Origin of the sequence: Burkholderia sp. Bp9012 (assembly GCF_003853825.1) — a bacterium.
Lineage (GTDB): Bacteria > Pseudomonadota > Gammaproteobacteria > Burkholderiales > Burkholderiaceae > Burkholderia > Burkholderia diffusa.
The window spans coordinates 1-56,716 of sequence record NZ_QTQA01000036.1; the positions used below are offsets into that span (position 1 = coordinate 1).

A 56,716-nucleotide genomic window follows, 5' to 3' on the forward strand; every position below is an offset into this window, starting at 1 on the left:
CCTGACGCCGGATATATGTACGCAATCGACTTCCGTGTCCGTCAACTTCCGTTTGCTATTGGGAGCAGTCCATATATATAGAACGTCGCGTCCGATATGCCGTGCTTGCGGCACAGGTCTGCGACCTTCATGCCTGCATCGGCTTCCTTCAGCACCCCGTCTAAGGACGAATGGTAGATTCGTCTTGCCACTGCGACTGCCGGCCGCGTCGGCGATCGTCTCATCCCTTGGAAGGATGGTCGTGGGTGGCAGTATTGGATACGTTTCCGATTTCCCTGAACTTTTAGAGAATTGGAGACGAGTTATGGTATCCGCACACGTACAGAACGAACCTATTCTCACCTACGCTCCCGGCTCGTCCGAGCGCGCTGCCCTCGAAAGCGAACTCCTGCGCCAGGCTGCAGAGGTGGTAAACATCCCGGTCGTCGTCAATGGTACGAAAATTGGAGGTGGAGAACGACTACCGGTCAGGTGCCCGCACGACCATCATCATGTGCTAGCAAACGTGCAACAGGCATCGGCGGAAAACGTACAGACAGCCATCCAATCGCATCGTGAAAACCAACTGGAATGGTCCCGCTGGTCGCTCGAGGAGCGTGCGGCTGTGTTCCTCCGGGCGGCCGATCTGCTCTCAGGCCCGTGGCGTCACAAACTGAATGCCGCGACAATGCTTGGTCAGAGCAAGACTGTGCACCAGGCTGAAATTGACTCGGCGTGTGAACTGATCGACTTCTTGCGGTGGAACGTGCAGTTCGCGCGAGAGCTGCAGGAAGTCCAACCCATCTCCGCGGCAGGCGCGCGAAATGCGCTTGAGTATCGCCCTCTCGAAGGCTTTGTTTACGCGGTCGCACCATTCAACTTCACGGCCATCGGAGGCAACCTGGCCTGTGCCCCCGCGCTGATGGGCAATACCGTGCTTTGGAAGCCGGCAGCCACTGCCGCTCTTAGCAACTACTTTGTTCTGCAACTCCTCGAGGCGGCCGGCCTCCCACCTGGGGTTATTAACTTTGTCCCCGGGGACGCGAAAACGGTGTCGTCTGTTGTACTCGGCTCCGCCTCATTTGCCGGCATCCATTTTACGGGTTCGACTGCCGTATTCGATAGTCTTTGGCGATCTGTCTCGGAGCAGCTTCCCAACTACCGAAGCTATCCGCGGCTGGTCGGCGAGACGGGGGGGAAGGACTTTGTTCTCGCGCATGCGTCGGCGGATGCGGATGCACTGAGCACCGCATTGCTGCGGGGTGCATTCGAATACCAGGGGCAAAAGTGCAGCGCGGCGTCGCGTGCGTATATCCCTGTATCGCTTTGGCCCCGGGTTAAATCACGTCTGCTCGACGACCTTTCCTCCTTGAAAATGGGGGATATCCGCGATTTCTCGAACTTTATGGGCGCTGTTATCGATCAACGTGCCTACGACCGAATTAATGGTTATATCGATATCGCCCGGCGTTCCGGAGAGGCGACAATCATCTCCGGTGGCCAATGTGACGCGAGAAAGGGCTACTTTGTGTCGCCTACGGTCATCGAGGTTAATGATCCTCGATTCCCGACGATGCAGGAGGAGATCTTCGGGCCGGTCCTATCTGTCTATGTGTATCGCGATGAAGAATGGCCTGAGATCCTCAAGCTCGTCGACGAAACCGGGCCATACGGACTCACCGGCTCCATCTTCTCGACTGACAGGGCAGCAATCAACGAAGCAAGCGCGGCTCTCAGATTTGCTGCCGGCAACTTCTACGTGAATGACAAACCGACGGGCGCGGTCGTTGGACAGCAGCCTTTTGGTGGCGCGCGCCGGAGTGGTACCAACGACAAGGCCGGTTCGATGCTCAACCTTTTGCGTTGGGTGTCTCCTCGCACAGTCAAAGAGACTTACGTGCCTGCAACGGACTATCGGTACCCCCACATGAAGGGCTAGCGGTATCGCGTACCTCGAGATCTTATCGGTCGAGCGCATGTGAAGCTCTGCGCTCCGGCACTATGCGACGGAAGTCCGAGCTAGGGCTAACGTCAGATCAATCGTTGGACATAACTTAGGGGCTAGAGAGAGTATCCGATAGCCTTGCGCGATTCTATCGCTATGGCATTGACTCCTCCTCTGGGGGGATGGAACAAAGAGTTATGTCCGGTGAAGATTGGTCGAACACGGTGCAATTGTTTCGACGAAAAGGCATCAGTCCGATTCACAAACTAACAGGAAGGGTTTATGAAATACGTGCGTATGATCCTCGAAGAGGAATCGCCGGAAGAACTGGGTTATGAGAAGATCAAGTACAACTTGTCAGAAAGTTCGATCTCGGACCGAAAGTTCCGGGATTTTAATGTTGAAAATCTCGATGACCTCGTTCTGCTGTATGGCGAACATCGAGGTGACAAGCAACTGCGAGAGCTTATCGCGAAACAAAGTGGCGCTCAGTCTGTCACATCGGATGACGTTTTGATTTGCAACGGGGCAGCGGGCGCTCTGTTCATCATCGCTACATCCTTGCTTGACAAGGGTTCACATCTGGTAGTCGTGCGCCCGAATTATGCGACGAACATCGAGACGCCGCGCGCGATTGGTTGCGAAACGACGTACATCGATCTGGAGTTTGAAGAAGGGTTCAAGGTAGACCTCGAAGCGATCGAACGCGCGGTGCGGCCGAACACGGCATATATCAGTGTGACCTGCCCGCACAATCCGACAGGCACTATGATGACGTGGGACGAAATCGTCGGTCTCAAAGCGATCGCCGACAAGCACGACTGCCTCGTGCTTGTCGATGAAACGTATCGCGATCTGACCTACGGTACCCCGTACCCTACTGCGGCAACTATCAGCGATCGTTTCATCTCGGTTTCGTCCCTGTCAAAGGCGTATGGTACCCCCGGCATTCGTCTCGGCTGGCTAACGACGCGCAGCCCGGCGCTTTACCGGTTGTTTCTCGCAGCCAAAGAACAAATCGGCATTTGCGGGTCGGTCGTTGACGAAGCGATCGGGCTTGCAGTTCTCAAAGAGCGCGACAGTTGGCTGGCCGAGAGCAACAAGAGGAATCTTCGTCATTTAGGAATCACTCGCGACTGGATCAACTCGGATCCGAACGTCGAATGGGTGGAGCCCCAGGGCGGAGTCGTTTGCTTTCCGCGTTTGAAAGTGCCGTCGACGTTTAATGCGGACGAGTTCTATCGATCGCTGCTGCAGAACCACCATACGTACGTCGGTGCTGGAAACTGGTTCGAAATGTCGAAGCTGCACATGCGCATCGGCTTTGCATGGCCGACGGAAGATGAACTCCGAAAGGGGCTGGCAGGCATTTCCGCGGCCGTAAGAGAGCAACTGTGACGCGAAGCCGCACTCCAGCGCGTGGGGGAGTGGCGCGCAACTTATAGTGGCCGCTCCCTGCAGCTCCGACCTCGGGAATGGAAGTAATCACTCAGAGACGCCGAAGCCATGTGCTGTTTAGTGGCTTCGGCATCTCATTTCAATTCGCCACAAACAGGTCGTGGATCCGCGCGTATGGCGGAAAAAAGCAGCGTCGCATGGCCGATAAGTCGGGTTATCAAGAGGTGAGGGTATGGACAGTGTAATTGTACGAGCAGCCGTCCGTTCGGATTTTGAACAATGGCTGCCGCTTTGGAACTCGTATCTTCGATTTTACCAAGCGGACATACCTATGCGGGTCACTGAGGCGACATGGGCTCGGATTACGACGCTGGGTGGAGATCATCTGTGCGCAATTAGCGAAGACAGAGCAGGGCGGATGACAGGATTTGTCATCTATCTCTTTCATCGCTCAAGCTGGGCCGAGACATGGAATTGTCTCGTCGAGGATTTATTCGTATCGGAAGAAAATAGGGGGCATGGAATCGCCCGTCTGCTTCTCGATATGGTTTTTCAGGAAGCGGAGCTGCGAAACTGTTACCGTACATACTGGCAGACCGACGAGACGAATGAGCGGGCGCAAAACCTGTATAACACGTTGGCGACTCGCGCTTCGGTAGTTCAATATCGACGATAGAGATCGGTAAAATATCCGAAAGTCAGTGTTGTAAATTGTAATGTGTGGATGAATATTAATTTAACGTCCATGTTGAGGAAAAATAGGAGACAAGCGATGAAAAAATCAGTATCGATGCTGGCACTTATTGCCTGCGTTTTAACGACGGCTTCCCATGCACAGGGGAGCAATGTGATCCGTATGGGTGTCGAGGGGGCATTTCCTCCATTTAACGAAATGGGTACGGATGGAAAGCCGCGTGGTTTTGACGTCGATATCGGAAATGCGCTCTGTGCGCAGCTCAAGGCGAAATGCGAATGGATCGTCCAGAATTGGGATGGCATGATTCCGGCTCTCACGAGTAACAAGTTCGATGCGATCATGTCGTCGATGACAGATACAGCGGAACGTCGCCAGAAGATATCGTTTACCGAGAAGTACTATAGCGTGGCGTCTCGCATGGTCGCGCGTTCCGGTTCCTCATTTGATCCTACCCGACCGGAAACCCTGAAAGGGAAAAAGGTCGGGATGCAGCGTTCTAGTCCTCACGAATCGTTTGCGAAGGCGGTCTTGGCTCCTGCAGGTGCAAAGATTGTTACGTATCCGTCTGATGAGGACGGCTTGAATGATCTCGCCGCCGGGCGCCTCGACGCCGTCCTGGCGGACAGCACGATGCTCGCAACCGGGTTCCTCAACCAACCGCAAGGCAGCGGCTTCGCCTTTACCGGAAAGCCCGTCACAAACTCACAATACTTCGGCTCTGGTATCGCGATCGGCGTGCGCAAGGATGATTCCCAGCTTCGAGATCGTTTGAACAGCGCAATCAATGCGATCCGTGCGAGCGGCGAATATGATCGTATCGCGAAGCGTTACTTCAATTTCGACATCTATTCGGGAATCTGATCCGCAGCGTTTTTGGCTTCGGTACGAAAGTTGAAGGGGGCGGAGAGTTGGCCATTGCGCGGAGACTCCTCTCCCCCGCTGTTTGTGGAGATGCTTCATGCTATACGGATATGCCCACGCGATCGGAGTTGGCGCTATGACAACGATCAACGTTGCATTGGCTTCGTTGGTTGTAGCTGTTGTTCTAGGATTCGTCGCAGCTATGTGTAAGTCTGCACCGAATCGCGTGCTGAATGCGGCCGCGTCGCTGTACACTTCGCTCTCACGAAGCGCCCCTGACTTTGTATGGTTGTTGTTCCTCTATTACGGCGGTCAAGCCGCGCTTAACTATGCAGTGAGCAAGATATCCCCAGGGCGATCGATCGATATCGACTCCTATACGGCAAGCGTGATCATCCTCGGGGTGGTCTACGGGGGATATGTCGCAGAGACTTTTCGTGGCGCAATACTCACAGTTCCAACTGGCCAGCTTGAGGCTGGTTACGCATTTGGATTACGCAAGCGGACGGTGCTGTTTCGCATCCTTTACCCCCAAATGATGCGATTCGCGATCCCTGGTCTAAGTAACAACTGGCTCGCTCTCGTGAAGGCCTCCGCTATTACCTCCATGGTAAGCCTGAACGAACTGGTATTCCTGTCTACAGCAGCTGGTCGTGCGACGCATCATATTCTAATGTTTTTCTGCATCGCTGGTGCGATTTATCTCGCTCTTACGACTGTCTCGCTCTGGGTTCTGAGGCGACTCGAAATGAAATTTTCGATCGGTGTTCGAGAGGTGATGCTGTGAATTTCAACATTGTTATCGATAATCTCAGGCTATTCTTATGGACCGACGGCGATGTCGCGACGGGGTTATGGTTGACCGTGCAGCTTCTCCTAATCTCGCTTGCGTTTGCGCTTGTATTGGCATTGCCGCTTGCTGTAATGCGCATCTCGAGATCGCGTTGGCTATCAACCCCGGTTTGGCTTTTCACGTATGTGTTCCGCGGAAGCCCACTCCTCGTTCAGATGTACGTCATCTATTATGGTCTCGCCGAAGTCGAATTCGTGCGTCATAGTTGGCTTTGGACATATTTGCAGGAAGCATACGTCTGCGCGTGGGTTGCATTTGGATTGAATACTGCTGCTTACAGCTGTGAAATATTCGCGGGCGCGCTAAAGGCAACTCCATCCGGCGAGGTGGAGGCAGCTGTGGCGATTGGGATGAGCAAGTGGGGGAGGCTTCGATACGTGATCTATCCGAGCGCGCTGCGTCGTGCGATGCAGGCGTACTGCAATGAGGTCGTATTTACGTTACACGGGACAGCTTTGGCATCAGGTATTACGCTGCTTGACATGGGCGGTGTCGCACGAGCGATTAGCATGCAGTATGCGGCACCTTTTGAGCCGTACCTGTTTGCGTTGTTGCTGTATAGCTTGTGCACATTCGTAATTCTGAGAATTTTCCGTGCTCTGGAAAGGCGATATATGGCCCACGTCCGGCCGCGCGGTTCGGAGCGCACTGCGATGGCATCGACAAGTTCGTCGGCCGCCAAATTCCAGGACGCGTGACAGTATTAATCGGAACAAGAGTAACGATCATGAATGCACTTTCGGTTGAAAACGTACATAAGCGATACGGCGCGCACGAGGTCCTAAAAGGTGTCTCGCTTGATGCTAAGAAGGGCGATGTGATTAGCATCATCGGCTCCAGCGGATCAGGTAAAAGCACTTTCTTACGTTGCATTAACATGCTCGAGCGGCCAAACGCTGGCGTGATTCGACTGAACGGCGAACTACTGCAAACCAAGGAAACTCCAGACGGAATCATTCCTGTCAGTTATAGCCAACTTGAGAGAATGCGAACGCGACTCGCTATGGTGTTTCAGCACTTCAATCTCTGGTCGCATTTGACAGTGATGGAGAATTTGATGCTGGCGCCGATCAGAGTGCAGAAGCGTTCCCGAAAGGACGCGCAGGAGCGTGCACTCGATGTGCTCCGAAAGGTGAAGCTAGACCCGGACAAGGTCGCACATATGTACCCTTCGCACATGTCTGGTGGTCAGCAACAGCGTGTCGCGATTGCTAGAGCGCTCGCTGTCGATCCTGAGGTTCTGCTGTTCGATGAGCCGACATCAGCACTCGACCCAGAACTGGTTGGCGAAGTGCTTTCAGTCATGAAGGAACTCGCTAAGGACGGGCGAACGATGGTCGTTGTCACGCACGAGATGGCGTTTGCGAAGGAAGTCTCGAGCGAGGTGATGTTTCTCCATCAGGGAATTGTGGAAGAGCGTGGCGCACCAGCCGATATATTCGGGCATCCAAAAAGTGAACGATTGGCGAAGTTTCTCGCTGGGGCGTTGAAGTAAGCGGGCTTCAACCGCTTGAATTTATGATGTCGTTAGTGTTGAGGTTATCAACATGGTTGTGAAACGTTTCTATCCGGGGCCCAGGATGTCAGCGGCCAGTGTCCACGCGGGGGTGGTTCGTCTCGCGGGACAAGTCACACAAGAGCCGAATCAGGATGCAACAAAGCAGACCGCGAGAATCTTGGAAACAATTGATTCTCTTCTCGAAGAGGCGGGTAGCAACAAGCACCAGATCCTTTTCGCTCAAATCTTCCTTGCTGACATGGCGGATTTCTCGGCGATGAACGTAGCCTGGGACGCGTGGGTTAGTCGGAGCGATCCTCCTCCGCGTGCCACGGTCGAGGGTAAACTGGCTGTTGCCGGTTGTACAGTTGAGATCGTCGTTACCGCGGCTGTCTTGGACTAACGCTGGCTGTATTCGCTGGCGTCGTTTATCGACGAAGGTGTTCGTTGACGAATGTACACGGTCGCTAGAGCGGCGCCGCGATTCACGCACCACTGCAACTCGAGGGCGGTTTATGTCGATCAACCTTCTCGGAGCCGGGCCCGAATTTACACGAATCGGCGAGGCAATCGATTTCATTGGTACTGACAGGTCATACGATGCGGCCTTTCAGCTGGTGAAAATGAATTTAGCGTTCGAGATGGTTTCGATCGTCGCCTATCGGGGCAAGACTCGACCAGTGCTCCTGTTCGATACCTTCGGCGATACCCCATATCGTGAAGGGTTGACCAACTATGTCGAGTACTCGTATGTACTGAGCCCATGCTATCAAGCATACCTTGATGGTATATCGCCGGGTGTCTACAGAATGAAGGATCTGGTGTCTGAGGAATACCCAATCTCGCAAACATTCAAGAGCGTTCCTGCGGCATGGTCTGAGAAAGAGGAAATGCGTTACATCACCCGTGGTTGGCCTGAGCAAAGAGAGGAGCTGTTGCTTCTCGTTGAGCTTTCGGAAGGAGACATGGCCGAGATGAGCTTTCTCCGACCCAACTCATCGTCCGGCTTCGAGGCGTGGGAGGTTTCTAATCTCGAGAAGGTGGCGCCGTTTCTCTCAGCAATCACGCGTGCAAATTGGGCGCGCTTCGCCCGGGAGGCGAAACCGGCTGACGATAGTACGGTTAACGTTGCATTTGAATCATTCGGTAAGGATCTCTTGTCCTTGCGTGAGGCGGAAGTGGTTCGTCTGATTCTTCAGGGTCACTCTTCAGTATCGATTAGCTTGAGGTTGAATATTGCGATAACGACTGTCAAGAGCCATCGCAAGAATGCATATGCAAAGCTTCATATAGCGACGCAGTCTGAATTGATGGCGTTATATGTACGATGGTTGGAAGATTCATCGAGGGTATAATTTGGGGCGCATATCCTACTGTTAGGTGGCTTGTCTTCAGAGTGTGACTCGCGCTTGTTAAAATTGACGAATGAAACTTTGCTTTGCGGATGTTTTTCGCGCGGTCGTCATGTCTTGTGAGGCGCCGAAGTGTTGCCCTTGCACTCATAAACGAAAGGTGAGGATTCTGGAATGCCGATTATTAGAGTAGAGCTCACAGCCGGACGCACACTGGATCAGAAAGCGTTATTTGTGAAAGAGGTAACGAGACTCGCGGCGCAGATTTTGAAGTGTCCAATCGATACCGTTGATCTCCTGTTCGTTGATGTCGAGAGGCAAAACTGGGCACACGGAGGAGAGTTCTATAGTTCGTCACAATTTCACTTCGATGGGACCCAAGGAATTTGTCCCTGAAAAATGAACAAGAAATCGATCGACAGTCGAGAATCTAAGATGGTCAAAAAAAATCCGGAGTCGAGGGAGGCGCAGGTGCAGGAACTGCGCGAACGTGGATTCGTTGTAGCAAAGGGCTTTGTTGATGAAACGTGTTTGCATTCCCTGCTCATAGCGTCACAGCGGGAACTAGTCGCTGCACGGTATCCGCTCGAGTTCGAAGCAGATTTGCGTTACCCTGGTGCTCCAGAGTCTAAGAGCGCGCCCGGAGGGGGCACCGTGCGTCGCTTGCTGGACGCGTATAGTCGCGATCTACTATACGCCAGATTGGCAACATCGTCCGATATTCGCAACTGGATGGAGATGTATTTTGGCGAGACGCCTTACCTCTCGCTCGCGCATCACAATTGCATCATGACAAAGCATCCTGCGTTTGGAAGCAAGACGGGCTGGCATCGCGACTCGCGATACTGGTCGTTTGAGCGCGATGACCTTGTCTCCGTATGGGTTGCGTTGGGCCAGGAGTCTGCGGAGAACGGAGGGCTTTGGTTTGTGCCGGAGTCGCACAGACTGATGTTGGCATCAAACCAGCTCGACGATGCGAGATTTTTTCGTGCCGATCTACCGGAGAACGACCAGGAGCTTCGACGGGCAGTAGCCCCGGAGCTTGAGCCAGGAGATGTGGTTTTCTTCCACTGCAATACGTTGCACTCTGCCGGCAGAAACCACTCCAAGCAAGTGAAGCTATCCCTGGTTTATACGTATCGAGGCCAAAGTAACGTTGCGATGTTGGGAACGCGATCGTGTTCAAAACCCGAGGTGGCGCTAAATTGAAATGTGTAGATGCAAGATTCGCGAGCGTGTCGATATGACGCTCCTTCCGTGGATAAGTTTCCCGATTGTTCGGGATGGTGCGATTGTTGCTTGTTGGATTTGATTTAGAGACGGTTTCAAAAAGACGCGTAGCTACTGTTAACTTTTCTCTTGACCTGTTAACCTGAGCCGTCGTGACAACCGGATCAGGGAGATGGGCAAGCCGATCATAGACAACGAGTTTTGGAAACTAATCGAGCCACTTCTACCACCTGTCAAGCCCCGTCGGTTCAAGTACCCGGGTCGCAAGCCCGTGCCGAATCGCGCAGCGCTGACGGGCATTCTGTTTGTGCTGAAGACCGGCATTCGCTGGCGCGATCTTCCTGCGGAAATGGGATGTGGCTCGGGCGTGAGTGACCTGAGACGTTTCTTGTAGCCATCCGGCAAGTGAGTTCTCTTTTATCCTAGAGGCAAGGAGAACTCGATGAAGAAGCGATTTACCGACGAGCAGATCATTCGCATTTTGCGCGAGGCCGAGAGCCGGGATGAACCGGTGAAGAATCTATGCAAGCGCCACAACATCTCGGAACAGACGTACTATCGCTGGCGCAACAAGTTCGGCGGAATGGACGTGGCCGACGCACGTCGGCTCAAGGAATTGGAGTCGGAGAACGATCGGCTTAAGCGCCAGATCGCCGAGCAGATGCTGATCGACGGCCTGAAGGAATTCAGTCGAAAAAAATGTCCACCCCGACGGGCCGGCGCGAGGCGGTGGAAGTCCTGACTCGGCGGGGGCTATCGCGACGCAAGGCATGTTGCTACCTGGGACTGAGTCGCCGGGTGGCGACCTATACGCTCAAGCAACCGGAGAAAGACCGGCGTCTGGGCGAGCAACTGATTGCGGCTGCGCAGGAGGTGCCGCGCTTCGGCTACCGACGGATGTCGGCTTGGCTGGCGCTGGGCGAATCGCGTGTGCGACGAATGTAGCGAGCCTTGCAGCTCAACATTCCGCGGCGGCGCCCTCGCCGACGTCGTTGCGGCAACGACATACGCCTGCCTGGTGCCACCCAGCCCAATTCGGTCTGGAGCTACGACTTTGTGCACGACCAGTTGGTGGATGGGCGAGCGCTGAAGATGCTTTGCGTGATCGATGACTACACCCGCGAGTGCCTGGCGATCGAGATCGGCGCCAGCCTGCGTTCGCAGGATGTGATCCTAACGCTGTCGCGACTGATGCGCCTGTACGGCAAGCCGGCGTTTGTGCGGTCGGATAACGGCGCCGAATTTACCGCCGCCAAGGTCATGCGCTGGCTGAGAGATGCTGCAATCGGCCCGGCCTTCATCGCGCCCGGCAGCCCGTGGCAAAACGGATTCGTCGAGAGCTTCAACGGCAAGCTGCGCGACGAATTGCTGAATCGCGAATGGTTCCGCAGCCGGGCCGAGGCCAAGGTACTCATCGAACGCTGGCGACAGTTTTACAACGAGCGTCGGCCCCATAGCGCTCATCGTTATCAACCTCCTGCCACGGTCCGTCGAGCCTGGCTGGATTCCGATAATATCGAAGCGAGACTCACTGCCTGATTGGTCACAACATTCCGCCTCAGGTCACTGCGGTCAAGCGCGTTTTAGCGTTGACCTCAGAAACTGTCCCGCTACGAAGATGTCGCGCTCCACTGCTCGCCGCGCCGCTGCGGCATCCCGCCTGTCCAGCGCATCCATCAGGTCTTCGTGTGCGTCGTTCAACACGGCGGACGCTTCCGACGTGTCGAAGAGGCGATTCGAGATTGGGCCGGCCTTCAGCCACAGCGTATCGATCAGCTCGAACAGCAAGGGCGAGCCGGCCGCCTTGTAGAGCAGGACATGGAAGTCTTCGTTGGCGGCCAGGTAATCGGTGGCTTGGTCGGCTCTCAAAGAAGCGGCGGGCTGCTTCAGCGTGTGTTTACCTCCCTCGGGCGTTCTGCTGCGAGGCGGGTGATCCGTGAGGTTTTTCAACGCTTGCGCCATGCGCTGGCAAAGCTTGCGCAGTGTGGCGAGTTCGGCTGGCTCCAGCCTCAGGCAGCCACGCTCGGTGGCCTCGCCTTCGAGCAGCATGCGCATTTGCAGCAGATCGTCGAACTCGGGCAGCGTAAGCTTGGGGACGATCATCCCGGCGTTGGGCACGTTCACCAGCGCACCTTCGGCAGCCAGACGCTGCAGCGCGGCGCGCACCGGCATCTGACCCACCCCCATCTCGGCTGCCACGTTGCGGATCTTCAGGCGTTCGCCGGGAAGGAAGCGGCCTACAGTGACCCATTGCCGCAATGTGGCGTAGGTCGTGTCTTGCTGAGTGGTGGTGGGCTCGATGTCGTTACTCATGAATCGCTAGTGGCGGTGAGCGAAGTCAGCACAGCGTCGAATGCGGTGAGCAGGCGCTGCACGTGCGTCGGGGTCGTGTCGGGACAAACGAGCATCATATTGTGAAAGGGTGTGATCAGCACGCCGCGGTTAAGCAAGGCCAGATGCAGGGCGTGCTCCAGCTCGGCATCCATGACCGCCTCGGCCTGGCTGCCGTTGCGCGGCGGCTGCGGACAGAACTGGAACTCTACCCGGGCGCCGACCTGGGTGACGCACCACGGCAAGCCCTGACGGGCGAGGATGGTGCTCAGCCCGGCTGCCAGTTGCTCGGCCAGGGCATGCATGGGGGCGAAGACCTGGGGCGTCATCAAGTGGGTGAGGGTGGCGCGCATCGCCGCCATGGCCAGCAGGTTGGCGGTAAGCGTGGTGCCAATGCACGAGTGGCCCGACGGTGCCGTTCGCTTGGCGTTTTCGGCGCGCTCGGCCAGCGCGGCGCTGAAGCCATAGGCCGCGCACGGCATGCCGCCGCCCAGTGCCTTGCCCACGACCACGGCATCGGGCTGCAGGCCGTGAGCGCGCGCGTAGCCGCCGGGGCCGCTGCTGAGCGTGTGGGTCTCGTCCAGTACCAGCAGGCTGCCGTGGCGGTGGATGATCTCTTGCGCTTGCGCCCAGTAACCCGGTTCGGGCAGCACCATGCCGATGTTGGTCATCACTGGCTCGGCCAGGACACAGGCCACGTCACCCGGTGCCAGCGCGGCTTCCAGCGCGGCCAGATCGTTGAATTCCACCACGCGTGTGGTGGCGGTGAGATCGTGCACCTGGCCCAGCAGGCTGGCGCGTTGCGTGGGTTGCCCGTCCACCAGGTCGACGAAGACGTCGTCGACCGTGCCGTGATAGCAGCCGTTGAACACCAGCAAGGTACGCCGCCCGGTGGCGGCACGTACCCAGCGCAGCAAGAAACGGTTGGCGTCGCTGGCGGTCATGGCGAACTGCCATTTCGGCAGGCCGAAATGCTGAGCCAGCAATTCACCTACGACGGATGCGTCCTCGTTGGGCAGCATGGTGGTCAGGCCGTGCTGTGCCTGGGTCGCCAGTGCCTCGGTAACGACGGCGGGCGAATGGCCGAACATGGCGCCGGTGTCACCCAGGCAGAAATCGGCCAGCGTGTGGCCGTCAGCGTCGGTGAGTTGTGCCCCCTGGGCCTGGGCCACGTGCAGCGCGAAAGGCGTGGACCAGTCGTTCATCCAGTGCAGCGGTACGCCGAACATCAGCTGCGGTGCGGCGCGTGTGGACATCACTTGCGACTTCGGGTTGCGTTGCGTGTACTCGGTGCGTTCGCGTGCGAGCAAGGCCTGTACGCGTTCGCGCTCAATGCCGGTATGTTGAATGATGCGGTTCATTGTGGGCTCCTCATACCAGCAGTAACAGGTGCTCTCTTTCCCACGAACTGATCACCCGGTTGTAGGTGGAAAATTCCAGTTCCTTCACGGCGCAAAAGGCGTCGACGAAGGTTTCGCTCAGTACCTCCTTCATGGCATCGCAGGCGCGCATGGCCTCGATAGCGCTTTCGAGATGGCGCGGCAGTTCGTGGGCGACGTTCCAGGCGCTGCCGTCGGTGGGCTCGCTGGGATGCAGCCGGTCGCGCATGCCGATGTAGCCGCAGGCCAGCGTGGCGGCCATGGCCAGATAGGGATTGGCGTCAACGCCGGGCACGCGGTTTTCAACCCGGCGGGCGCTGGGGCCGGACTTGGGAACGCGGATGCCGCAGGTGCGGTTGTCGTGGCCCCAGCGCACATTGATGGGTGCCGACATGTAGGGCGCCAGCCGCCGGTATGAATTGACGTAGGGCGCCAGCATTGGCATCACCTGCGGGATAAAGGTTTGTAGACCGCCGATGAAGTGGTGGAAGAGTTCGCTGGCTGTGCCGTCGGTGTTGCTGAAGATGTTGCGGCCTTCGCCGTCGTTGATGCTCTGATGGATGTGCATGGCACTGCCCGGTTCGCCCTCCATGGGTTTGGCCATGAAAGTGGCAAATACGCCGTGGCGCAGCGCCGTCTCGCGTACCGTGCGCTTAAACAGGAAAACGCGGTCGGCCAGGTCGAGCGGTTCGCCGTGGCTGAAGTTGATCTCCATCTGGCCCGGGCCGGCCTCATGGATCAGCGTTTCCACGCCGAGCTGGTGCTGGTCGCAGAAGGCGGAGAGTTCCATGAAGAAGGGATCGAAGTCGTTTACCGCGTCGATGGAGTAGCTCTGCCGCCCCACCTCGGGCTTTCCAGTGCGCCCCAGCGGCGGCTGCAGAGGCTCATGTGGGTTCTGATTGCGCGCCACCAGATAGAACTCCATCTCGGGTGCCACGATGGGCCGCCAGCCGCGTGCTTCGTACAGCGCCAGCACGCGGCGTAGTACCGCGCGGGGCGAGAGTTGCACCGGCTGGCCGTCCCACTCGAGGCAGTCGTGGATGACCACGGCCACCGGTTCGGCTGCCCAGGGCACGATGCGCACGGTCGCGGCGTCGGGCTTGCAGACCATATCGGGGTCGGTATCGCCCACGAAGGGACCGTTGTCGGGCTGTTGCCCGTTCACGGTATTGAGCAGCACGCTCTTCGGGATGCGCATCTCGCCCGACGCCGTGAACAGATCGCGCGGAAGGATCTTGCCGCGCGCGATGCCGGTCATGTCGGGGATGACACACTCCACCTCATGGATGCGGTGCTGGGTCAGGAAGTTGCTCAAAGCGGCATTCATGGCATGTCACTCATATGTGATCACAAAAATTTGAATTCTTGCGTATTATCGCAAAAATCACTGAATTTGTGATCACAAAACTAGTGTGGCCGTCGATGGGACACTGCGCGACAGTGCGAACACCTACCAGTCACCGGTCCAGGAGCATCCCTGCGGTATGGTCGTGCTGACCTGCCCTCCAGCCGTTCTCAGAGTCAAATAGCAAATGGTCGGTTTGAATGCAGAGCCGGTCATTTCCTTTTAATGGGCCATTGCCCACCTGTGCGGCCGCAATTGGCGCGCAGGACACAATGTCGCCACCGACGGTATGTTGCTCCGATGCGATCGGTATGCCCTTTACGACCGATGCCTGTTCGAGGCGGCCGACGGAGTCACTCGCGTCAGCTGAGACATGGTTCACCACGATGAGCAGTTGGAAGGAACAACCGCCGCCGTCAAGTGCCGGAGCTAGTTGTCCGCGGAGCTTGATGCCCACTGACTGACACGACCGCTCCGGTGGATCCTCGGTCGGAGCGTGTCAGCTCGCCGTGTCCGATGCAGCGTTTGGACGGGCCTGCGCGACCATGCCGGGAGGGGGGCGTGATTGTGCCGAGGGTCGCAGTCCAGTCAGACGGTTGGGCCGTGAGATGGGCGGCACGGCCCCCACTCCGCACAACTCCGGGTCTACCCGGATTGCCGGAGTCCCGCAACTTGCCTATCTTTCTACATCATACGTATGATCTAGAGGGGCAACATGGCTACCCTTCATCGGCAAGTACTGAATCAGATAGGCGAGCGAATCTGCTCCGGCCAGTTGGCACCCGGCGACATCCTGCCCTCCGAAGACGAATTGGCCGAAGAGTTGCAGGTCAGCCGAATCACCATCCGCGAGACGGTCAAGTCCTTGTCCGCCAAGGGCATGCTGCAAGTGCGTCGCCGATATGGCACGATTGTGCTGCCACGCGCGCAATGGCAATTGTTCGATCCCGACGTCATTACCTGGCGCGCGCGGGCCGGCATGGTTGATGAAGGGCTGATTCAGGACCTGATGGAATTGCGCCTGATCATCGAACCGAACGCGGCCAAACTCGCCGCGAAACGCGCGACTGACGAAGACCGCATCGCGATCCGGCGCGCCTATCGGGCAATGGAGCGTGCGGTCGCTGGCAATGGCGAATATGTTCCTGCCGATCTCGCGTTCCACGGTGCGATCCTTACCGCTTGTCACAATCAGTTTGTCCAGCAGATGCAGAACGCGCTGTCGTCGATCCTGCTGACGAGCTTCGAGCTCAGTTCGGAGATCGCCGGCGGCCCGGCCCGATCGCTGCCGATGCACGAAGCGCTTTGCGTCGCGATCGAAAAGGGCGATGAAGCCGCCGCGGAAGAAGCAGTGCTCACGCTCATCAGGCGCGCTGAGCAGGACTTCGAGGATCGCGCTGCACTGAATCGGGCTGGTGCCGGCCGGCGCGCCTGACACCCTTACGAGAGATCGACGCCGACATCATCGCGACCGGCGATGATCGCGACGAGTAAGCGTGCGCGATCTCGCATTATAGAGAGGAGTACGATCAAATGAATTCACTATTCGACCTGAGCGACCGCACGGCGCTCGTCACCGGCTCGGCGCGCGGCATCGGCTTCGCGCTGGCGGAGGGGCTCGCAACGGCAGGCGCGCGCGTCGTCCTGAACGGAACGCAGCCCGACACGGTTGCCGCGGCGGTCAGCCAGCTTGCCGACAAGGGATTCGACGTGCTGGGTCGGGCGTTCGACGTGACGGACGAGCAGGCCGTTGCCGACGCGTTCTCGCAATGGGACCAGGACGGCGTGCAGATCGACATCGTTGTCAACAACGCCGGTATCCAGTTTCGCAAGCCGCTCGTCGAACTCGAACTGGGCGACTGGCAACGGGTGATCGATACCAACCTGACGAGCGCGTTCATCGTCGCAAAGCAGGCGGCACGACGCATGATCGCGCGCGGCACCGGCGGCAAGATCGTCAATATCGGCTCGCTCACGAGCGAAGCCGCGCGCGCGACGGTCGGGGCGTATACGGCCGCCAAGGGCGGAATCAAGATGCTGACCCGTGCGATGAGCGCCGAATGGGCCGCGTCGAACATTCAGGCGAATGCGATCGGCCCCGGTTACATCCTGACCGACATGAACAAACCGCTCGTCGAGAATGTGGCGTTCGACGCGTGGGTCAAAAGCAGCAATCCGACGCAGCGCTGGGGCAAGCCGGAAGAGCTCGTCGGCACGGCGGTGTACCTGGCATCGGCTGCGTCGAGCTACGTAAACGGTCAGATCATTTATGTCGATGGCGGCTGGCTGGCCGTCCTTTGAAATCAGATTCGCGCGAAGAACATGCATACCAAAAGCAGCCCGCGCATCCGCCAAGCGTTCACGCACCACACCTATCCGGAGACATCATGGAAAGCGCCAAACCTGTAGCTCCCCAAAGATGGTGGTATCTGATGCCCATCATCTTTGTCACCTATAGCCTTGCCTATCTAGATCGCGCGAATTACGGTTTCGCCGTGGCCGCCGGGATCGACAAGGATCTCGGCATCACCCATGGCATGTCGTCGCTGATCGGCTCGCTGTTTTTCCTCGGCTACTGCTTGTTTCAGGTGCCGGGCGCGATCTACGCGCAGCGCAACAGCGTGAAGAAACTGATCTTCATCAGCCTGATCCTGTGGGGCCTGTGCGCGGCAGCGACCGGGATGGTCAGCAACATACCGATGCTGATGGTCCTGCGCTTCGTGCTTGGTGTCGTCGAGGCCGCAGTCATGCCGTCGATGCTGATGTACATCAGCCGCTGGTTCACGCGCACGGAACGCTCGCGCGCGAACACGTTCCTGATTCTCGGCAATCCGGTGACCGTGTTGTGGATGTCGGTTGTGTCGGGCTATCTGGTTCGCAGCTTCGGGTGGCGCGAGATGTTCGTCATCGAAGGATTGCCCGCGCTTGCCTGGGCGGTGGTCTGGTGGTTCACCGTCAAGGATCGTCCGGCCGATGCGCCATGGATGACGAATGACGAAAAGGCCGAACTTGACACGCGTCTGAAAGCAGAGCAGGCGCATATCGCGCCGGTTCGCGACTACAAGGCCGCATTCCGCTCGTCAATCGTACTGAAATGCTGCGCGATTCATACGCTGTGGAGCATCGGGGTGTACGGCTTCATCATGTGGCTGCCGTCGATCCTCAAGGGTGCATCGAAAATCGACATCGTGTCGGTCGGCTGGCTCGCCGCTGTTCCGTACTTCGCCGCGATCATCCTGATGTTGCTCGCGTCGTGGCTGTCGGACAAAACACGCAACCGCAAGCTGTTCGTCTGGCCGCTGCTGCTGATTGGCACGATTGCGCTCGCTGCGTCGTTCCTGGTCGGCGGCTCGCACTTCTGGATCTCGTTCACGCTGCTCGTGATTGCAGGCGCGACGATGTATGCGCCGTACGGGCCATTCTTCGCGCTGGTGCCCGAACTGGTGCCGATAACGTGCTGGGTGGTGCAATCGGCATCATCAATTCGAGCGGCGCACTGGGTGCGTTCCTCGGATCGTGGGTCGTCGGCTATCTGAATGGCGCAACCGGTAGCCCGTCGGCTTCGTACATTTTCATGGCGGTTGCACTGCTGCTATCGGTAATCCTGATGATTACCGTTCCTGCCCGTTCCGGGCAGCGTCCGGACGAGGAACCGGCCGTCTCGCTGCGCCGCACGTGAAGTGTGCCGCATCTCCCGATTCATTGACTCGCTATTGGTAGACAGAAATGACCACTCCGATTACTGACGTTAAGGTCATCCTGACCGCGCCGGAAGGTATCAATCTGATCGTCGTGAAGATCGAGACCAACCAGCCCGGCTTGCATGGCTTTGGATGCGCGACGTTCGCGTACCGGCATGTCGCCGTCAAGTATGTCATCGAAGAATATTTGCGACCGCTGTTGATCGGCCGCGATGCGGAGGCCATCGAGGAACTCTGGCAGTTGATGCACCAGAACGCATACTGGCGTAACGGCCCGATCGAGAACAATGCGATTTCGGGCGTCGACATGGCGCTGTGGGACCTGAAGGGCAAGATGGCGAACATGCCGCTGTATCAGCTTTTCGGGGGGAAATGCCGTGAAGGCGTGCCGGTCTACCGGCATGCGGACGGCCGCGATCTCGGCGAGCTGTGCGAGAACATCCAGAAGTATCGTGAGCAAGGCATCACGCACATTCGCTGCCAGAGTGGCGGTTATGGCGGCGGCGGATACGGCAAGGCGCCGACGAGCGCGCCGCGCGGGGCGGTCGCTGGCGTCTATCTGGACAGCAAGCAATACATGCGTGACACGCTGAAGTTGTTCGATGGCATTCGCAGCAGGATCGGCTTTGACGTCGAGCTGTGCCACGATGTTCATGAGCGCCTGAAGCCGATCGAGGCCATTCGCTTTGCGCGTGAACTGGAGCCATTCGACCTGTTCTTTCTCGAAGATGCAATCGCGCTTGAAGAGGGCGAATGGATTCGCCAGCTCCGGGAAAAGACATCGACGCCGCTCGCGCAAGGCGAGTTGTTCAACAACCCCTACGAGTGGCGCTTCCTGATAACTGAGCGGTTGATCGACTTCATCCGGGTTCATCTCAGCCAGATCGGCGGCATTACCGCCGGCCGCAAACTGCAGATTTTCGCGGAGCAGTTCGGCGTGAGAACAGCCTGGCACGGCCCGGGCGACATGTCGCCCCTCGGGCATGCAGCAAACATTCATATCGATCTCGCCGCGCGCAATTTCGGTGTGCAGGAATGGTCCGGGACTGAGCCGCCCAATTTCGTGATTCAGGAGCTCAAGGGGCCGACGGCTGCATTGCTCGATGTATTTCAGGGCCTCCCCGAATTTCGGGATGGATATGTGTACGCCAACGAGCGACCGGGGTTGGGCGTCGATATCGATGAAGCGGAAGCCGCGAAATATCCGTGCGAGAACACGGTGACGACTTGGACGCAGACACGGCTGAAGGACGGCACGCTGCAGACGCCGTAAGGGGCGTGATTGAGCGGGATTCGTCGGGATTTTGCGTCGAGCGCTTGCGTGCGCCTGCACCTTACGCACCAGGGAGCTCAGCGAGACGGCGGCTATCGATCGCACGCGTAAGCCGTGTCCGAAGTCGAGTCTACGTTCAGGGCAGCCGGTGCGGGCTGAAGGGTGCCGGAGATCTCGGTGGTGGTCTCAAGGGGAGAGCGGCTTCGATGTCAACAACGGGCGACTCGCGCAAGGCGGGTTGATATTCGGGCGACAGGTCCACGTTGGCGTCGCGAATGATATATTTGGTCGCCTGTACGATTCGCTGGTCGACTTTCTCGCGCAGACCACCGCGAATAGAAACTCGGCGGGTTACCGTTTCACGAAGATCTGAATCCGCCGGTACCCATAGCGGGTAATTTGCCCCGACAGAACGGTTATCGCCGTCAGCACCGGCCCATCCCGTGCAGTGAGTTTGGATTCGTAATGCCGTGCCGGCCGCGCCACCAACATCAGCGCGCACGCACGTCGCGCCGACGGGCCCCGCGCTTTCGCTTTGTGACATGGAGAATGTGCCAATTCAAGCCGCTTGCGCTGACTGTGCGCTCCCCGCACCCATTTACGGCCGGGCCACTGGATATACCAGAGCGCCGCCTAGGCCTTCAGCAGATCAATCAACGCTCGGGTAAGCGAATTAGGACTGCGATCGTAGGTTACGAGGCGTATCGTCGGCAACATTGGCCAGGCTGAATCGTTTTGTGGCAGGGCGACCAGCCCAGAGGCCAATGCGGATTCGCATAGCACCGACACGCCGAGACCCTCGCCGACACAGGACTGAACACCGACGATGCTGCTCAACGTTAGCGCTTCACGCCATTGGATTCCGCTCGAATTGAGCGCTGAGATTGCCGTAGTCCGGAACGTGCAGGGCGCGGTCAGCAAGCATAGGTTGACGATGGGCGATGGCTGCTCCAGGTTTTGGTCAGCGACCCAAAGCATCTTTTCCTCGCGGAACAGCCGGGGGGAACCGCGCCCCTCCAGTTCCTTCACTACGACTACATCAAGTTCTCCCGCATCGAACGCATGGAGCAACGCCTCGCTGAGCGCCACCCGGACAGTGAGTTCGACTCGCGGCATCAGCCTGCGGATCCGGGCGAGCAGCTCCGGTAGGCGGTGAGGAACCAGATACTCGACAATGCCGAGCCGCAATTGACCTTCCAGACTGCTGCGGCCGAGCATGCCTACGGCCTCGTCGTTCAGGCGCAGCAGTCCCATGGCGTAGTTGAGGAACTGCTCACCTGCCGCGGTTAGCGCTACTTGGCGGCTGCTCCGCGTAAAAAGTTCGACGCCGACCAGTTCCTCAAGCCGCTGAACCCGTGTGCTCACCGCAGACTGGGATCTGCAAAGACGCTTCGACGCCCCCGTGAAGCTCCGCGTATCCGCTACGGCGACAAAGCAGCGGACGAGGTCAATATCTAAATCTCGCATATCAATCGATTAGTCAGATAGCTGCGATCCGTATTATGCGCTTTTTCGATCGACGGGGCGTGCCTACAATTTCCCCTTGCAACTCAGCAACTTTGGAGGTTAATGATGCAGGCTGTATGGTATGAGCGCGTTGGCGCTGCACGCGACGTTCTGGTGACCGGGGATCGCCCGATGCCGTCCCCTGGTCCGGGTGAGGTCCTCGTGCAACTGTATGCGTCGGGTGTCAACCCGTCGGACGTCAAGGCCAGAGCAGGGGTTCGTGCCGGGAAGAGCGAGCTTCCTTTCCCCTTCGTGATTCCGCACAGCGACGGTGCCGGGATCGTTGTCGAATCGGGCCCCGGAAGCAACCGGTTTTCTCCGGGAAGCCGGGTCTGGGTAAGCAACGGGCAGTGGCGTCGCGCGATGGGTACGGCTGCTCAATACATCGCGATCGACGAACAGCTCGTCTTTCCGCTCCCGGACAATACGTCGTATCTGACTGGAGCGGCGCTTGGCATTCCCGCGCTTACCGCATGCCACGCGACGCTTGCTTTTGGGTATCTGACCGGACGTACGGTCCTGATCAGTGGCGGCGCTGGCACAGTCGGAAGGCTTGCGGTGCAGTTCGCGAAGCAGGCAGGCGCATTTGTTGTCGCATCCGGACATGATTCGATCGAGCAGCAGCGTATCGAAAGCGCGGGTGCCGACGCATTCATCGATTATAAGAGTTCCACCTTCGTCGAAGACGTGCTCGCCGCGACGAACGGACGAGGAATCGATCACGCCGTTGAGGTTGAGTTTGGTGCCAACGCGGAGTATCTGGGCGATCTCCTCTCGGAGCGTGCGACGGTTGTCACTTATGGTTCGGCAAGGGTAATGCGGCCCGAGATGCCTTTTTACAAATTCCTCTTCAAGGGCATCCGGCTTCAATTCCTGTTGGTCTATTTGCTGACGCCCAAGGAGCGGGCCGACGCAGCTGGACACATCAATCGTCTTCTCGAGCACGGCAAGCTTGATGTGCCGATCCATTCGGCACTGCCACTTCGAGACTGTGCACGCGCGCACGAGATCGTCGAGAACGAACAGCGCATGGGTGCCGTTCTTCTGAACATGCAGGATCTCGCATGAATCGTTCGGGCTGCCACATGAAGACCGCACTCATCACAGGCTCGACCAGCGGAATCGGCCTGGCGATCGCCGACGCACTATCAGCGGCTGGGTGGCGGATTGCGCTTCACGGCCTGGGAACGGCCAATGAAATTGCGAACGCCGTCGACCAGGTCGCCTCTCGTGCGACCCACGCCGACTTGCCGAGGCACTTCGATGCTGACTTGCGGACCGCGTCGGCAGCCCGACGTCTTATTGCGGACGTTGAGGATTCGTTTGGCCACGTTGACCTGCTCGTCAACAACGCTGGCATCCAGTTCACCGCTCGAGTCGAAGACTTTCCGATCACGAAGTGGGACGACATCATCGCGATCAATCTTTCCTCGGTATTTCACACCTGCGCGGCCGTGCTGCCGGGAATGAGAGAACGGGACTATGGTCGCATCATCAACATGGCGTCCGTTCACGGACTGATTGCGTCCACGGAGAAGGCCGCATATGTCGCTGCCAAGCATGGGGTGGTCGGCTTGACGAAGACGATCGCACTGGAGAACGCCAAATCGAACGTCACCTGCAATGCGATCTGTCCCGGGTGGGTCAAGACTGCGCTTCTCGACGCTCAAATCGACAGGAAAATGGGTCACGCAAACCTCTCTTATCTCGGCGCAATAGCGGCGCTGTTATCAGAGAAAGAACCAAGCGAGCGTTTTACTACTCCGGAACACATTGCTGCCGCCGTGCTCTTTCTTGTGGGCGAAGCAGGAAGCAACATCACGGGCATCAGCCTTCCAATGGATGGCGGATGGACGGCCCAGTAGTCAACCAACAGGAATCTGCATGAAGAACGACGTCTTTGTCATCGGCGCGGTCAGAACGGCCATTGGCGCATTCGGCGGGTCGCTGGCGTCGGTGCCTCCCACAATGCTGGCGGCACAGGTGGTTCGGTCCGCACTGGAGCACGCGTGTCTGGACGGCCAACGTGTCGAGCAAGTCGTCTTCGGTCACGTCATCAACACCGAGGCTGCCGACATGTACCTTTCCAGGGTAGCGGCGCTCAACGGGGGCTGCGACAACGCGTGTTCAGCGTTCAATGTCAACCGCCTGTGCGGCTCCGGGCTCCAGGCGATCGTCAGCGCAGCGCAGTCCATTTCGATGGGGGACGTTGATATCGCCATTGCCGGCGGCGCAGAAAGCATGAGCCGCTCGCCGTACCTGAGCCAAACTTCCCGCTGGGGTGTCCGCTCGGGAGATGCCACCCTGATCGACGCCATGACCGGTGTGCTGCATGACCCGTTCTTCGGGATCCACATGGGTGTCACGGCAGAGAACGTGGCCGAGCAGTGGAAGATTGGCCGCATCGAGCAGGACCAACTCGCACTAGAGAGTCACCGGCGAGCGCAGCGAGCAATTCAGGAAGGCCGATTTGCCACGCAGATGGTTCCGATTACCTTGAACCGCAAGGGGCGAGAGACCACTTTCGATACCGACGAGCATGTCCGGTTCAACTGTGAAGTGGCGGACCTCGCGGCCTTGCGGCCGGTATTCAAGCGCGAGTCCGGAACCGTTACGGCGGGGAATTCTTCAGGTATCAACGACGCCGCGAGCGCCGTTGTACTGGCGAGCGGGCGTGCCGTTTCGTCGTATGGATTGAAGCCCCTTGCGAAACTGGTTGCCTATGCTCACTCGGGCGTCGACCCAAGGTACATGGGAATCGGTCCCGTGCCGGCGACGCGAGCTGTGCTCGCGCGGGCTGGAATCGAGGTTGCGGATCTGGACGTTATCGAGGCGAACGAGGCATTCGCGGCCCAAGCCCTCGCCGTTACAAAGGAGCTGGGACTCGACGCCAACAAGGTCAATCCCAACGGATCCGGGATCTCGCTTGGCCATCCCATCGGCGCAACGGGTGCGATCATCGTCACGAAGGCCGTCCACGAACTGCGGCGCATCGGGGGAAGATACGCGCTTGCTACGATGTGCATCGGCGGGGGGCAGGGCATCGCGGCAGTCTTCGAGAATGCAGGTCAATGACATCCGTTGCGTAGATGGGATATAGAGGGCCGCAATTATAGGATCGGAATTACGTCATTCGTCAGTGTGGTTCTTGTGTCCTTTAATTCCGCTAGCGTAGCCCATTGCATCGAAGTCCTGTCGAGTTGGCAGCATCAGTATGAAGTGGTCAACTCATCCCGGACACTGCGTTAAGTTTTTCTTCCGCAACGGCCGGCGCCAGTCCGTCGTTGAACTGATGCGGTCGTATCCAGTTGTACCGGTGCATCAGGTAGTGGTTGTTGTCCCGATGTGCTTCCTGCGCCGACATGTACCCCATGCACACTGTCACCGCGATCGGTAGCTTGCGCCACTGTCGAAGCGAAAGCGAATGCAATCGTGCCGGTGGAGACCCTGCGGCAATTCAGGGCGGCCGGATGATGCGAAATACGCCGCCCGGCCGATCGCTGCTTGATACCTCGTGCTTTCGTTGCGAATGCCGGTTACGGCTCGTTTGCCTTCGCCTCCGAAACTGAAATGTTCGGTTCATCCGCTTGCTTGTGCGTGACTTTATCGAGCAGCGCCTTGTCGCGCGCGAGAGCCGTCGGCAAGTGGTTGCGGAGAAACGCCACCCATGTTTTCGTCTTCGCGTCCACGAACTTGCGCGATGGATAAAGCGCATAAATGTTCATTCTCTGCAGCGTGTGCTTCGGCAGCACGCGCACGAGTGTGCCGTCGAGCAGTCCGGCGATCGCGGCACAGAGCGGCAATATGCCGATTCCCATGCCTTCCCGAATGGCAACGGCCAGTGACTCCGCAATGTTCACTTGGACCGGCCCGTCAACTTCCAGCCTTTCATTGCCCCCTGGCCCCTCGAGGACCCATTCGCGCGCTGGAAACACCGGGGTATTCAGAATCAGACATTCGTGACGGGCGAGATCGGCTGGCGCCTGCGGTACGCCGCGCGCATGGATATACGCTGGTGATGCGCAGAGTATGCTGAACGTAGTGCCAAGTTCTTGCGAGACGAGATCCGAGTTGGGCAGCGATGCGGCCGTGATCACCGCAACGTCCGCGCTGCTTTCGAACAAATCCGGCATGCGTTGCGAGAGTGCGAGTTCGACCGTGACTTCCGGATGCAGGGCGCGGTAGCGTGAGATCGCCGGCAAAACATAGTGCTGACCGATGCTGGCAAAACTGTGCATGCGCAACGCACCCATCGGCCTCTCATGTGCGGAACCTGCTTCCTCTTCGGCGTTGTCGATGTCTGCAAGAATCTGTCGGCAGCGCTTCAAATATCGGTCGCCTGCCGTTGTCAACGCCAGTCTTCTTGTCGAACGATTGAGCAAGCGCGCACGCAGGTGCGCTTCGAGTTCCGAAACCGCACGCGACATTGCGCCGGTGTTCGAGTTCAGTGACTGGGCAGCACCAGTAAAGCTACCAGCTTCAATAACGCGGACGAACGCCCGCATGTTTTGTAACGTATCCATCTTCGTGATCAATATGAAGTCGCATGGACTGCAGAGTTTCTACAGTGACCGCGCTCGCCGGGTAATCGATGACTCCGGGAGTCGCTCGTTCCTTACTGTCCCGATATCATCCTCGGCTCGATGGTGGTGTGTCCGATCGATTGTGTACGCGCGCGACATCATGCATTGTCTTCGACCGAATCGATGATTGGGGTGGGACGGGCCATAGTCTGTGTCCGTGGGGAGGGGGCGATGATGAGGCGAGCCGCACGCGACCCGACAGTCAGGCGCCATAGCCACGTGGCGGTAGCCGCGATCCGTAGCCGCGCGCCGCGGAGAAAAAGGATATGCACGAACAGCCAGAACAACCACGCTGTCCGTCCCGACAGTGCAATGGGCCCGAGATCGGCGACGGCAGCATTGCGTCCAATGGTTGCGAGCGAGCCATAGTCGCGATAGGTGAACGGACCGGGTGCTGGCGTGCCATTGCGGCGAGCGACAATCACGGTGCCGACGTAGCGCCCCATCTGTTTCGCGGCCGGCGCGACGCCAGGCACCAGCCGTCCTTCCAACTGTCGGCACGCGGCCAAATCGCCAATCACGAATATCTCGGGATGGCCGGGCACGCTCAAATCCGGTTGCACGATCACGCGCCCACCTCGATCGACTGCGGCGCCAAGCGCGCGTCCGAGCGGTGACGCCGCGACCCCGGCAGCCCATGTGACGAAATGGGCGGCGATCGACGTGCCGTTGGACAGCCGCACTTGCTGTGTGTCGATATCGGTGACCCCGACGGATGTCACGACTTCGACGCCTAGACGCTCTAGCTGGACCCGCGCGCGGCGGGAGGCGGCTGCGGACATCGCGCTCAATATGCGCTCGGCCGCCTCGACCAGCACCACGCGTGCCGTCGTCGGCGTCACACGGCGGAAGTCGTTTCGTAACGTTTGGCGCGCGAGTTCCGCAATGTGCCCCGCGAGCTCGACGCCAGTCGGGCCGCCGCCCACGACGACGAACGTCGGCGCAACGCTCCAATGCTCACGTTCAGCCGTTTCGAACACCGTCAGCAAACGCGTTCGAAGTTCGAGCGCGTCGTCAACCGTCTTCAGGGGCCTCGCGTGAGGTGCCCATTCGTCATGACCGAAATACGATTGGCCCGCGCCTGCCGCGACGACGAGATAGTCGTAATGCAGCGTGCCGCCCGCACACAGAACAGTGTGATCGTTGGTCGAGATGGTCAGCACTTCGTCCATCAGTACCGTCACGTTGCGCTGTTGCGCGAGGATGCTCCGCAACGGTTCGGCGATGGTCGTCGATGAGAAGCCGGCCGTGGCGACCTCATAGAGCAGAGGTTGGAATACGTGGTGGTTTTGTCGGTCGATCAACGTAATCTCGACGTCGTCGTGAGCCAGTGCCCTTGCCGTTGCCAGGCCGGCAAAGCCTCCGCCGATGATCACAACGTGCGGCCGTAAGACGGGTGTATTCATGGAGCATATTGGTGGAAATGGACGGGATCAGTCTAAGGACTGCATCGCGTGCGATGCATGAAAGAAATTCAAGCATTCGATTTCTCTCGTTCATGCAATGAGGCAGAGTGCGCACAGCATGGATTCAATTTCTTTTGGAAATTGAATAGGTAAAAAACATTCAATTTTTAATGGTATGGGAATCGTCTAAATTGTCGTTCATCGAAACGACACGTGCTGAGCGTCGATATCGCGACGCGAAGCATCGTGCCTTCGAAATGTCCAACCATGCGACGGACGATTCGACTGTAAAGGCCGTGTCGTTCGCGACAGGAAAGAGCCATGAAAATCAGTGATGTTCGGGCGAACGCATATGCGATGCCCCTGACGAGCCCTGCCTATTCCCGCGGGCCGTACCGCTTCGTCGATCGGGAATTCCTGATCGTCACCTACCGGACCGACCCGAGGCGCTTGCGGGCGCTCGTGCCGGAACCGCTCCAAATCGATGTCGACAACCCGATCGTCAAGTACGAGTTCATCCGCATGCCTGATTCGTCGGGCTTCGGCGACTACACGGAGTCAGGGCAGGTCATCCCGGTGACCTATGAGGGCCGGCGAGGCATGTACGTGCACTCGATGTATCTCGACTGCCATGCGCCCACGGCAGGAGGGCGCGAGATGTGGGGGTTCCCGAAGAAGATCGCGTCGCCGACGCTGGAAGTACAGGGAGATGCGCTGATCGGCGAGTTGCGCTACGGGAAATCGCTCGTCGCGACGGCAACGATGGGATTCAAATATGCGCAACTCGATGCTGCGCAAGCACGCCGGTCGATCGAAGCACCGGGTTTTTTGCTCAAGATCGTGCCGCACGTCGACGGAACGCCGCGCGTGCTCGAACTGGTCGAATACAACTGCGTTGACGTCGAAGTCAAAGGAGCGTGGTCCGGCCCGGCCGCCCTTCAACTGAATGCTCATGCGCTTGCGCCGGTCGCGGATCTGCCGGTGCTTGAGGTGCTGTCGGGCACGCACCTCATCGCGGACCTGACGCTTGGGCTTGGCGAGGTTGCGTACGACTATCTTGCATCCGATTTGAATCGCGCGCGAAGCGCGTCAAAGACTGAAGAAGCGCTGCTCGAGCACGCGTGATTCGTCCCATACCGCGTGCCATCGCACGCCGTCGTTTTGGAGGCGCCAATGCGCTTCATGGAGAACTGATATGCAGAATCTGAAAGACAAGACCGCACTCGTGACGGGGGCGGCAAGTGGAATCGGCAAGGCGATCGCGGTGCGTCTCGCGCGTGCGGGTGCAACTGTCGCGGTTGCCGATCTAAATCCAGGTGCGGCGGAGACTGTCGCGCGGGAAATCGTCTCGGCCGGTGGGCGCGCTATTGCCGTCGAAATGGACGTCGCAAGTGAGGGCGCCGTTGAACGTGGCTTTGAAGCCGCTCGTGCGCAACTGGGCCCGATCGACATTCTGGTATCGAATGCAGGGATACAGATGGTGAATCCGATCGAGTCGTTCGCGTTTTCCGACTGGAAGAAGATGATGGGTATCCATCTCGATGGTGCCTTTCTCACGACACGCGCCGCACTCGCCGACATGTATCGCGACGATCGCGGGGGCGTTGTAATCTACATCGGCTCGGTGCATTCGCACGAGGCGTCGCCGCTGAAGGTCGGCTATGTGACAGCCAAGCACGGACTGCTCGGTATGGCGCGCGTGCTCGCGAAGGAAGGCGGATCCCGAGGTGTGCGCTCGTATGTCGTTTGCCCTGGATATGTGAAGACACCGCTCGTCGAGAAGCAAATTCCCGAGCAGGCGCGGGAACTCGGCATCAGCGAAGAGGAAGTTGTCAGGGGCGTCATGCTCGCAACGACTGTCGACGGCGTTTTCACCACCACGGACGACGTCGCGCACACGGTGGAATTCCTCGCCGCCTTTCCGACTGCGGCAATGACTGGACAGTCGTTCATCGTCAGTCACGGCTGGTTCATGCAATAGCGGTGTCACCCCGATGTGCCGGCCGGAGATTCGGGTAACATTTGCATGAGCGTGCAGAGCATATGGCTTTTCCCCCACAGGGCGCTAGTCAAATGCGATCAGAGTCGACACTCGCATCGAGGTGAAATCAATGGATCTGAAGGCGCTGCGCTACTTTACCGAGATCGTTCGACACGGCAGCTTCGCGCGCGCTTCGGAAGCCATTCCGCTCTCTCAGCCGGCGCTGAGCAAGTCGATCAATACACTCGAAGAGGAACTCGGCGAACGCCTGCTCGAGCGCGGTCGACGAGGTGTGAATGTCCGGCTTACGGCGGCCGGAGAGGTCGTGTTGCGGCGCGCACAGGCGATGCTCGACGAGCGGGACACGCTGCTCTCCGATCTGCAGGCGCTGCGCGGCCTTCGGCGCGGCACGCTGCGAATCGGCGTGGCGCCCGTGGGTAGCGCCGAAGTCTTTGCGAATTTGATCGCGCTGTATCACGAGCGCTTTCCGTGCATCGATCTCGCGCTGCGCGAGCAAGGCAGCGAAGATCTCGAAGAAGCCGTGCGTTCCGGAGAGATCGAAGTTGCCGTGACGCTGCTGCCAGTGCGGCCCGACCTCGCATCGTTATTTGTCGTTCGGGCCGCCATCGTACTGGCGGTGCCACGCAATCATCCGCTGGCGGCGCGCAAGCGCGTGCGCCTTGATGAATTGCGCGACGCGCCGTTCGTCATGCTCGAGCCGGGCTTCCTGCTTAACCGGCGGATTCGCGACGCTTGCGCGGCGAATGGATTTACGCCGCGGGAGGTCGCACATAGCGCGCATCCGAATTTCGCGCTGGCGCTGGTTGCAGCTGGCGCCGGCATTATGTGCATTCCAAAGCTCGTTGCGGATCGCCACGTCAACGACGGGGTGACGCTGATCGCGCTTACAGCGCGAGAGCTCGACTGGCGGCTTGCTTTTGTCTGGCGTAAAGACGCCGTACTTTCGGTCGCGGCGCAGGAATGGCTCAAGCTCGTGCGTGAAAAATTCCCCGCGTCGTATGAATGAGCCTCATGGGACGCTGCGAGACGGGCGTGCGATGTGCTGGTGCGAGGCCATCTGACTACGCAAGCAAATTGCATTGTGCCGACGTATCGAACCGCATTGCATCGAATGCGGTAGAAGCCGCACTGTGCGCGACATTTGTGCAAACGATCCAGGCGCATTCGCCGAACAACACGATCTGGCGCGGCAATTGGGCACGGACCAAGTCGTTGGACGCGGCACGGAATTGCGCGATCTGGGCGGCACCGACGTTCTGCTCGTGACCACCAATGATTTCCGGTCCGCGGAGGAAGCGATGACGGGAGTCAGGCCCGATGGTCGAGTCGTCCTGTGCGGGATCGACTTCACCCGGCCGTTCTCGATTTCGTCGCAGGGAAAGCCGTTCCACATGCTGCACCAGCGGATCGTCGGCTCCACGCACGCCGGTTTGCATCATCTGAGCGAGGTGCTGGAGCTTGTCGCGAAAGGGAAGGTCAAGCCAATCGTCGAAGCCTTTACGCTTGACGGAGCGACGAACGCATACGATCGACTGGCATCAGGGAAGATGCGCTTCCGTGGCGTATTCACACCCGCGTAACGCACCGAGTGCCGAGCCGGCCGCAAGCGGAGGCTTGCGGCCGCGAGTGAATGGGCGAGCAGTCAAGTGCGTTGGCGATTGGTTATATCCCGCCGCCATCCAGACCAACTGCCTGTTTGCGGCGTCGGGATTGAGGTGCGAAAGACGCCGGGTAGGGGATCATTCTGTCAGTGCGGGATATCGACAATACCGTTCGCTACCTGGATCGCATTCGCGGCAGGCACGCTCATGATCGGCGGCAGGTTCGCCGCGGCAAGTTGCGGCGCCTGTCCGGGCACGCCGCCACGCGGCGTCGTTCGAACCACCTGCGACGGCGGCAGCGGCGTCCCGTGCGTCAGGTGATCCCACATCAGGTTCAGCGCCTGGAGATAGTAGTAGTGAACGGGGATGAAGCGCGTATCGAAGCCGGCCACGGACAGGAATGCGTCGAAGTGCTGACCATTCGTGATTTCGTAGAATGACAACTGGCTATGCGTACCGTCGGCGATGCTGTTCTGCGCAAGGTACGCGCGCGACGCATGGTTGACCGGAACGAGCGCATCGCTGCGGCCCTGCACGATGATGGTTGGCTTGTTCTGCAATTTCCCGGTCACCCGCACGGCCGAGACGCTGGTCGCCATCGCCGGATTGCCTTGCGTCCACAGCGCGTGCAGGCACGCGGCGCCCGCGTAGCTCGCGTCACCGGTGGCGAGTCGGTGGTCAGCCGCCCCGTTCGTGCCGGTGTTGTAAACGAGATTGATTCCGTTGGTCGGCGGCACGCCGTTGCCCGTGCCGAAGACGTTGAGCATCGGTGAACTACCGGCAGGTGCTGCGGCTGCGCCCGAAGCATTCGTCGTGCCGAAGCTGAAACCGCACAGGTTGTCGGTCACGCTCGAACGCGTATAGGCATTCGCATAGGTGACCGCAACGGCTGGTACGGCCTGCGAATCCCACATCGGTGCCTGCAGGAAATCCGAATCGGTTTCATAGCCCGCCGCATGTAATTGTGCGAGCGCACTCGATGCCTGGCTTTGCAGGTCGCTGCCGGAAATGACGCCGGCAGCGGCGAGTGACGAGCAGCGTGCCGCACGGATCGCATTCGTGGTGGCGCGCGGCAACGCGGTTAGATACGGTGCCGTAGCGAGTTCGCTGGCGGCTGCGGCACATGGTTGAAGCAGGTTCGCGAGCGTCATGTAGTCCGCCAGCGGTTTGCCCGCAGAACTGATCGCCGACCCGCCTTCGCGGACCTGTGCGCCTGCACCCATGTTCACGTTGACCTGTGGTTCGCCGACGACCACGGCCGTGATCCAGCCTTGCGTATCCTGTTCGGCGGCAGCGAGCGATGCACCGCCGCCGTTACTGACCGATGCAGCGATCGTTGCAATGCTACCGGGTAGATAGCGGACGCCACGACGTGAGCCGTCCAGCAACGGCCCGAACTGCTGGTTGATTGCCCAATAGGCGAACTGCACGGCCTCAAGCGTGTCCTTCCCCCAGTTCTGCTCCGGGTTCTGTTGCGAATGCGCATGCTTGAACGCGTAGCGGTTCGGGAAGTCGCGGTTGTATGCCGCGAGTGCCGCCGCACCCACATTGGCGGTGAAGATGCTGCGATGCCCGGCTGATCCGGCGCCGGCGAGTGTCCCGTCGATCAGTGTGACGGTATCGGTCGCGAGTTCGTGCGCGCCGTTCCCGGTGCCCTTGTCGGTATAAGCGACCGCGCAGGCGCGTTTGAGGCCCCATTCGCCGGCCGCCGAAATCGCGCCGTATACGCCGCGTGAGCCTGACGAGGTCGCGGTGACGATGCACGGATGGGCGGGATCGAACCCGGTCGGAATCTGTACCAGCAGGCTGACATTTTGAATGCCGCTGCCGTCGTCGGCGAACGCGAGATATTCGGTGCCGGGGACCTTGCCTTCCCCAAGCGTGTCGTTGCCGGCGAGATCGACGTTGGGTCCCCAGAAGCGGCCATACCCACCGTTGGACGACATGTCGACCAGCGCACGATAGTTGGACCAGATGGCCAGCCGGCGCAATTCGGCCGCAGTGGGGCTGGCGGCATTCGCGAATGCGGGCGGCGTTGCCGACGCGAGGCCGGTCTTGCCCAGGCCACCCGTCAGCAGGTCGTCCGTATTGCCGTCGTAAGTCGTGGTTCGAACGTCGCCGGCGACGAATGCCGGCAATTGATTGGACTGCGGCTTGACGGTGTCATCGCCACCGCATCCCGCCAGGACCATCGTTGCCATCGCGGTGGCACAGGCGGTCGCGATTGCTGCGGCGCGATCGCGTTGCCCGGTGATTGGCGTATCGTGTGTCATGCATGTCTCGATTCGTCGTAGTGTTTGTGTCGGACTTCGTAGGCGAATGAATCAGCAATTTACGGGCCATGGTGCCATGCTGAGCAGCGCTCATGGCGGCCGACCGCGCCTCGACGGCAAGGTCGCGGAAGCGCGACGACGAAGTCTCTTGCGTGAGACGCGGTGTCCACGAACGGAGACGAATGGCGCATGCCAACGCCGCCACACGCGTCCTGCGTGCAGGCTGCTTCGCAGTGGATGGTCCGGCATGCGCTCAAACAGGAACAAGACGGCTAACGTCGATCAACGTCACATCCCGAGGGCGGCCATCTTCTTGTAGAGGGTTGCGCGCCCGATGCCGATGCGTGCGGCCGCCTTCGACACGCATCCGTCTTCGGATCGCAGCGCGGCACTGAGAAAGCGCTTCTCGAACATCTTCATTGCGTCCTCGTAGCTTGTACCGTCGATGTCCATGTCCTGTGTCGCGTGCGGCTCCCGGACACATAGGACATCGGCGAGCGTGGCTTCGATATTCCCGCCGACATGTGCCGCCAGCACGTTCGCGGTGATGCACGAGCGATCGGAAAACATCAGCGCACGCTCGAGCGTGTTGCGCAATTCGCGCACATTTCCCGGCCACGCATGCTCGCGCAGCAGTTGCAGCGCGTCGTCGCTGAGAGTCGGCCGATCTATATGGTGATGCGCTGCCAGATCATCGAGGATCATGTCGGACAGTGCGGCGATATCGTGGGTGCGCTTTCTCAGCGGCGGCGTTTGAATGGTAAGCACGTTGAGCCGGAAATAGAGGTCCGCGCGGAAGCGACGTGCGGCGACGAGCTCGGGCAGTGCGACCGAGGTTGCCGCAATGATCCTTGCATTGCTCACGACCACGCGGTTCGAGCCCAGCGGTTCAAATTCCTTTTCCTGAAGTACGCGCAGGAGCTTGCTCTGCAGCGACAGCGGCATGTCGCCAATCTCGTCGAGGAAAAGCGTGCCGCCGTGAGCCAGTTCGAACTTTCCGACACGGCCTTTTCGGTCGGCGCCGGTATAGGCGCCCGCAGCCGCGCCGAACAATTCGACCTCGAGCAGCGAATCGGGAATTGCCGCGACATTGACGGCGACGAACGGTTTGTCGGCGCGCGCCGATGCACCGTGTATCGCATGGGCGATCAGTTCCTTGCCTGTCCCAGTCTCGCCGAGCAGAAGCACAGGGGAATCGACCTGGGCCGCACGTCGCGCGAGACGCTTTACTTCCAGGCTGGCGGGGCTTGTGCCGATGAAATTCGCCAGCCCGTATCGGGCTCGCCGCGTCTGGGCCAGTGCGTGGCGCGCCGCGATGAGTTCCGCCTGCAGGCGAGAGTACTGGCTGAACAGCGGTGTGAGCGCCTTCAACTCCCCAAACAGCGCAAAACCGATGGCGCCGATAATCGCGCCGTTGTCGTCCTTCAGCGGCAAGCGCGTCACGACGAAGGGTTCGCGCTCGGTTTCCATGATGTCCAGCAGAATCGGTTTGCCGGTGTCGACGACCTCTCGCATGAGGCTGTTCGGGATGACCGCCTCGCAATCGAGACCGATCGCGATCTTGGGATCGGCAAAGCCGAAGTGGGCGGCATATTTTTCGTTGATCCAGACGACCTTGGCGTGTCGGTCGACGATCAGCGTGCCCTCGCTAGAATTGTTAAAGGTTTCGAAGAGTGAGCGCATCGCGCGCCCCCATACGTAGTTGTAGTCGCTCAGGTTCGTGCCGACCTCGGTTGCCATTCGGATCTTCTCCTTGTTGTGTGACAGTGCCGTCCGGTCCTGCTTGCTGCGAATCGTCTCGGATTGGAGACGAAGGGAAGCAGTGTCTCAACTTGCAGATTCGCGCGGGAGTGGGAGTTCCCCTGATCAATTTCGTTTCTTGTGTGGACGTATTCATGGAAATGAAGTCTCGATTCCTCGCTTTCAGTTATGGATCGCACCGGCCATGGAAAGGCGGCATGACGCGCTACGGGCTGGAGGAGCAGCTCGCCGCTGCAATACGTGTCAGTGAGAGGGCCCGGAATATCGACCGGTAGCAGGCATGGATGCTGCTTATGATTCGCTCGGCGCCAGGAATCGACCGCGGTTCGTTCGACCGTTCTCTGGCGCGGCCGGTGTTGTGTCGGTCTGCTTGATCCGAATCGGCTGGCCTTTCACGACGGAACGGTCTCACGTGCCAGCTTCGTATGCAGTATCCAAACAAGTAAAGGAGACGTCATGCAATTGCTTTCACGACGCCAGTGGCGGTGGCTTGTTGGTTTCTTCGTCGCGCTCGCAACGACTTCTGCATTGGCCGCTGTCACGCCAGGCCCTGGAACCTGGAGCGCGCAGCAGACCTGGGCTGCGGATTCCGTCAATGGCGGCAATCTAACGGGTTATTTCTACTGGCCGGCGAGTCAGCCAACCACATCCAACGGTCAACGGGCGCTGATTTTGGTATTGCATGGTTGTCAGCAGACCGCGTCAGGCGACGTCATCAACAACAGCAGCACGGCCGGCTTCAACTGGAAGGCGATTGCCGATCAGTACGGCGCGATCATATTGGCACCGAACGCGACTGGCAACGTTTACTACAACCACTGCTGGGATTACGCGAACACTTCGCCGAGCCGGAGCGCAGGGCATGTCGGCGTCTTGCTGGATCTGGTGAATCGCTTCGTATCGAATTCGCAATACGCGATCGATCCCAATCAGGTGTACGTCACGGGTCTGTCTTCCGGTGGTGGCATGACAATGGTGCTGGGTTGTATCGCACCGGACATTTTCGCCGGGATCGGGATCAATGCTGGGCCGCCGCCGGGAACGACGACTGCACAGATCGGGTACGTGCCGAGCGGGTACACGGCAACGACGGCGGCGAATCAGTGCAAGGCGTGGGCGGGATCGAACTTGAGCAAATTTTCGACGCAGATCGCCGGCGCGGTTTGGGGGACATCGGATTACACGGTTGCTCAGGCCTATGGTCCGATCGATACCGCAGCTTTCCGGAGCATTTACGGCGGCACCTTTACCCAAGGCACGAAAGTCACGATCCCTGGCGGCGGAACGAACACACCGTATTCGGACAGCAGCGGCAAGGTTCGGACGCATGAGATCTCCGTTTCCGGGATGTCGCATGCGTGGCCCGCCGGATCAGGCGGAAACAACTCGAACTACGTGGATGCCACCCATATCAACTATCCTGTTTTCCTGATGGATTATTGGGTTAAGAACAACCTTCGCGCGGTGTCGGGGCCGGCGCAGTCTGGCTCCGTGCCGACCGGCCTGGCGGTCGCCGGCACCACCCAGACGACCGTCTCGCTCTCGTGGAATGCCGTTGCCAACGCAACGAGCTACAACGTGTATCGCAATGGAAGCAAGGTCGGCTCTTCCGCTTCCGCGAGCTATACGGATTCAGGGCTGATTGCGGGAACGACCTATTCCTATACGGTGAGCGAGATCGATCCAAGTGCGGGGGAGAGCGCACAGTCGTCTTCGGTATCGGCAACCACGCAATCGAGTTTCGCATGCACCGAGACGACGGCAACGAACTATGCACATGTTCAGGCCGGCCGTGCGCATGATTCGGGTGGTACGGCCTATGCGAACGGGTCGAACCAGAGCATGGGGCTGGACAATGTCTTTTACTCGAACACGCTGGCGCAGACATCGGCTGGATACTACGTCATCGGCAACTGTCCGTAACGCGGGGCACGGCTGCGACAGGTGACCGGACGAGCGATCGGCCCGTCCGATTGCCCAGGATTGCCGGGGCGGTAGGTGCGCCCCGGCAACGCCATTAGGCATCGAGCCGGATCTGTACGCCAGACGAACTGTAAAGCGCGGTTGCCTTGAATCCGTCCACCACGACGGTATCGAAGCGTCCCTGCAAGCGGCTCGTATCGATGAGCGAAACGACGTCGCCGACCTTCGGGGTGGTGCCGGCCGCGAACCGTACATGCAGGGTGCCGCCGACCAGGGTCGTCTTTCCGGCGACCGCGAGCCGACCTGTGTCACCTGTACCGCGGTCGATCTCGAGAGTGGCGCCCTTCATCTGGGTGTACTGGCCGTTGATGTTGGCGCGTGCCGGGGCCTTGATCGCGAGGCTCCCGCCGGAGATGTATACGTCACCCGCACCAAATGCCTGGGTCGATCCCGCTGCAAGCGTCCCGCCGCGGACCTCGGTGCCTCCCCGATAGCCGTTCGCGCCGGCCAGTGTCAGCATGCCGGTGCCGGCGAAAGTCAGCTTGCCTTCGCCGCCGATATCGTTACGCCATGTATCGATTGCGTTGAACCCGCCTTGCGACGCATCCATTGTTACGCTGACGTTGCCGGTAAAGATGCCGTAGCCATCCGCGGCCGCGAACAGGTTGAGCCGCCCCCAGCCTTCGGTATCGTCGAGCACCGGAGAGCCGGATGCCAGTGCGGTCGTCTTCAGTACGACTCGACGCTGATCGGCACTCAGATACGGCAACCGTGTTTCGAGCAGCACTTCGGCGCCTTTCGGCACGACCGCGCCGTCAGTCGTCGTTCCGATCGGTGCGAAGCCAAACGTCAGCCTGCGCGCATAGTTTGCCTTGCCCGCCGCGTAATCGGAGAAGCGATCATTCGATACCGTGCCGGCATGCGCGATAGCAGTGAAGGTTGCGGGTGTTGTGTTGGTCAGTGAGTACAGCGCGGTGTGCGCCTGCTGCAGTGCTGCTTGCTTCAGCGCCGTGTTCGCCGGATCGACGAGATTGGCGGCGACCACCGCCTGTGCGAGCACGCGGCCGCCGATCACGTCGAGTGGCGAATGCATGCCGGCGAGGATGCGGTTCTCGCCGAGTTCGAGCCCGCGACCGATCATCTCCTGAAACCGCTCGGGCAGCACATAGGCCATCGCAAGGGCGTCGCGCATGGCTTCGGCGGAATGGCCGCTCGGGAAACCGCCGTCGGTTGCGGGCGCCGAACTCTCGGCCGGAACGAGCGTCGGTGCGACCATCACGCTCGTGCTCCATCGGTATGGACGCGCATACTTGTAGAAGCGCTTTGCAGGCTCGGTGGAGCCGTTGTTGCCCATGGTATTGATGAAGTCGACGACGGAACCGAACTGTGCGTTGGCGCTACCCCCTACGCCAGTGTTGTTGCCGGTATCGCTGTAGAGCTTCGTCGTCGCGTCGGAAGGCACCGACGTGATGCTGGTCGTTTGCCGTGCGGCGCTGCGCCATGCGTCGGTAAGCGGACCCATGCCATCCGATACGCTGTAACCTTTGCCGCGACGATCGTCGTAATACGCGGCCTCTGCTTGCGCGGCGGTGCGTTGCATCGTCGCATTGACTACATACTGAACGTTTGCATTCAGCACCGCCGCATTGAGTGCGGTTCCGCCGGGCGAGCCGTCGTTTGGCAGACCGGTCCAAAGCGACGGCGCGATCGCCGGGAAACCCCCGGCAGCGGGAGCACTGACGCCCGCATCGACGAGGTCCGTGAGGGGTTGCCACAGCGCACGAAAGCCGTTTAGCACGCGCACGCCAGCATTCGTATTCATCGACGCGTAGCGCGCGTCGCCGCGCTGATTCGTCGCCGCGGTGTCGACGAATGCGGGCACGCCAGCAGGCACGGGTGCACTGTCGATGAAGCCTGGATCAGCAGGAGCTGCTGGGATCTGTGCAACGATTGCAGGTGGTTCGGCCCCGCCGATGTCGTCGCCGCCGCATGCGGCGACGAGGAAGGTCGCGGTAACCGCGATGGCGAGCGTATGGCGTGAGATTCGTCGACGCAATGGCATGACAAGTATGTTCCACGAAGTGTCAAGAGAGCGCGTACGATATGTTGGCTTTGTGAAAGATGCATGAAAGGGCGGAAAGAACCTTTCAGCCGAACGCACCAAAACTCGAATCAATTGCGGGAAGTGCGACGTTTTTAGGGGGCTGGTCGCGGCGAATCGATATACATCGGACCCACCTGGAATTGATTCAGTGACATGTTCCAGCCAGACACCGTTCACGCTTGAATATCAACGAACTCAAACGGCTCTGGTTCTACCGGAAGCCTGTCTGGGCGGAAGAAGCCTGGGAACACTGGATCGAGCAAGCCCGGCAAAGCGGGATTGCCGCGCTGCAACTGTTCGCGCAGCGCTTGCGGGGTTACTGGCACGGAACCCTCGCCTGCTGCCGCCATCCGCTCAATACCAGCGTCGTCGAAGGCATCAACAACACCATCAAGGTCATCAAGCGTCGGGCCGACGGGTACCGCGACGAGGAATATTTCTTCCTCAAGATCCGCGCCGCGTTCCCCGGTAATTTCACCCGCATTGCGGACACGCGCGCGATCCCGCTGTCGGCGCGGGAATCTGGCGGAACTAATCGCGTATTTGCGATCACGGTCGAGAGTGCGCCCGTGATCCCAACGAGTTCATGACGTTAGCCGCGGCAGGCGTGCCGATGCATCGGCCGGCCTCGTAAGATTCACGACAGCGTCAGCTCAGCCGGCAACGTTACTTCGAGCAGTTCCAGGTCGATGCTGCAGTCGGCAAAGCCGTACGGTGTCCCGCCCGGAATCGCAATGCTGTCGTCGGCCGTCAGAGGATAGGCATTCGCCCCTTGCGTGACCGTCAACTGTCCGGACAACACGAAAAAGAAGCAGAACTCCGATTCGTGCTGCAATTGCTCGACCTGCGCGCTTTCCTCCAGACGAACCAGGCGCACACCGGCCAAACCATCGGTTGCACGACCGATGCCGGTGTCGGAGGCGACGAAGCCGTTCATCCGCCACTGGGACCAGCTCCCGCGTGCCTGCTCGTAGCGCACGAAGCGCTGTCCGTCGAACTCGCGGTCCGGCTCGAGCGTGCTGCTCGGCAGCGTCATGTCGTGGTCGGCCATCGTGATGTGTTCGGCCGGCGTGCCGATCTCGATCACTTCCGCGCCGGCCGAGCTCTCGAGCACGCGATGCCGGATGCATGGCGGCTGCAGCACACAGTCGCCGGCATTCAGCACGAACGGCTCGCCCTGGCCTTCGTAGACGACCCGCACCCAGCCTTTGCGGCAGAAGATCATCTGGAAGCGGATTTTGTGAAAGTGCACGTAATCGGGCACCGGGCCGCCTTCGAGAATGCGAATGTGCGATGCGATGAACGCGCCGCCGTGCCGATTCGGCAGCAGGTCGCGATAGCGCAGTCCGGCGCGTCCGACGCTCCATTCGGCGCCGTCCTGTACACGCGACAGCACGAGTTCCTGTCGGTTGACGGGCGTTTTCATCTTCGGCTCGGCGGCGATCAAGCGGATTTCGACGCCGTTCGGTGCAACGAGCGTCCGATTGGATTCGCCGAGCTGCATCTCGTCGTCGCAGAGCACATCGAGCTTCGTCACGCCATCGGGCGCGCCGACGGCCACGCGCAGTGTCAGGTTGCCGCGCGACAGGATGGCCGTGCGAGGGCTGTCCGCGGGGAAAATCGCGTCGATGCGAAAACCGAGGCGCTCGATGAAGAACTGCGTCGTCGCAGGCAGATCGGTGCAGGACATCGGCACGTGAAAGCCGCGAATGCCGACGATCGGTTGGAAGGGAAGGGTCGTTGCCATAATTCGTCCGTGGAGTGTCGTGGTACAAGGGATGTAGTTGCGTCTTACCGTGTCGGCTGCGGCGGTCCGGTCAGCACGCACGACACGCCCTCGCGGCGCGGTGCCTTCGAACGTACGATGTGCGGCGTTTTCATCGCGGCAGGTGCGCCGCGACGCGCTCGATTCCGGCAGCGGTAGTCGTCGCGCCCGGTGACAACCGCAGCGTACGGCCACGTGAATCGACATGGATCCGCCGTGATGCCAGCATCGTCACGATCAGCTGAGGATCATGATCCGCCGGGATCTCGACCATCACACTGCCGCCGCGCAGCCCGTCGTCGCGAGGCGACAGCAGCCGGTAGCCTAGCCCATCGGCGATCTCCATCAGTTGATGGCAAAGCGCGAGATTGTGCGTGCGCAACTCGCCCGGGCGTTGAGCGAGCAGCCAGTCGATGCCCGGCTGCGACGCGACGAACGGCAGCAACGATGGCGTGCCGGTATCGAAGCGACGCGCGCCCGCTGCATAGGAAAACGTGTCGAGGTTCCAGTTGAATGGATCCGGCTGACTGAACCAGCCTCGCACGCCAGGCTGCATGCCGTTATCCAGCAGATGCGGCGCGACATAACCGAGGCCGGTGCCAGGCGCGCCGCACAGCCACTTGAGCGTGGAACCGCAAACGAAATCGACCGGTGTATCGTGCAGATCGAACGGCAGGATGCCGGCGCCCTGGGTGATGTCGAGCGCGACGAGGCTGCCGGTGCTGCGCGCCTGCGCGATGAGCGCAGCCAGATCGACGCGCTTCGACGTCAGCGACGACACCCATGTGACCAACGCGAGCGCGACCTCCGCATCCCAGGCGGCGATGAAGTCTTCATCGCGCACGTACGCCTCGCCTTCGCGCACGGGCACGGTTTTCAGCGTGAATCCGCGTCTCGCGGCCACACCGTTGAGCAGGAAATGCAGGCTGGGGAAGCAGTCCGCGGCGACCAGCACGGTCCGACCCGCCAGCGCGGCGTCGTCGAGGCCGTCGAGAAAGCGTGCGAAGACGTCCGTCACGTTCTGGGCCCCGAACACGTGTGCGGCGTCTGCACCGATCAGCGTCGCCCAGCTCGAAAGGAGCGCATCGCGCGCGCCGAGTCCGGCGGCCCAGCGGCGATCGTCCGGGGCATACCAGTCGGCGGTGAAACGCGCGAGCGCGTCCGTTACCGCAGCCTGCTGGCCGGGAAAGATGCCGACAGAGTGATACATCAGCCAGCCGCTGAAGTCGTCGTCGGTTGCAATGGAGGATGGCGTCATGGTCGAGGTTGCGTCCGGATGTCGGGTGTCGGACTAGATGTGTTTGACGATGGACCGGTGATGGATTCCGATGCAGCACAGGCTCAGCACTGCGCAGGCCATCAGGTAGAACGCGGGGGAGACCGGATCGTGAGTCCAGCCGATCATCGCGGTGACGAGCCACGGCGTGAATCCGCCGAACACCATCACGCCGATGTTGTAGCTGAACCCGAGGCCGGTGCTGCGCACGGTGGTCGGAAACAGCGAAGCCAGCACTGCCGCGAGCGGCCCGAAATAGATCGCCTTCAAGGCACCTGCCAGCACCATGATCGCCATCAGCACCGCGAACGACGGGGAACCGATCAGCCAGCGAAAGCACGGATAGATCGTCAGCAGCGTAAGGGTGGCGGAAACGACCATCATCCTGCCGCGACCGTAACGATCCGCGAAATGGCCCATCAGCGGCGTGAAGATCATCAGGATCGCGCCCGTCAGCACGGTTGCAGCGAAGCCGGTGGAGGCAGGCAGATGCAGCTGTTTGACCGCATAAGTCGGCATGTAAAGAATCATCAGATAACTGGCTGCGGTCGAGACGGCCATGATGCCCGCGGCGAGCGCGACGCGGCCGAGATGGTGTGCAAGCAGGTCGCGTACTGGTGCGGCGTGTTTGGCTTGCGACGGCTGCAGCGTGTCGTCGATATGGCGTCGAATATAGAGGCCGACCGGCGCGACCAGCAGGCCGAACACGAACGGCATGCGCCAGCCCCACGATTCGATCTGGGCGGGCGTGAGCAGGCCGCTCAACGCGAGTCCGGCGAATGACGCAAGCACCGTGGCGGCTCCCTGACTGGAGAACTGCCAGCTGCCGAGAAACGACTTCCGTGCGGACTGTTGTTCGATCATCAGCGCTGTGCCGCTGCCGAACTCCCCGCCCGTCGAAAACGCGATGAGCACGCGCGCCAGCATCAGCCCGATCGGTGCCGCGATGCCGATACTTGCGTAGGTGGGAATCAGCGCGCAAACCAGCGTGCCGACCGTAGTCAGCCAAAGTGCGGCGAGCAGCCCCGCCTTGCGACCGTGCCGGTCAGCGTAGCGGCCGAGCACCAGCGCGCCGAGCGGGCGGAACACGTACGAAATACCGAACGTGCCGAACGTGAGGAGCAGCGAAACCGTGTCGTCGTGCGCGGGGAAGAACAGCTTCGATAACGTGACCGCGAAGAAGCCGTATGCGGCGAAGTCGAACCATTCGAGTGCATTACCGATGCTGCTGGCGACGATCAGGCGCTTCAGTGGCCCGTTGTCCTGGCGGACGGCCGGTTGATCTGTGACGATGGATTGCATGAGCGTGGTCCGGAGAGGAGTAGTGTCGAGTCAAGTCGGCTCAGGCTGGAATCAGCGTGCCGCGGCGGTATGAAGTGCGTTGTGTATCGCCCGCCCGGATACGCCCAGATCCCAGAATAATCCCGTCATGATCTGCAGCGCTTCGCGTGCGACGCTGCCGAGAAGGTGTTCGTCCGGCGCATGCTGGCGGCAGTTCGGATAGGAGTGCGGCACCCAGATGGTCGCGAGGCCGAGCGTCGTCGCAAAGCACTCGTTCGGGATCGTGCCGCCGAGGTTCGGCAGGATCGTCACCGGCTTGCCGCTGGTGGTCGCGATCGATGCTTCGGCCCAGCGCGACCATGGATGGTCCGGGTCGAGGCGCGTCGCATTGCCGGAGGCCTCGATCGTGACGTCGACATTGTCGAACCCTTCGCGACGCAGATGGGCGAGCAGCAGTTCACGCGCGTTCAACCAGTCGGTGCCCACCACGAAGCGCAATTGGCAGACCGCTTCCGCGCTGGCGGGAATCGCGCTGATGGGTCTGCCGATGTTGCCTGCCTGCATCGCGAGCACTTCGAGCGTATTCCATGCGTAGACGCGTTCGGCGTCGCTCAGACCCGGTTCGCCCCAGCCCTGCGACAGCGGCGGATCGCCGTCGTCGGCGCCGACTTCGAGCTTGCCGACGAGCTCGCGCACGCGCTGCGGAATCGGTGGCGGCAACAGGCCATTGACGCGGATCCGGCCGTGGCCGTCGACGAGGCTCGCGAGCGCATTGGCCAGCACCGTTGCGGGATTGGCGAGCACGCCACCCCAATTGCCGGAATGACGCGCGCCGAACGAGTTGACGACGCGCAGCCGGAAATGCAGTGCGCCGCGCGAGCCGAGGAACATGGTGGGGGCGGCGGCGCGTTGGCGCGGGCCGTCCGACGCGATCAGCAGGTCGGCCTGCAGCCGTTCCGCGTATCGCGTACAGACCGCATCGAGCCCCGGCGAGCCCACTTCCTCGCCCATTTCGATGATCACCTTGGCGTTGAACCCTAGCGAGCCGCGCGTGGCGAGCACCGAAGCGAGGGCAGTCAGGTTGATCGAATGCTGTCCCTTGTTGTCCGCAGTGCCGCGGCCATACCAACGATCGCCTTCGATGTGCAGCTCCCACGGCGAGCGCCCTTGCGACCAGTTGTGCTCGTCGCCGTTCACGACGTCTCCGTGGCCGTAGATCAGCACCGTCGGTAGCCCGGCGGATTCCATGCGCTCGCCGACAAGCATGGGTGGCATGCCGGCCACCGGGTTCTCGACGATTTCCGTCGTGAAACCGAGCGCATGCAGAGCCGGTCCAATTTCGTCGGACAGATAGTGGCGCAGTGCCGCTTCCGCCTGCGGATTCTGGCTCTCCGTGCGCAACGCGACACGGCGGCTCAACGCCGCATGAAAGGCGCCGCTGTCATAGTGGCGGGCGGCGTGCGAGAGGGCTTCGGAGCGTGTCATGTCGAAAAATGTGGAGCATCGATGACGTTCAGACTACCGGCATCGAATGTTTTTTGTATTCGCAATCAAACAACGTATATTTGCGAAAATCGCAAACCCCGCGGAGACACGCCATGCGCAACCTGCTTGATTCGTCGTTGTACTACTTTTCAGTGGTGGCGCAGAGCGGGTCGCTCAGCGCGGCGACCGAAAAGCTTGGCGCCACCGTCTCGGCGCTGAGCCGCCACATTGCGAAGCTGGAGGGTGATGTTGGCGCACCGCTGTTCGAGCGGCACGCGCGCGGCATGGTTCTCTCGGACGCGGGGCGCATGCTGCTGCGTTACGCGCAGAGCAGCCTCGCGGAGGGGCAGGCCGTGATGAGCGCAATCCAGGGGGACAAGGCGCGCCGCGAGCGCAAGCTCCGAATCTCGTGCACTGAGGGCTTTGCACTAGACTTCCTGCCCAACTCGCTTTCCGCGTTCTACACGCAGCATCGGGATGCTGTCATCTCGATCGAAGTGACGTCGTCGGACGGTGCGAGCCGAATGCTGGTGGACGGCGACGCGGCGATTGCGCTGTCGTTCAGCCTGAAACCCGAACCCGATGTGGTAGCGCATCTCACGTTGCCTGCGCCGGTGCTGGCGCTAATGTCACAGGATCATCCGCTGGCATCTCGCCAGACGCTGTCCTTGGTCGACCTGCAGGCCCATCCGGTGCTCCTGCAGGACACGGGAACGACCATACGGCAGTTGTTCGACATTGCCTGTAACGTCGAGGGCATTGATGTCGTGACGCCGATCACGAGCCGTTATGTGGCTTCGCTGTACCGCTTCACGCAGGTGATTCCGGGCGCGATCATGCTTTCCGGTTTCATGTCGGTTGCAAACCGGTTCGAAGCAGACGGCCTTGTTGCGGTGCCGTTCGACAATCCACTCCTGCAGCAGCGTCGTCTGCAGGTGAAAACCTCTGCGGCTCGGCCGCTTACAGAGCTTGCCACGCTTTGCCTTGAGCATCTGACCGCTGATCTGCAGCGAACCCAGGCGCGACATCCGTAGGTGCGGTGCCCCCTGGACGTAGGGGGCGAGCTTTGCATCCCGCGCAAAGCCCGCTTGTTTGATTTCGAACGCACCACGGAAAGAGCAGCGCTAGAGTGCAATGGCACCGACTTCTCGGACTACACGCGAAGCGCCTGATTGCATTCAACCCTGGAGATCAACGTGAAAAAAAACCTGCTTGCCGTCACGGCGGTACTGTCGGTAATTAGTATTCCTTCTCATGCTCAGAGCAGCGTGACACTGTACGGCATCGTCGACGCCGGTATTGCGTTCAACAGCAACTCTGGCGGCAGCAGGCTCTATCAGCTGTCGAGCGGAAACATGCAGGGTAGCCGTTGGGGCCTTCGTGGCGCCGAAGATCTGGGCGCGGGGCTGAAAGCCGTGTTCGCGATCGAGAACGGTTACAACGTGACGAATGGCAAGTTGTTGCAGGGGGGGGACGAATTCGGCCGGCAGGCCTATGTCGGGCTGGCGTCGGACCGCTTCGGCTCCGTCACGTTGGGGCGGCAGTATGACGTCGTGGTCGATTTTGCCGCGCGCTTCGAATCAGCGGCGCAATGGGCGACCGGCTACGGCGCGCATCCCGGCGATCTGGACAATCTGCAGAATTCGAACCGCGTCAACAACGCGATCAAGTTCAAGAGCGTCGACTACGCGGGACTGAAGTTCGGCGGTGTGTATAGTCTTGGCGGAGTTGCAGGGCATTCCGGCACGAATCAGATCTGGTCGGTCGGTGCCGGATACGACCGCGGACCGCTGTCGCTGGGCGTAGGTTATCTCAATGCGCGAGATCCGAATTACTCCTTTTTCGGCAACAACAGCACGTCGAGCACTACCGCGTCGAACATGACGGCCAGCACGGTCTATTCGGGCTACGCGTCAGCGCGCACCCAGCAGATCATCGCAGCGGGTGCGGCATATCAGCTTGGCCATGCGACGATCGGCGCGATGTACACGAACACGCAGTTCCGCGGCCTGGGTGCGCTTTCGTCGCTGAATTCGTTGCACTATCAAGGTACGGCGGCGTTCCACAATGCCGAAATGAACTTCAAGTATCTGCTGACGCCTGCATTGACCGTGGGCGCCTCGTATGACTACATGAAAGGCTATGGCGTCAACCATGCAACCTACCATCAGGTGAATCTCGGCGTGGACTATTTCCTGTCGCCGCGAACCGACGTCTATATCAGCGGCATCTATCAGCATGCGACAGGAACGGACTCGACCGGCAAGACGGCCGTCGCGAACATCACGGGGTTCTCGGCTTCGTCGAACGGTAATCAGTTTGTCGCAGTCACCGGGATCCGACACAAGTTCTAGTCTCCGGACGAACAGTAAGCGATATTGATTGACCCACACGGCTGCGCTGGCGCAGCCGCAGCCGCAGCCGCAGCCGCAGCCGCAGCCGCAGCCGCAGCCGCAGCCGCAGCCGCAGCCGCAGCCGCAGCTGCAGCTGCAGCTGCAGCTGCCTTCGTGCCGGATGACGCTTACTGCTGCCAGCCCGTTATCTCGCGCTCGAACTGATCCCGCAACAGCGCAGCGAACTCCTCAGCCAATTGTGACGCGGCCCCATGCGGAGGATACAAAAGGAAATTGGGGTAATTGATCGATGGTGAAAACGGTAACACCTTGATCCCATGGCCCACATAGTCCGTCGCCACCAACGGATGCGCGAGCGTCACACCGAGCCCGAGCTTCACCATTTCACAACATGTCGCGCTGTACTGCGCTTCGAGCGACAGGGTGCGCTCGATTCCCTCTTGTTCGAACACACGGTCCGTCTCCTCCCGCGATCCGTCGCCATGCACGAGCGAAATGTATTGCTCGCCGCGAAGGTCCGATGCCTCGATTCTGCTTTTATTCGCGAGACGATGATTCTTCGGCAAGAGGCAAACGACCTCCGAGTCAGGCAACGCAACGGCCTGACACGTAGCGGCCGCAGAGACGAACGCGACGATCCCCACGTCGCAGAACTGCGAAGAAACCCATTGCTCTACCGTATTCGACGTGTTCGTGTGAATCGACACGGTCACGTCTGGTCGAGACTGTCTGAAGCGCTGCACGACTCTCGGCAGAAAGCTCATGCCGATGCCGGGGATCGACGCAATGCGTAGACGGCCGCTGCCAAGATTCCGAATGCTGTCGGCCGCATACGCGAGACTTTTCAGCCCGACGAAGACACGCTCGACTTCGCGAAAAAGCGCCTTGGCTTCCGGTTTTGGATTGAGACGACCCCCGGAGCGCTCGAAGAGCACGAGCCGCGTATCGGCCTCCAGTTGTGTAATCAGCCTGCTTACATTGGACTGGGAGGTGTGAAGTTCCGCAGCGGCGCCCGTCGTCGAGCCGGCTTGCATCACCGCACGGAAGGCTTCGATCTGGCGTAGTTTCATCTGGACTATCTCTTTTTGGCATAGGTTGGCGTCAGATTGGTATTTGACTGCATAAGGGTGGTCGCTCAACATCCGTATTAATACGCACGCGTTGCCGGGGCCGCGACATCGGCTTCAAGTAAAGCTGGTCGGAATTGCTTGTTCCTTCCGTGCTTGAACCCCAATGGGCGGCAAGCCACGGTGACATTGTTATTTTGAGCAAGGACCGTATGAAGACGCATCGCTCGACGGCCCACTACGATGTGATCGTCGTTGGTGGTGGTTTGGTCGGATCAGCAGTTGCCTATGGCATCGCCCGGCAAGGTGCCCATGTGTTGGTCGTAGACGAGGGGGACGACGCATTTGGCGCCTCCGTTGGCAATTTTGGATTGGTGTGGGTGCAAGGCAAAGGAATCGGGCTACCTGCCTACACGACCTGGACCCGTGAATCCGCGCGGCTCTGGCCAGCGTTCGCCGACGAATTGCGTGATGAAACCGGCGTGGACGCGCAATTACTGCAACCTGGCGGTTTCGACCTGTGTTTTTCGGATGAGGAACTCCAGGAGCGTGGAAGGCAACTGCTGCAGCTGTCGGGCGATGCCGATGGCGACTATCCGTTCGAGGTGCTCGACGCGGTGGACCTGAGGGCCCGCATCCCCGAAATCGGCGCTTCGATTGCCGGCGCAACGTATACGCCGATGGACGGCCACGTCAATCCTCTAAAGCTGCTGCTCGGCCTGCGAAGGGGCCTGGTCAACCGTAAAGCACACTTCGCCACCTCCGAGCGCGTCGTGCGAATCGACTCGCAATCGGGCGGATTCGTCGTCCATGGACAGCGCGAGCGCTGGTGCTCTGCGAGGGTCGTGCTCGCCGCCGGGCTAGGCAACAAGGACCTCGCGCCGATGGTCGGGCTGCAGGCACCGGTCGTGCCGATACGTGGTCAGGTTCTGATCAGCGAGAGAGTCGCTTCGTTTCTGCGTTTCCCGACCGTCACCGTGCGTCAGACGAACGAAGGCACCGTCCAATTGGGCGACTCACTCGAAAACGTCGGTTTCGACAACGGCGTCACGACGGATGTGCTCGCGGAGATTGCGATGCGCGGCGTGAAAGCATTTCCGCTGCTTCGTGATGTGCGTCTCGTGCGAGCGTGGGGTGCGCTGCGCGTGATGACGCCGGACGGCTTCCCGATCTACGAGGAGTCCAGCGCGTGCCCGGGCGCGTTCAATATCAGCTGCCATAGCGGCGTCACGCTGGCCGCGGCGCATGCGCTGCGCCTTGCGGGCTGGATCACTGGCGCGCGGGAAGCCCCCGTTCTACACGCGTTCGCCGCTGATCGCTTCCGGAAACCATACGAAACATTTAGCCATGTCGACTGAACCTCTGTTCGAGCAATTGTCCACCGCGCATGCCCCAAAGGTGCGAATTTTCTTCAACGATTCGCCATACGAAGTGCCGGGCGGGATGAATCTGGCGGCGGTTCTCCTTGCCGTGGGCATTCGACGCTTCCGCAGAACGCCCGTGAGCGGAGCCGCGCGTGCACCGTATTGCATGATGGGGGTTTGCTTCGAGTGCCTGGTGGAGATCGACGGCCAGCCCAATTGTCAGAGTTGCCTCGAAAGCACGCGGGACGGCATGCGTGTGCGGTCGCAGGAAGGCGTAAGGCAGGTATCGATCGAATCGCCTGTCGAATCCGATACGAGCGACCGCAAGGGGCAGGGACAATGATTGCCGAATCAGTTGATGTTGCCGTGATCGGCGCAGGGCCCGCGGGCATGGCCGCTGCGACTGCCGTCGCGCATGCCGGACTGTCGGTCGTGCTGCTTGACGAGCAATCGACATTGGGGGGGCAGATCTATCGGTCCATCGCCCATACCGACGACGAGCGTGTCGCATTGCTCGGGCCGGACTACGCGGCTGGCGCCGCTATCGCAGCGGCGGTGTCCGAAAGCAATGTTCGTCACGAAGCGGGGGCCCAGGTGTGGTTGGTCAGCAGGGACCGCGAGATTCATTACACGCAGTGCGGTCGCAGCAAGTCGCTGGCGGCTCGTCACCTCGTGCTGGCGACCGGCGCGATGGAAAGGCCATTTCCGATTCCCGGATGGACGACGCCAGGCGTGATGACAGCCGGCGCGGCGCAAATCCTGCTGAAGGCATCGGGCACGGTGCCGAGACACCCTGTCGTGCTCGCGGGTTGCGGGCCGCTACTCTATCTGCTTGCGTGGCAATACCTGCGCGCTGGCGTGCCCATTCGTGCTGTCGTCGAGACGACCGTTCTGGCCGACAGGATGCGCGCGGCGAGACACTGGACGAGTGCGTTGCTTGGATGGCGCGATCTGATGAAAGGTGTGAACCTGCTGCGCGCGCTGCGAATCGCGCGGGTACCGGTCTACCGAGGTGCATCAGATCTGCGTATCGAAGGTGAGCAGGCTGTAACCGGACTGACCTTCACTGCTGGCAACAAGCGCCAGCATGTCGAAGCAGAACTCGTGCTCCTGCATCAAGGCGTCGTGCCGAATACGCAGATCTCCTGGTCGCTTCAGGCATCGCATCGTTGGGACATCGATCAGCTTTGCTGGGTACCGAACCGTAACGACGTATTTGAGCTGGATGTGCCTGATGTATTCGTCGTGGGCGACGGTGGGGGTATTGCCGGCGCGAAGGCGGCAACGGCGCAAGGCCGGATATGCGGGCTGGAAATCGTTCGGCGTCACGGCAAGATCGACATTGTCGAATTTAACCGAAGCGTGCGCCGATTGCGCGCCGAGCATGCCGGGCACCTTCACATTCGACCGTTTCTCGACGCGCTGTATCGACCCAGTGACCGCGCGCGAATCCCGGCCGATGACGTACTGGTTTGCAGATGCGAGGAGGTCACGGCTGGTGCAATTCGGGAGTCGGTTGCGCTCGGATGTGTCGGCCCGAACCAGGCGAAGGCGTTCAATCGATGTGGGATGGGGCCCTGTCAAGGACGCCTGTGCGGGCTCACCGTTTCCGAAATCATTGCGCAAGAACGTCAGGTTTCCCCGGAAGTTGTGGGCTATTACAGGATCAGGGCACCCATCAAGCCGCTCACGCTCGGTCAATTGGCCGGAGCCGCAGAGTGTGTCCAGTGACAGACGATACGTCGGAACACGAGCAGCGTTCGGCGAGAAGCATCCAAATGATGGCAACCGGGGTGTCGATGGCGGCACATCCGAACTTTACGGAGGCACTGCATGATCGATCGTCAGGGAGTGAATGGAAGGCTAAGCAGGGTGTTGGTCGTGAATGGGTTTGTTTTCCTGTCGGGCGTGACCGCCCGAGACACGACGGGTGGAGTCGGTCAACAAACGAAAGACATTCTTGATCAGATCGATAGCCATCTGAAAGCAGCCGGTACCGACAAATCTCGCATCGCGGTTGCCAACATCTGGCTGGCGGACATCGATACTTTCGACGACATGAACGAAGCATGGGATGCATGGGTCGACAAGGCCTGTCCTCCCGCACGCGCTACGGTCGAATCGCGCCTTGCGGGTGAAGACCTTCTCGTCGAGATTCAGGTTCAGGCGGTTGTGTAACCGTCCGATGTCGTATGAGAGGTAGGAAGCGCGAGCGAATCGGGAAGATCGCCCGCTCGAGGAGGTGTGTGGAGATTGTGAATCGACGCGGACCGGTCCTGCTACCACATGGCTGCACCTATCTCAAATTTGCATAGCGTGCACAGGTAGTCGCAATGCGAACGGGTTTGCCGGAGCATACGATGAGTATGTATCGACTCAGAATATGGGGCGGCCACACGAGCGGGAAATGGGTATTCGTCGTCGGGAAATTTTTTTGGTGGAATGATCGAGGTTCTTCCGCTTTCTCAAATGAACGATTGGACATCTTCTTAGGTTTGTGTTGTACGCCTGATGGATCATATCGAACGGTAAGGAGCGGAGTTCGCTGTTTGTTTTTGCTTTAAGGTAGCTTGCGCCAGGCTGATTCACCCGATAATAAATCATATGACTAACTGAATTGTTAGGTCGATTAAAATTCTGATGAGTTGAGGAGCGGAGATGAGAAAATTTGTTGCTTCGGCTGTACTGTGTGTGCTTGCGACGTCAACATGGGCGGCGGATACTCTGCGCTTTGGTATTGAGGCGGATTATCCTCCATTTGAATATAAGCTGCCCAGTGGAGAATTGACGGGTTTCGATATTGATATTGGAAACGCTGTTTGCGCCAAGTTGAAGGTGAAGTGCAAATGGATCGAGAATTCTTTCGATGGGTTGATTCCTGCATTGCAGGCAAGAAAATTTGACGCCATCAATTCGGCCATGTGGGCTACAGAGCAACGTGAGAAGGCGATTGACTTTACGTCGATAATTTATACGCCTCCGATTCGCCTGGTGGCGCGATCGGGTAGTCACATCCTTCCGGACGCAGAATCGCTGAAAGGAAAGCGCATTGGCGTTCAGCAAGGTGGAACGCAGCAATATTACGCGGAAAAAAAGTGGGCTCCAGCTGGTGCTGCCGTTATTACATATCCGAGTCAAACAGCAGTATTTGCTGATTTGGCTGCCGGTCGAATCGATGCAGCCTTGCAGTCGCAGCAAAGTGCTGAAGATAGCTTTCTGAAAAAACCAGAGGGAAAAGATTTCGCATTCGTCGGCGGACCATTGACTGATGAAAAAATATTTGGTCGTGGGGTTGCCTTTGGGGTTCGAAAGCAGGATTCCGATTTGAAAGAACGACTGAATATGGCGATTTTGTCATTAAAGCAAGACGGCACGCTCGATAAGCTAGCGAAAAAATATTTTCAATATCAGATTGTGGACCATTAAGCTTCTGGCTGAGAAAAAGAGATTCGGTGATGTGTTACATCGAGGCGTTGGAGACTTCAATGGCGCATCATCGTGCCGTGCGCCGATCGTCGCTCAATTCAAGTCATATATTGACGAGGCTTGGAGCAATCATGTTCTCCAGAACGTCTCCAATCTCGCCTTGGTGCGCATTTTGGACTTGATGAGCACGGCGGCGTCGAGGCACTATGAGTCGATTTTCATCGTCACGCTGGACTCGGCTTTGGAGAGTGGACGGAAAAATTTCGACCGTTTGGTAATGGGTGACGCTGTGCGCGCCGATGGCGGCTATATGATGTGCGGAATTTAACTTTATCAGGAATATTAGAATTTCATACCCTCGATGGTCGTTGTTCGAGAATTTCTGGGGATTTCAATGCTTGATTTTAATATCAAAACAATGGCGCGTATCGTCGCAGCCGAGGTCTTTGAGATCGAGGCGGGGCTGGTTACGCCATACAAGATGACCGAAGGCACGTTGGTCTCAACGAGCGCCGTAATGGTGAAGCTGACGGACGCCGACGGCGTGGAGGGTTGGGGTGAAGCGAATCCTTACGATGTCTTTACTGGCGGCACGGCAAGCGATGCCGCGCGAGCGCTGAGGGACACCCTGCTGCCTATCGTGATGGCATCTCCTGCTCCTGCTCCCGGCAGCATCGATGAGGAACTCGACGCACAGCTTACCGGGCATCTTAGCGCAAAGGGAGCGGTTACCATGGCGCTTCTCGATATTCTGGGCAAGCGGCTGAATGTCCCGGCGGCGACACTATTGGGTGGGGCCCTGAGGAAATCGCTGCCGGTGCTGTGGCCTCTCAGTAACGGCACGGCCGACGAAGACATTCGCGTAATTGACGAGCGAATGGTCCAAGGATTCTCCAGTTTCATGCTGAAGATGGGCACGTCTCCGATACGAAGCGAGATCGGGCGCGTGGCGGAGCTTGAAGCGCGGTACGGGAGCGCGATCACGCTAATCGCCGACGCCAATGAAGGCTGGACTCGCGCAGAGGCTCGCGAGTTTCTTGATGGAGTGAGCGGCTCCCGCTTGGCGTTCGTTGAACAGCCATTGATCAAGTCGGACCTGGAAGGTGCGGCAATGCTGGCGAGAGACAGCCGCATCCCTATATCGGCTGACGAAGCCGTGGCGGGACTATCACATTCGGCTGAGCTGGCGCGCGCTGGTGCCGCGAATATCTTTAGCGTTAAAAGCAGCAAAAATGGCGGGCCATTGCGCGCTCAGCGCATTGCGGCGGTGGCTGAGGCATTCGGCATTCGTTGCTACATGAACTCGATGATCGAATTCGGCGTCACGCAAGCTGCGTCACTGCAACACGCCGTAACGATCGGGAATCTCGTCGATGTGGGGCACGCCTTTATGTCCACGTTACGGCTCACGGACGACCCGACCGATTTTTCGACGTTCGTGCGCAATGGAGTGGTGCATCTTCCGGAAAGAGCAGGGCTGGGCATGGAGGTCGACGAGCCGCACGTGCGTCGCATGACATCAAACGGATTTGAGCTTCGTGCACCAGCTTGAACTGTAAGGGCGACTGTTGCGTATAAGACACGCCAATTTGGAGGTGAAAGGTGCCGACGTCCTCAATGAGATCGACTTCACTGCCGTGATGTGGAAGAGGGAACGGCTTTATCCATCTGCGGAATATTGCAGAGTCTTCCGCATTTCTTCGTATCCGGTCTTTTAAGAACACCCCTCAGGAGTTGGAGGCAGCTGCCATGCTCCACGGTGTGAGGTCAGCATATTCGTCAGAGGTTGCAGCAAGTGAGCGGCAACTTTGCGAACAGTCAGACGAGGTAGACGTGCGGTTCGATGCTGTTTGCTTTGCATGTCTTGACGAGGGAGTACAGGTTGGCGTGGACCAGTGCGCTGGCGATCGTATCGGAGAACAACCAGCTCTTGCGGCCGATGATGAACGACCGTATCGCGTTCTCTCACGGGTGGTTTCGAAATCAGCCAGTTGACGTTCTGGGCGTAGCGGACCAGTTTGGGCCACTGTCCACTCATGTATTGTGAGTGATTCATAGGCGTCGTTTCAACTAAATGGAAGCGATGGGCCGAGAAATCGCCGCGCGATTGCGTTGGGTGCGCACACGAAACCAGCAATGCCGGCCTCGTGTACGGGCTTATCCGTGATTTTGTGGGCGGGGCATATCATGAGGTGTAAAGGCCATGGATATGCCGATGAAGAAGAAAAGACAAACTGTAGCGCGTCAGGCAGCGGCCCGAGGGCCGCTGCCTGAACTGCCCAAGGAACTGCTGGACCAATTGGTCAAGGGGCCGATGACGCTGCCGAGGTGCAGGACCTGAGGCTGGCGTTCAACAAGGCGGTCATCGAGCGCGCGATGGGCGCCGAGATGAATCTGCATCTGGGCTATCCTTCGGGCCAGCCTAAGCCGCCCGGGCAGGTCAACGAACGCGACGGTGCCAGCGGCAAGACGGTCATCACCGATCGCGGCCCAGTCCGGGGCGAAGTGCCTCGCGACCGTGACGGCAGCTTCGAGCCGATCCTGATCCCCAAGCACGAACGCCGTTGCACTGGCTTCGACGAACGCTTTATCGCGATGTACGCCCGCGGCATGAACGTGCGCGAGATTCAAGGGTTTCTGACCGAGCACTATGGCACCGAGGTATCGCCCGACTTCATCAGTTCGGTCACCGACGAGGTGATGGCCGAGGCGCTGAGCTGGCAGAGCCGCCCGCTCGAGACGATGTATCCGGTGGTGTTCTTCGACGCGCTGCGGGTCAAGATCCGCGACGACGGCGTGGTCAGCAACGAGGCCGTCTATCCGGCTTTGGGCATTCAGGCCGACGGCCAGCGCGACGTGCTGGGCCTCTGGATCAAGCAGACCGAGGGCGCTAAGTTCTGGCTCAAGGTGTTCAACGAACTCAAGACGCGCGGCTGCCAGGGCATCCGTAAGCATCTCACGGTGGCCGTCTTGCTGCGCTCGCCAAAAGTGCCCGTGTCGCATACGTCGCCTGAAAACCGGGCCACTATCTTGAAATCGAATTCACTCCCCTGGCATTGATCGGGACGCCGCCTTTTTATTTGCGGTGGCGTATTTCGTGATGCAGCGTATGAAGATCCAAAACGCAATGAACTATCTGCACCATCACCACGGACGCCCGCTGTTGCGCCGTGGTTCGTTTCGCAGTAAGCGTCGGGGCAGTACCGTGTTGACTGATGTGAGAAGAAGGTGCATGCGGATTCTGTAAGAGCGATCGAACCAGGTTACGAGTGTTGCACAGCAGCTGGATTGTCGCCGGGAGTGGTTGATGATACGAACCTATCAGGGCTCATGCCACTGCAAAGCAGTGCGCTTCGAGATTGACGCCGACATAGATCATGTGCGGGCAGTGCGACTGCTCTGTCTGCTCGATGCGGGGGGGGGCGTTAATTTATCGCGTTCCTGCGGACGCATTCCGCCTTCAGACGCCGTTAGATAGTCTATCTGTCTATCGCTGGGGTTCACGAACCGCGGCGGACTATTTTTGCCCCACCTGCGGAATCTTGCCATTTCGCAAGCCAAGCGCTCCTACTGCTGAGGAAGCAGCAAACGGAATGGCCCCCTTTTGATGGCTGGGCCTTTGTCAAACGCATTTGAAATCTGAGCCACTTCGCGCCTGATCGCGCAAAGTAAAACTGAGCCAGTCGTTACCTCTTCG

The 56,716-nt window shown here is 59.6% G+C and carries 46 protein-coding genes and 9 pseudogenes; 37 read left to right on the plus strand and 18 right to left on the minus strand.

Annotation, left to right across the window (positions count from 1 at the left end; all coding sequences use genetic code 11):
- Nucleotides 1-77: 77 nt before the first annotated feature.
- Nucleotides 78-191: pseudogene (locus DIE11_RS37585) on the minus strand (transposase); the annotation flags it as partial.
- Between the two features lie 113 nt (nucleotides 192-304).
- Between DIE11_RS37585 and pruA the strand changes: the two are divergent.
- The 13 genes and pseudogenes from pruA (at nucleotide 305) to DIE11_RS32270 (ending at nucleotide 11,352) form a co-directional block, all read left to right on the plus strand.
- Entirely contained in the window at nucleotides 305-1,918 is a 1,614-nt protein-coding gene (gene pruA / locus DIE11_RS32210; RefSeq protein ID WP_124489122.1) for an L-glutamate gamma-semialdehyde dehydrogenase, read from the plus strand.
- 288 nt (nucleotides 1,919-2,206) lie between these two features.
- Nucleotides 2,207-3,322, plus strand: coding sequence for a pyridoxal phosphate-dependent aminotransferase (locus DIE11_RS32215; protein ID WP_124489123.1), 1,116 nt, complete (start codon nucleotides 2,207-2,209; stop codon nucleotides 3,320-3,322).
- A 232-nt stretch (nucleotides 3,323-3,554) separates the two neighbouring features.
- Nucleotides 3,555-3,998 carry a GNAT family N-acetyltransferase gene (locus DIE11_RS37590; protein WP_124489124.1) on the plus strand — a complete coding sequence of 148 codons (444 nt, stop codon included), beginning with the start codon at nucleotides 3,555-3,557 and terminating at the stop codon, nucleotides 3,996-3,998.
- 96 nt (nucleotides 3,999-4,094) lie between these two features.
- Complete coding sequence (locus tag DIE11_RS32225) at nucleotides 4,095-4,880, plus strand: ABC transporter substrate-binding protein (protein WP_124489125.1); 786 nt, start codon at nucleotides 4,095-4,097, stop codon at nucleotides 4,878-4,880.
- A gap of 97 nt (nucleotides 4,881-4,977) precedes the next feature.
- Entirely contained in the window at nucleotides 4,978-5,667 is a 690-nt protein-coding gene (locus DIE11_RS32230; RefSeq protein WP_124489126.1) for an ABC transporter permease, read from the plus strand.
- The gene (locus DIE11_RS32235) at nucleotides 5,664-6,431 is read left to right on the plus strand and encodes an ABC transporter permease (RefSeq protein WP_124489127.1); all 768 of its coding nucleotides are present in this window, start codon (nucleotides 5,664-5,666) and stop codon (nucleotides 6,429-6,431) included. Before DIE11_RS32230 ends, DIE11_RS32235 begins: the two co-directional genes overlap by 4 nt.
- A gap of 29 nt (nucleotides 6,432-6,460) precedes the next feature.
- Nucleotides 6,461-7,228: an ATP-binding cassette domain-containing protein gene (locus tag DIE11_RS32240; protein WP_124489128.1), complete on the plus strand. Its 768-nt coding sequence runs from the start codon at nucleotides 6,461-6,463 to the stop codon at nucleotides 7,226-7,228.
- Between the two features lie 52 nt (nucleotides 7,229-7,280).
- Nucleotides 7,281-7,634 (plus strand): RidA family protein, encoded by a 354-nt coding sequence (locus tag DIE11_RS32245; protein WP_124489129.1) that lies wholly within the window; start codon nucleotides 7,281-7,283, stop codon nucleotides 7,632-7,634.
- A gap of 112 nt (nucleotides 7,635-7,746) precedes the next feature.
- Nucleotides 7,747-8,586 (plus strand): response regulator transcription factor, encoded by an 840-nt coding sequence (locus DIE11_RS32250; RefSeq protein WP_124489130.1) that lies wholly within the window; start codon nucleotides 7,747-7,749, stop codon nucleotides 8,584-8,586.
- A 171-nt stretch (nucleotides 8,587-8,757) separates the two neighbouring features.
- Nucleotides 8,758-8,979, plus strand: a complete 222-nt coding sequence (locus DIE11_RS32255) for a 4-oxalocrotonate tautomerase (RefSeq protein ID WP_124489131.1) — start codon at nucleotides 8,758-8,760, stop codon at nucleotides 8,977-8,979.
- A gap of 3 nt (nucleotides 8,980-8,982) precedes the next feature.
- Complete coding sequence (locus DIE11_RS32260; protein WP_260430309.1) at nucleotides 8,983-9,792, plus strand: phytanoyl-CoA dioxygenase family protein; 810 nt, start codon at nucleotides 8,983-8,985, stop codon at nucleotides 9,790-9,792.
- A 193-nt stretch (nucleotides 9,793-9,985) separates the two neighbouring features.
- Nucleotides 9,986-10,198 (plus strand): annotated as a pseudogene (locus tag DIE11_RS32265) (transposase); the annotation flags it as partial.
- 57 nt (nucleotides 10,199-10,255) lie between these two features.
- Nucleotides 10,256-11,352, plus strand: a pseudogene (locus tag DIE11_RS32270) (IS3 family transposase).
- A gap of 33 nt (nucleotides 11,353-11,385) precedes the next feature.
- On the opposite strand, the gene DIE11_RS32275 reads toward DIE11_RS32270, so the two are convergent.
- From DIE11_RS32275 to DIE11_RS32290, 4 genes are all read right to left on the minus strand, one after another.
- A complete protein-coding gene (locus DIE11_RS32275; RefSeq protein ID WP_124489132.1) occupies nucleotides 11,386-12,126 on the minus strand; it encodes a GntR family transcriptional regulator in 741 nt (246 codons plus the stop codon).
- The gene (locus DIE11_RS32280) at nucleotides 12,123-13,505 is read right to left on the minus strand and encodes an aspartate aminotransferase family protein (protein WP_124489133.1); all 1,383 of its coding nucleotides are present in this window, start codon (nucleotides 13,503-13,505) and stop codon (nucleotides 12,123-12,125) included. The genes DIE11_RS32275 and DIE11_RS32280 overlap by 4 nt, the downstream gene beginning before the upstream one ends.
- Nucleotides 13,506-13,515: 10 nt before the next feature.
- Nucleotides 13,516-14,850 (minus strand): glutamine synthetase family protein, encoded by a 1,335-nt coding sequence (locus DIE11_RS32285; RefSeq protein WP_124489134.1) that lies wholly within the window; start codon nucleotides 14,848-14,850, stop codon nucleotides 13,516-13,518.
- A 130-nt stretch (nucleotides 14,851-14,980) separates the two neighbouring features.
- Nucleotides 14,981-15,325, minus strand: a complete 345-nt coding sequence (locus DIE11_RS32290; protein ID WP_124489135.1) for a hypothetical protein — start codon at nucleotides 15,323-15,325, stop codon at nucleotides 14,981-14,983.
- Between the two features lie 258 nt (nucleotides 15,326-15,583).
- Here DIE11_RS32290 and DIE11_RS32295 point away from each other — a divergent pair, with 258 nt between their 5' ends.
- From DIE11_RS32295 to DIE11_RS37595, 5 genes and pseudogenes are all read left to right on the plus strand, one after another.
- On the plus strand, nucleotides 15,584-16,303 hold the full coding sequence (locus DIE11_RS32295; RefSeq protein WP_124489136.1) for a FadR/GntR family transcriptional regulator: 720 nt from the start codon (nucleotides 15,584-15,586) through the stop codon (nucleotides 16,301-16,303).
- A gap of 98 nt (nucleotides 16,304-16,401) precedes the next feature.
- Nucleotides 16,402-17,169 carry an SDR family oxidoreductase gene (locus DIE11_RS32300; protein ID WP_124489137.1) on the plus strand — a complete coding sequence of 256 codons (768 nt, stop codon included), beginning with the start codon at nucleotides 16,402-16,404 and terminating at the stop codon, nucleotides 17,167-17,169.
- 86 nt (nucleotides 17,170-17,255) lie between these two features.
- A pseudogene (locus tag DIE11_RS32305) lies at nucleotides 17,256-18,547 on the plus strand (MFS transporter).
- Nucleotides 18,548-18,594: 47 nt separating this feature from the next.
- Nucleotides 18,595-19,842 (plus strand): enolase C-terminal domain-like protein, encoded by a 1,248-nt coding sequence (locus DIE11_RS32310; protein ID WP_124489138.1) that lies wholly within the window; start codon nucleotides 18,595-18,597, stop codon nucleotides 19,840-19,842.
- 131 nt (nucleotides 19,843-19,973) lie between these two features.
- Nucleotides 19,974-20,206, plus strand: a pseudogene (locus DIE11_RS37595) (porin); the annotation flags it as partial.
- On the opposite strand, the pseudogene DIE11_RS32320 reads toward DIE11_RS37595, so the two are convergent.
- Together DIE11_RS32320 and DIE11_RS32325 are read right to left on the minus strand one after the other, a co-directional pair.
- Nucleotides 20,197-20,376, minus strand: a pseudogene (locus DIE11_RS32320) (IS3 family transposase); the annotation flags it as partial. The pseudogenes DIE11_RS37595 and DIE11_RS32320 overlap by 10 nt on opposite strands.
- Before the next feature lie 99 nt (nucleotides 20,377-20,475).
- On the minus strand, nucleotides 20,476-21,309 hold the full coding sequence (locus tag DIE11_RS32325; protein WP_124489139.1) for a LysR substrate-binding domain-containing protein: 834 nt from the start codon (nucleotides 21,307-21,309) through the stop codon (nucleotides 20,476-20,478).
- Nucleotides 21,310-21,411: 102 nt separating this feature from the next.
- Here DIE11_RS32325 and DIE11_RS32330 point away from each other — a divergent pair, with 102 nt between their 5' ends.
- The 3 genes from DIE11_RS32330 to DIE11_RS32340 are packed head-to-tail and all read left to right on the plus strand — an operon-like array spanning nucleotide 21,412 to nucleotide 24,423.
- Nucleotides 21,412-22,416, plus strand: a complete 1,005-nt coding sequence (locus DIE11_RS32330; protein ID WP_124489140.1) for an NADPH:quinone reductase — start codon at nucleotides 21,412-21,414, stop codon at nucleotides 22,414-22,416.
- Nucleotides 22,417-22,433: 17 nt separating this feature from the next.
- Nucleotides 22,434-23,213: a 3-hydroxybutyrate dehydrogenase gene (locus tag DIE11_RS32335; RefSeq protein WP_260437232.1), complete on the plus strand. Its 780-nt coding sequence runs from the start codon at nucleotides 22,434-22,436 to the stop codon at nucleotides 23,211-23,213.
- A 19-nt stretch (nucleotides 23,214-23,232) separates the two neighbouring features.
- Nucleotides 23,233-24,423, plus strand: coding sequence for an acetyl-CoA C-acyltransferase family protein (locus DIE11_RS32340; protein ID WP_124489142.1), 1,191 nt, complete (start codon nucleotides 23,233-23,235; stop codon nucleotides 24,421-24,423).
- A gap of 148 nt (nucleotides 24,424-24,571) precedes the next feature.
- Here the strand turns inward: DIE11_RS32340 and DIE11_RS32345 are convergent.
- The 3 genes and pseudogenes from DIE11_RS32345 to DIE11_RS32360 form a co-directional block, all read right to left on the minus strand.
- Nucleotides 24,572-24,721 (minus strand): annotated as a pseudogene (locus DIE11_RS32345) (IS3 family transposase); the annotation flags it as partial.
- Between the two features lie 163 nt (nucleotides 24,722-24,884).
- Nucleotides 24,885-25,871: a LysR family transcriptional regulator gene (locus tag DIE11_RS32355; RefSeq protein WP_124489143.1), complete on the minus strand. Its 987-nt coding sequence runs from the start codon at nucleotides 25,869-25,871 to the stop codon at nucleotides 24,885-24,887.
- Nucleotides 25,872-26,029: 158 nt separating this feature from the next.
- Nucleotides 26,030-27,337 (minus strand): NAD(P)/FAD-dependent oxidoreductase, encoded by a 1,308-nt coding sequence (locus DIE11_RS32360; protein WP_124489144.1) that lies wholly within the window; start codon nucleotides 27,335-27,337, stop codon nucleotides 26,030-26,032.
- A gap of 321 nt (nucleotides 27,338-27,658) precedes the next feature.
- On the opposite strand from DIE11_RS32360, the gene DIE11_RS32365 reads away from it, so the two are divergent.
- From DIE11_RS32365 to DIE11_RS32380, 4 genes are all read left to right on the plus strand, one after another.
- Nucleotides 27,659-28,462, plus strand: a complete 804-nt coding sequence (locus tag DIE11_RS32365; protein WP_124489145.1) for an acetoacetate decarboxylase — start codon at nucleotides 27,659-27,661, stop codon at nucleotides 28,460-28,462.
- 70 nt (nucleotides 28,463-28,532) lie between these two features.
- Nucleotides 28,533-29,318, plus strand: a complete 786-nt coding sequence (locus tag DIE11_RS32370; protein WP_124489146.1) for a 3-hydroxybutyrate dehydrogenase — start codon at nucleotides 28,533-28,535, stop codon at nucleotides 29,316-29,318.
- 130 nt (nucleotides 29,319-29,448) lie between these two features.
- Nucleotides 29,449-30,345 (plus strand): LysR substrate-binding domain-containing protein, encoded by an 897-nt coding sequence (locus DIE11_RS32375; RefSeq protein WP_124489147.1) that lies wholly within the window; start codon nucleotides 29,449-29,451, stop codon nucleotides 30,343-30,345.
- A gap of 124 nt (nucleotides 30,346-30,469) precedes the next feature.
- Nucleotides 30,470-30,919, plus strand: a complete 450-nt coding sequence (locus DIE11_RS32380; RefSeq protein WP_260430310.1) for a zinc-binding dehydrogenase — start codon at nucleotides 30,470-30,472, stop codon at nucleotides 30,917-30,919.
- 167 nt (nucleotides 30,920-31,086) lie between these two features.
- On the opposite strand, the gene DIE11_RS32385 is transcribed toward DIE11_RS32380, so the two are convergent.
- Both DIE11_RS32385 and DIE11_RS32390 read right to left on the minus strand, forming a co-directional pair.
- The gene (locus tag DIE11_RS32385; protein ID WP_260430312.1) at nucleotides 31,087-33,141 is read right to left on the minus strand and encodes a D-(-)-3-hydroxybutyrate oligomer hydrolase; all 2,055 of its coding nucleotides are present in this window, start codon (nucleotides 33,139-33,141) and stop codon (nucleotides 31,087-31,089) included.
- A gap of 360 nt (nucleotides 33,142-33,501) precedes the next feature.
- On the minus strand, nucleotides 33,502-34,953 hold the full coding sequence (locus DIE11_RS32390; RefSeq protein ID WP_124489149.1) for a sigma-54-dependent Fis family transcriptional regulator: 1,452 nt from the start codon (nucleotides 34,951-34,953) through the stop codon (nucleotides 33,502-33,504).
- Between the two features lie 477 nt (nucleotides 34,954-35,430).
- On the opposite strand from DIE11_RS32390, the gene DIE11_RS32395 reads away from it, so the two are divergent.
- The gene (locus DIE11_RS32395; protein WP_124489150.1) at nucleotides 35,431-36,897 is read left to right on the plus strand and encodes a PHB depolymerase family esterase; all 1,467 of its coding nucleotides are present in this window, start codon (nucleotides 35,431-35,433) and stop codon (nucleotides 36,895-36,897) included.
- A gap of 94 nt (nucleotides 36,898-36,991) precedes the next feature.
- Here DIE11_RS32395 and DIE11_RS32400 read toward each other — a convergent pair whose 3' ends face one another.
- Nucleotides 36,992-38,959, minus strand: coding sequence for a phosphatase PAP2 family protein (locus DIE11_RS32400; RefSeq protein ID WP_124489151.1), 1,968 nt, complete (start codon nucleotides 38,957-38,959; stop codon nucleotides 36,992-36,994).
- Nucleotides 38,960-39,189: 230 nt separating this feature from the next.
- On the opposite strand from DIE11_RS32400, the pseudogene DIE11_RS32405 reads away from it, so the two are divergent.
- Nucleotides 39,190-39,471, plus strand: a pseudogene (locus DIE11_RS32405) (transposase); the annotation flags it as partial.
- Nucleotides 39,472-39,638: 167 nt separating this feature from the next.
- Here DIE11_RS32405 and DIE11_RS32410 read toward each other — a convergent pair.
- From DIE11_RS32410 to DIE11_RS32425, 4 genes are all read right to left on the minus strand, one after another.
- Complete coding sequence (locus DIE11_RS32410; RefSeq protein ID WP_124489168.1) at nucleotides 39,639-40,748, minus strand: cupin domain-containing protein; 1,110 nt, start codon at nucleotides 40,746-40,748, stop codon at nucleotides 39,639-39,641.
- A 130-nt stretch (nucleotides 40,749-40,878) separates the two neighbouring features.
- On the minus strand, nucleotides 40,879-42,024 hold the full coding sequence (locus tag DIE11_RS32415; RefSeq protein ID WP_124489152.1) for an aminotransferase class V-fold PLP-dependent enzyme: 1,146 nt from the start codon (nucleotides 42,022-42,024) through the stop codon (nucleotides 40,879-40,881).
- A gap of 33 nt (nucleotides 42,025-42,057) precedes the next feature.
- Nucleotides 42,058-43,344, minus strand: coding sequence for an MFS transporter (locus DIE11_RS32420; protein WP_124489153.1), 1,287 nt, complete (start codon nucleotides 43,342-43,344; stop codon nucleotides 42,058-42,060).
- A gap of 51 nt (nucleotides 43,345-43,395) precedes the next feature.
- A complete protein-coding gene (locus tag DIE11_RS32425) occupies nucleotides 43,396-44,808 on the minus strand; it encodes a M20 family metallopeptidase (protein WP_124489154.1) in 1,413 nt (470 codons plus the stop codon).
- Nucleotides 44,809-44,921: 113 nt separating this feature from the next.
- Between DIE11_RS32425 and DIE11_RS32430 the strand changes: the two genes are divergently transcribed.
- Complete coding sequence (locus DIE11_RS32430) at nucleotides 44,922-45,842, plus strand: LysR family transcriptional regulator (protein WP_124489155.1); 921 nt, start codon at nucleotides 44,922-44,924, stop codon at nucleotides 45,840-45,842.
- A gap of 162 nt (nucleotides 45,843-46,004) precedes the next feature.
- Complete coding sequence (locus DIE11_RS32435) at nucleotides 46,005-47,162, plus strand: porin (RefSeq protein ID WP_124489156.1); 1,158 nt, start codon at nucleotides 46,005-46,007, stop codon at nucleotides 47,160-47,162.
- A 167-nt stretch (nucleotides 47,163-47,329) separates the two neighbouring features.
- On the opposite strand, the gene DIE11_RS32445 is transcribed toward DIE11_RS32435, so the two are convergent.
- Nucleotides 47,330-48,232 carry a LysR substrate-binding domain-containing protein gene (locus tag DIE11_RS32445; protein WP_124489158.1) on the minus strand — a complete coding sequence of 301 codons (903 nt, stop codon included), beginning with the start codon at nucleotides 48,230-48,232 and terminating at the stop codon, nucleotides 47,330-47,332.
- 209 nt (nucleotides 48,233-48,441) lie between these two features.
- Here DIE11_RS32445 and DIE11_RS32450 point away from each other — a divergent pair, with 209 nt between their 5' ends.
- From DIE11_RS32450 to DIE11_RS32490, 8 genes and pseudogenes are all read left to right on the plus strand, one after another.
- Nucleotides 48,442-49,587, plus strand: a complete 1,146-nt coding sequence (locus tag DIE11_RS32450) for an FAD-binding oxidoreductase (protein ID WP_124489159.1) — start codon at nucleotides 48,442-48,444, stop codon at nucleotides 49,585-49,587.
- The gene (locus DIE11_RS32455; RefSeq protein WP_124489160.1) at nucleotides 49,577-49,936 is read left to right on the plus strand and encodes a (2Fe-2S)-binding protein; all 360 of its coding nucleotides are present in this window, start codon (nucleotides 49,577-49,579) and stop codon (nucleotides 49,934-49,936) included. The genes DIE11_RS32450 and DIE11_RS32455 overlap by 11 nt, the downstream gene beginning before the upstream one ends.
- Complete coding sequence (locus DIE11_RS32460) at nucleotides 49,933-51,324, plus strand: NAD(P)/FAD-dependent oxidoreductase (RefSeq protein ID WP_124489161.1); 1,392 nt, start codon at nucleotides 49,933-49,935, stop codon at nucleotides 51,322-51,324. The genes DIE11_RS32455 and DIE11_RS32460 overlap by 4 nt, the downstream gene beginning before the upstream one ends.
- A 102-nt stretch (nucleotides 51,325-51,426) precedes the next feature.
- The gene (locus DIE11_RS32465; RefSeq protein WP_124489162.1) at nucleotides 51,427-51,771 is read left to right on the plus strand and encodes a RidA family protein; all 345 of its coding nucleotides are present in this window, start codon (nucleotides 51,427-51,429) and stop codon (nucleotides 51,769-51,771) included.
- Nucleotides 51,772-52,251: 480 nt separating this feature from the next.
- A complete protein-coding gene (locus tag DIE11_RS32470) occupies nucleotides 52,252-53,019 on the plus strand; it encodes an ABC transporter substrate-binding protein (RefSeq protein ID WP_124489163.1) in 768 nt (255 codons plus the stop codon).
- Nucleotides 53,006-53,347 (plus strand): hypothetical protein, encoded by a 342-nt coding sequence (locus DIE11_RS32475; protein WP_124489164.1) that lies wholly within the window; start codon nucleotides 53,006-53,008, stop codon nucleotides 53,345-53,347. Before DIE11_RS32470 ends, DIE11_RS32475 begins: the two co-directional genes overlap by 14 nt.
- A gap of 66 nt (nucleotides 53,348-53,413) precedes the next feature.
- Nucleotides 53,414-54,571: an enolase C-terminal domain-like protein gene (locus tag DIE11_RS32480; protein WP_124489165.1), complete on the plus strand. Its 1,158-nt coding sequence runs from the start codon at nucleotides 53,414-53,416 to the stop codon at nucleotides 54,569-54,571.
- A 657-nt stretch (nucleotides 54,572-55,228) separates the two neighbouring features.
- A pseudogene (locus DIE11_RS32490) lies at nucleotides 55,229-55,965 on the plus strand (IS256 family transposase); the annotation flags it as partial.
- Nucleotides 55,966-56,716 lie beyond the last annotated feature (751 nt).

Bases quoted from the DNA above. Each gene is read 5' to 3' on its own strand.
- pruA (WP_124489122.1), top strand. From the start codon at position 305: ATGGTATCCGCACACGTACAGAACGAACCTATTCTCACCTACGCTCCC.
- DIE11_RS32215 (WP_124489123.1), top strand. From the start codon at position 2,207: ATGAAATACGTGCGTATGATCCTCGAAGAGGAATCGCCGGAAGAACTG.
- DIE11_RS37590 (WP_124489124.1), top strand. From the start codon at position 3,555: ATGGACAGTGTAATTGTACGAGCAGCCGTCCGTTCGGATTTTGAACAA.
- DIE11_RS32225 (WP_124489125.1), top strand. From the start codon at position 4,095: ATGAAAAAATCAGTATCGATGCTGGCACTTATTGCCTGCGTTTTAACG.
- DIE11_RS32230 (WP_124489126.1), top strand. From the start codon at position 4,978: ATGCTATACGGATATGCCCACGCGATCGGAGTTGGCGCTATGACAACG.
- DIE11_RS32240 (WP_124489128.1), top strand. From the start codon at position 6,461: ATGAATGCACTTTCGGTTGAAAACGTACATAAGCGATACGGCGCGCAC.
- DIE11_RS32245 (WP_124489129.1), top strand. From the start codon at position 7,281: ATGGTTGTGAAACGTTTCTATCCGGGGCCCAGGATGTCAGCGGCCAGT.
- DIE11_RS32250 (WP_124489130.1), top strand. From the start codon at position 7,747: ATGTCGATCAACCTTCTCGGAGCCGGGCCCGAATTTACACGAATCGGC.
- DIE11_RS32255 (WP_124489131.1), top strand. From the start codon at position 8,758: ATGCCGATTATTAGAGTAGAGCTCACAGCCGGACGCACACTGGATCAG.
- DIE11_RS32260 (WP_260430309.1), top strand. From the start codon at position 8,983: ATGAACAAGAAATCGATCGACAGTCGAGAATCTAAGATGGTCAAAAAA.
- DIE11_RS32275 (WP_124489132.1), bottom strand. From the start codon at position 12,126: ATGAGTAACGACATCGAGCCCACCACCACTCAGCAAGACACGACCTAC.
- DIE11_RS32280 (WP_124489133.1), bottom strand. From the start codon at position 13,505: ATGAACCGCATCATTCAACATACCGGCATTGAGCGCGAACGCGTACAG.
- DIE11_RS32285 (WP_124489134.1), bottom strand. From the start codon at position 14,850: ATGAATGCCGCTTTGAGCAACTTCCTGACCCAGCACCGCATCCATGAG.
- DIE11_RS32295 (WP_124489136.1), top strand. From the start codon at position 15,584: ATGGCTACCCTTCATCGGCAAGTACTGAATCAGATAGGCGAGCGAATC.
- DIE11_RS32300 (WP_124489137.1), top strand. From the start codon at position 16,402: ATGAATTCACTATTCGACCTGAGCGACCGCACGGCGCTCGTCACCGGC.
- DIE11_RS32310 (WP_124489138.1), top strand. From the start codon at position 18,595: ATGACCACTCCGATTACTGACGTTAAGGTCATCCTGACCGCGCCGGAA.
- DIE11_RS32325 (WP_124489139.1), bottom strand. From the start codon at position 21,309: ATGCGAGATTTAGATATTGACCTCGTCCGCTGCTTTGTCGCCGTAGCG.
- DIE11_RS32330 (WP_124489140.1), top strand. From the start codon at position 21,412: ATGATGCAGGCTGTATGGTATGAGCGCGTTGGCGCTGCACGCGACGTT.
- DIE11_RS32335 (WP_260437232.1), top strand. From the start codon at position 22,434: ATGAAGACCGCACTCATCACAGGCTCGACCAGCGGAATCGGCCTGGCG.
- DIE11_RS32340 (WP_124489142.1), top strand. From the start codon at position 23,233: ATGAAGAACGACGTCTTTGTCATCGGCGCGGTCAGAACGGCCATTGGC.
- DIE11_RS32355 (WP_124489143.1), bottom strand. From the start codon at position 25,871: ATGGATACGTTACAAAACATGCGGGCGTTCGTCCGCGTTATTGAAGCT.
- DIE11_RS32360 (WP_124489144.1), bottom strand. From the start codon at position 27,337: ATGAATACACCCGTCTTACGGCCGCACGTTGTGATCATCGGCGGAGGC.
- DIE11_RS32365 (WP_124489145.1), top strand. From the start codon at position 27,659: ATGAAAATCAGTGATGTTCGGGCGAACGCATATGCGATGCCCCTGACG.
- DIE11_RS32370 (WP_124489146.1), top strand. From the start codon at position 28,533: ATGCAGAATCTGAAAGACAAGACCGCACTCGTGACGGGGGCGGCAAGT.
- DIE11_RS32375 (WP_124489147.1), top strand. From the start codon at position 29,449: ATGGATCTGAAGGCGCTGCGCTACTTTACCGAGATCGTTCGACACGGC.
- DIE11_RS32385 (WP_260430312.1), bottom strand. From the start codon at position 33,141: ATGGCAACGATGGTCCTGGCGGGATGCGGTGGCGATGACACCGTCAAG.
- DIE11_RS32390 (WP_124489149.1), bottom strand. From the start codon at position 34,953: ATGGCAACCGAGGTCGGCACGAACCTGAGCGACTACAACTACGTATGG.
- DIE11_RS32395 (WP_124489150.1), top strand. From the start codon at position 35,431: ATGCAATTGCTTTCACGACGCCAGTGGCGGTGGCTTGTTGGTTTCTTC.
- DIE11_RS32400 (WP_124489151.1), bottom strand. From the start codon at position 38,959: ATGCCATTGCGTCGACGAATCTCACGCCATACGCTCGCCATCGCGGTT.
- DIE11_RS32410 (WP_124489168.1), bottom strand. From the start codon at position 40,748: ATGGCAACGACCCTTCCCTTCCAACCGATCGTCGGCATTCGCGGCTTT.
- DIE11_RS32415 (WP_124489152.1), bottom strand. From the start codon at position 42,024: ATGACGCCATCCTCCATTGCAACCGACGACGACTTCAGCGGCTGGCTG.
- DIE11_RS32420 (WP_124489153.1), bottom strand. From the start codon at position 43,344: ATGCAATCCATCGTCACAGATCAACCGGCCGTCCGCCAGGACAACGGG.
- DIE11_RS32425 (WP_124489154.1), bottom strand. From the start codon at position 44,808: ATGACACGCTCCGAAGCCCTCTCGCACGCCGCCCGCCACTATGACAGC.
- DIE11_RS32430 (WP_124489155.1), top strand. From the start codon at position 44,922: ATGCGCAACCTGCTTGATTCGTCGTTGTACTACTTTTCAGTGGTGGCG.
- DIE11_RS32445 (WP_124489158.1), bottom strand. From the start codon at position 48,232: ATGAAACTACGCCAGATCGAAGCCTTCCGTGCGGTGATGCAAGCCGGC.
- DIE11_RS32450 (WP_124489159.1), top strand. From the start codon at position 48,442: ATGAAGACGCATCGCTCGACGGCCCACTACGATGTGATCGTCGTTGGT.
- DIE11_RS32455 (WP_124489160.1), top strand. From the start codon at position 49,577: ATGTCGACTGAACCTCTGTTCGAGCAATTGTCCACCGCGCATGCCCCA.
- DIE11_RS32460 (WP_124489161.1), top strand. From the start codon at position 49,933: ATGATTGCCGAATCAGTTGATGTTGCCGTGATCGGCGCAGGGCCCGCG.
- DIE11_RS32465 (WP_124489162.1), top strand. From the start codon at position 51,427: ATGATCGATCGTCAGGGAGTGAATGGAAGGCTAAGCAGGGTGTTGGTC.
- DIE11_RS32470 (WP_124489163.1), top strand. From the start codon at position 52,252: ATGAGAAAATTTGTTGCTTCGGCTGTACTGTGTGTGCTTGCGACGTCA.
- DIE11_RS32480 (WP_124489165.1), top strand. From the start codon at position 53,414: ATGCTTGATTTTAATATCAAAACAATGGCGCGTATCGTCGCAGCCGAG.